The sequence below is a fragment of the Kitasatospora sp. NPDC101235 genome, assembly GCF_044767505.1.
Taxonomy (GTDB): Bacteria; Actinomycetota; Actinomycetes; order Streptomycetales; family Streptomycetaceae; genus Kitasatospora.
In genome coordinates, this window is sequence record NZ_JBIWNZ010000005.1 from 314,147 (window position 1) to 371,817 (window position 57,671).

A 57,671-nucleotide genomic window follows, 5' to 3' on the forward strand; every position below is an offset into this window, starting at 1 on the left:
CCCACTTCAACAGTCCCCTGGAGGGTGTCGTTCTGGGCACTACCCCCCAAACAGCGGCGCGCGCGGGGGGGGGGGGCGCCCCGCCCCCCCCCCCCCCCCCCCCCGCGCCGGTGGCGCGGTTCTCACGCTCCTGCCCGCCGGCGGACTGCGGGCACCGTGCATACTGACGTCGCAAGGCGGCTGTGCCCGAACACCGCGCGTAACCGTCCTTCGCCCGACATGCTGGGGCTGCTTTCCTTCCCGGCACCACGGCGGGTACGGGTCGTCAGGCGGCGGCCCGGTCCGGTACCGCGGCGGTCCCGAAGCCGCCGCCGCGGTGACCTCCGTGGGGCGGCTCGCACCGACCGGACGCGAAGGGGAAGTCGGAGACGCATGCTGATCGACACGGTTCTGACCGGATTCACCGCCCACACGATGGACCCGGCTTGTCCGACGGCGCGGAAGATCGGGGTTCACCACGGCCGGATCGTCGCGCTCGACGAACAGTTGGAGGGGGTCCGGGCGAGGCGGACGGTGGATCTGCTCGGAGCTTGTGTGGTTCCCGGGTTCAACGACGCGCACAACCACATGGCCCTGTACGGGCTAACGCGCCGGGAGCTGGACCTTTCCGACACCCGGATCAAGACGTTGGACGACCTGTACGACGCCGTGGCGGAACGCGCCCGGGCCACGCGCGAGGACCAGTGGCTCATGGGGTTCGGCTACGACCAGAACCGCCTCGGCGGGCATCCGCACCGGAGTGTCCTGGACCGGATCGCCCCACGGCACCGGGTGTGGCTGCGGCATGCCTCGGGTCATCTCGCCGTGGTCAACTCCCGCGTCCTGGACGGCATCGGGCCGTCGGCCGCCGACCGAGCCGCCGCCGCACGGGGGCGTATCGTCACCGACGGCGACGGAAGGCCCACCGGGCTCGTCGAGGAGGGCGCCATCGACCTCGTCCGCTCCCTCACCTATCCGCATTCGACGGCGGAGCTCACCGAAGCGGTCGTCCGGGCGGCCCGCGACTACCTGCGGGAGGGGGTGACGTCCTGTACGGAGGCGGGGGTCGGCACCGGCTGGGTGGGACACTCCCCCGTCGAGGCGGCGGCGTATCAGCAAGCACGCGCCATGGGGGCGCTCGACGTGCGCGTCCAGCTCATGGTAGCGCACGAGGCGTTACGCAAGTTCGACACCCACGCGGCCGACCCCGCCGGTGCGTGGCTGGACCTGGGGCTGCACAGCGGATTCGGGGACCACTGGTTGCGGCTGGGCGCCGTGAAGATCTTCGCCGACGGGTCGCTGTCTGGCCGTACGGCCGCGCTGAGCCGGAGCTACGCCGGAGCTCCCGGCCGGCGGGGGGAACTGCGCCACGAGGCCGAGGAACTGACGCGGCACGTCGTCCGGGCCCATGCCACGGGGTGGCAGGTCGCCGTCCACGCCCTCGGGGACCGGGCCATCGACGCCGTACTGGACGCCTTCGAGGCCGCGCAGCGCGCATACCCGCGGGCCGACGCGCGCCCCCGCATCGAACACTGCGGGCTCGCCCGGCCCGATCAGCTGAACAGGCTGAGGAGCCTCGGTGTGGTACCGGTTCCGCAGCCCGTGTTCGTCGAGCGGTCGGGCAGCGCCCTGGTGACGGGTCTGGGGCCGGAGCGGGCCGGCTGGGCCCACCGTCAGCGGAGCTTCCTCGACGCCGGTCTGACGGTCCCGGGGAGTTCGGATCGCCCGATCGCGCCGGGCGCCCCGTTGCGCGGGATCCATGCCATGGTGAACCGTACGACCGACACGGGTGATGTGCTGGGTCGGGACGAGGCCGTCTCGCCGTGGGAGGCCCTGTACGCCTACACCATGGGTTCCGCGCGTGCCGGGTTCGACGAGGGCGTCAAGGGTAGCATCGAGCCGGGCAAACTCGCCGACCTGGTGGTCCTGGAGCGTGACCCGACGGTGGTTCCGCCGGAAACGATCAAGGACATCGGGGTTCTTGCGACGATGGTCGACGGTCGGTTCGTCTACGACTCGATGGGCTTCGTCGCCGGCGGCGAAGCCGACGAGCGGGCCACGTCGCCGAGGTGAACGGCAAGGACGGCGGGAGTCACCCGGTGGAGGAGCGTACCCAGGGGGACGCGGTGCCCGGTGAGTTCCTCGATGCGTTCGCTGAGCAGGACGGCGAGCAGTGAGTTGCCCCCTGCGCCGAAGAAGCTGGTGGAGGAGTCGGCGGTGTCGTCGTCCAGTACAGCTCGCCAGGCGCGCGTGAGAAGGTCGGTGAGCGTGTCCGTCACGGCCTCGCCGTGGGGGGTTTCACGCTGGTCCGGGCGGCTGGTGCTGGCATCGGGCCGGAGCTCGCGCAGCAGGGGGTGCAGGGCGTCGTGGGCCACCTTGCCGGTTTCGGTGCGGGGCAGGGCCGTTACGGGGACGATGCGGGACGGTACGGCGGGGGCGGGCAGGTGCCGACGGGCGTACTCCCGCAGGGCCGCCGGATCGGTGGCTGTGGTGGCTTCCACGAAGGCGACGAGTGACGGAGAGTCCGTGTCCCGGGTGGCGATCACGCCGCAGCGCAGTACGGACGGGTGGTGCTCCAGGACCGCTTCGACCTCGGCCGGTTCGATGCGGACGCCGAGCAGTTTGACCTGGCGGTCGGCGCGGCCCAGCACCTCCAGCGTGCCATCTGCGAGCAGGAGTCCCGTGTCGCCCGTGCGATGGGTGCGATGGCCCGTGTCGTCGGTGGTGTCGCGCCTGGGGGCGTGTGTGTAGCCGGCGGCGACCGCGGGTCCGCTGACGCGGATCACGCCGCGCAGGCCGGGAGGCAGGGGCTCACCGGTGTCGTCCACGACGTCGACGCGGTTGCCGCCAGTGGGACGGCCGACGGGGAGAAGCCCGCCCGTGAGGCCGTCGGGAGTGATCTCCCCCATCACGGGCCATCCGGCGGTCTCGGTCGTGCCGTAGGCGTTGACGACACGGCCGCCCGTGGCTAGCAGGACCCAGGCGGTGGCCTCGTTGAGGGGTTCGCCGCCGGTGACGAGATCGATGCCCGTGCACCGCCCCCGCAGCCCCGGAGCGAGGACACGCCATACCGTCGGTGTCGCCTGGATCAGGTCGACGCGGTGGTGGGCAAGCAGGTCCGCCAGGCGCGCGGGGTCGTGGCGGGCCGTGTCGGGGGCGGCGATAACACGGCCGCCGAGCAGGAGCGGGGTGAAGGCTTCCAGAGAGGACGGCTCGAAGGTGAGCGTGGTCAGCCACAGTACGGCCTTCTCGGCGTCAAGCCCCCGGTGTGCGGCCAGGCTGGTGACGGCATGGTGCACGTTGCCGTGGGTGAGGCGAACGCCTTTGGGCCGGCCGGTCGACCCCGAGGTGTGGATGACGAAGGCGGGTGTGCCGGGTGCGACGCTGTCGGTTCCGGCCAGGTCGCGCCAGGGGCCCGCGGGGCGCGGCGTGGGAAGGGAGATCGTGGGGACATCGGGGGCGGCGGCCGTGTGCAGCGGCGGGCCGAGGACTGCCTTGATGCGCGTTTCGGCGAGGCGGCGGGCAGTGAGCGGGGCCGGATGGGCTCGGTCGACCGGCAGGTACGCGGCGCCCAGTGACCAGAGCGCGAGCGCGCCAGCGAGGGTGGGCGCGGTGCGGGCCGAGTCGAGCGCGACGGTGTCACCCGGCCCGATGCCGGCGTCGCGCAGGGTCTCGCGCACACGGGCGGCCGCGTCGACGAGTGCGGCGTAGCCGGTGGTGTCGCCTGTGTCGGCGTCGACGACGGCGATCGAGGCCGGGGCCTTGCGGGCATGGGCGACAATCGCCGCGGGTATGCCGCCGTGCCAGGGCCCGGAGGGCGACGCGACGGAGGATGTGCGGGCCCGGCGGTCGCGGGCGGTGTGCCAGGTCAGGGTAGCCAGCGGGGCGTCCGGGTTGCGCAACGCGGAGCGCAGCAGGGTGTCGTAGCGCTCGGTCATGGCGTGGACGTCGGCGCGGTCGAGGACGTCGGTGTTGTGCAGGACGACGAGTTCAGTGCGGTGCGGCCGGGTACGTACGACCATTTCCAGGTCGGCGACGCTGTGCCGGGGGGCGACTTCGACGACTTCGACCTCGGGGCCACCGGGCGTCCAGGTGGCCTCCTCCACGGACGTGTGGAAGTCGAAGTAGTTGAACATGTGATGGAAATACGGGTTCTCGGCGGTACCGCCGCGCCGGCCGCACTGGTCGAGTACGTCGTCGATGGAGGCGTCGGCGTGCCGGAGGGCGGTGAGGAAGGTGTCACGGGTGAGTGCGACCAACGCCTTGAAGGTGGCGGCGTTCTCGAGGTTCAGGCGCAGGACGATCGTGTGAGTGTGGTAGCCGATGGCGCCGCGCCCACGGGCCCCGCGTACGTCGACGGGCACGCCGACCGTGAGGTCCGGGCCGGCGCCGTGGCGGGCGAGCACGAGGAGGTAGGCGGCGAGGAGAATCAGGTTGCGTGTGGCTCGGAGTGCGGATTCCGATGTCCCGAGGAGGCGGTGGGCTTCGTCGGAGAGCGGATGGATGTGCTGTTCGCCGCGGAAGGTGGGTTCGGCCGGCCGTGGCCGTTCGCAGCGCAGCTCCATGGAGCGGACGTCTACGCCAGCCAGGTGGTCGCGCCAGTGGGCGAGGCTTTCGGCTCCGGGCGGCGGCGGGATGAACTCGGCCCTGGGCGCGCGCAGTTCGGGTGGCGTCACCCCCTCGGTGGAGAGTGCCGAGTACGCGTGCACGAGCTCCCTGGTCAGCACCAGGGCGGAGGTGCCGTCGAAGACCGTGTGGTGGCAGACGACGCAGAGGGTCTGGGCGGTCGGGGTGACCACGAGCGCAGCACGGACGAGCGGTCCGGCGGAGGCGTCGTGGTGCGTGCTCGGGGTCTGCCAGTCGGTGGGCATGGTGAAGGGACGCTCGGCGAAACGGCGAAGGGTCTCGTCGGCCTCCTCCGGTGGCACGGTGACGACCTCGATGGGCGGCTCGCCGGCCGGGGCGCCGACGCGGCGGGTCAGCACGCCGTCAACCACGGCAAACCGGCTCCGCAGGGCATGGTGACGACCGATCACGGTGCCGAGGGCGCGACGCAGGTTTGCGACGTCCAGCGGCGTCGCACTGCGTATCGCGAGGGTGATGCTGCTCACCGGGCGGTCGGGAGCGACGCGGTCCAGCAGCCAGAGGGCTCGTTCAGCGGCACGCGCGGGGCGTTCGGCGCTGTGGGCGACGCCGTGTGCCAGCGGTTCGATGGGCGGGGGATCCTGCATCGGCACTCCGTCCTGTGCTGCCCTGGCGGCGCCCGCGCCAGCGGCGCACGGGCACGGGCGGCGCACGGATACGGCCGGGCCGTTCATCGCCTCACCCTAGCAGCGCCCCGCAAAGTTGACCATGAAAACCGAGGGCGGCACCGCATGGGCGCCACATCGATTTCCCTCAGGTGGTACGGACCCTTGGAACCACATCGCATAGGCTCCCGGCATGACCTCGAAGACCGCGCTGATCACGGGTATCACCGGCCAGGACGGCTCCTACCTCGCAGAGTCGCTGCTCTCCAAGGGGTACACGGTGCATGGGCTGGTCCGGCGTTCTTCCGGCTCCGGCCTGGACCGCATCGCGCACCTGGTCGGGGAGGGCCGCACCACGGAGCACCGCCTGCGGCTGCATCACGGGGACCTCTCCGACGGGGCTCGGCTGATCGCGCTGCTCGGACAGGTGGAACCGGCCGAGATCTACCACTTGGCGGCACAGTCGGACGTCCATGTGTCCTTCGAGCAGCCCGAGTACACGGGTGCCATCACGGGACTGGGCACGACGCGGCTGCTGGAGGCCCTGCGCGTCACTGGGCTTCCTGCACGGTTCTACCAGGCGTCGAGTTCGGAGATGTTCGGGGCGACACCTCCTCCGCAGGACGAGGAGTCGCCCCTGCGGCCGCGTTCACCGTACGCGGCGGCGAAAGTGTACGGCTATTGGATCACCCGTAACTACCGTGAGTCCTATGGCGTGCACGCCGTGAACGGGATCATGTTCAACCACGAGTCACCGAGGCGCGGCGAAGGGTTCGTCACTCGGAAGATAGCCCGAGCGGCGGCGCGCATCGCACGCGGTGAGCAACGGTTCCTGTACCTCGGCAACCTCGATGCCCGGCGGGACTGGGGGTACGCCCCCGAGTATGTCGAGGCGATGTGGCGGATGCTTCAGCGGGACAGCCCGGACGACTATGTGGTGGCCACGGGGACCAGTTACAGCGTGCGGGACTTCGTAGCGTTCTGCTTCCAGCACGTCGGGCTGGAGTGGGAGCGCCATGTGCGTGTCGACGAGCGGTATCTGCGGCCGTCGGACGTGTCCGAGCTGGTCGGTGACGCCTCCAAGGCGGAGCGGGAACTGGGTTGGAGGCCGGTGGTGTTCGCCCCGGACCTCGCGCGAGTCATGACGGACGCGGAGATGGCAACCGGCAGTGCCCGTAGGGCGGGGGCGGGCGACTGCGGAACGGGCGGGGAGGGTGCTCGCCTGGGCACCACCGACCACGCTCCCGCCACGACACGGACCGGGTGACGACCGCGGCGCGGCCACCGTGATGACGGAGCGTCCGGTGGCCGGCGCCGAGGCCGGGCCCGTCCTACCCTGCCTCGGGGCGTCCCGCACGAGTCAGAACAGAACGGTACGGCAGCGCAGTTCCTGGACGGCGGGTCCGCTGTAGCAATAGGCGGCTCGCGGGACGGTCAGTACGTCACGGCCCAACTCCTGCGCGAGCAGGACGGAATGGCAGCTGGACAGCACTTCGGGGCCTTCGATGCGCGCGGCCGAACAGGAGGCGTACAACCGTCCGGCCGCGACGGAGGCCTCGACGGACATGTCGGCGACCTCTACTCCGGGGCCGGTGCACAGGCGACGCACCAGCGTGGCACTGTCCAGCCGGTGACGCTCGGGGCAGTACTCGTCCCAGCAAGTGCGCATGCCGCTCGCTGTGGCGACGGCAAGGGCAGACACGGTGAGGGTGAGCCGGCCGCGCTGCAGGGCGGCGTGCAACTGCCGGGCCGCGTCACTGTGCTCGGTCGCTAAGGCGTAGAGGGCGAACGAATCCGCCACCATCGCCGTGCCGTCGAGTAGTCCGGCATCGAGTTTTGTCATACCATTCCCTCCCACAAATATTCTAGTCCGATGTCGATCAGCGAGGAAAGAGTTCATCCCGGACATCCGTGTGACCGCAGGGTCTGTCGTCGGGCTGTCGCGTACGCCCGGCCCCTCAGCCACTTTCGAAGCCCCTCGCGTCCAACGCCTCCGACGCCGCGTCGGCCATGGTCAGCGTCTTGAGCAGCAAGGGCAGGAGCAGGGCCAGCGGGCGGTGCTCGACGCCTCGGGCGCGCTGGGCGGCCCGGACCTCGTCGGCCCTCTCCTTGATCAGCGGGATGAACCTGAGGGTGAGTCCGATGAGGAAGGCGAGCCGACCCGGCCGCAGCCCGACGACGGCGAGGGGACGCGCCGCGGTCTCCAGCGCGTCCACGATGTCCGAGGTACGGCTCGTCATCGTCACGAGGCTCGCCAGCAGCAGCAGCGTCAGCAGCCGCAGAACGGTCATGGCTGCCTCGTGCCAGCCGTTGGCCCACAGCTGGAACAGGGCAAGCAGCACGGCCACGATCCACAACCCGCGCAGCTGACGGCCCAGTTCGCAGTACGGCACGCGGGCCAGCCGCCACAACAGCAGGACGACGGCGCCGCACAGGGCCGTGAACCACAACTCGTCCACGAGGAACACGGCGAGGCAGGTGCCGAGCAGAGCGACGAGTTTGGGCCCGACACGCGCGCGGTGGAGGACACTGTCCCCGGGGCGGTAGAGGCTCAGCACGCGTCCATCAGCTCCAGGTACGCGGCGATGGACGTGGCCGGACGGCCGTCGGCGACGAGACGTCCTTCGTCGAAGACCAGCACCCGGTCGAAGTCCGCCAGCAGGTCCATGTCGTGCGACACGACCACCACCGGTTGTTCCAACGCGGCGATGATCCTGGTGACCTGGCGCTTGCTCCGCAGGTCGAGCATGGTGGTCGGCTCGTCGAAGACGACGTACCGGGGCGCGAGGGCGAGCACCGAGGCGATGGCCAGCCGCTGCTTCTGACCGCCGCTGAGCAGGTGGGCGGGGTGGTCGCGGAAGTCTCGGAGGCCGTAGGTGTCCAGAGCCCGGTCGACCCGGTCGGCGATCTCCGCCTTGCTCAGGCCGCGGTACTTGAGACCAAACGCGAGGTCCTCGGCGACGGTGGGCATGACGATCTGGAGGTCGGGGTCCTGGAAGACGAATCCCACCCTGGCCCTGACCTTCCTGCCCTCCTTGTGGGTGTCCAGACCGTCGACCGTCACGGTGCCGGAGGTGGGCACCACCAGTCCGTTCAGCAGACGGGCGAAGGTGCTCTTGCCGGAGCCGTTCGCACCGATCACGGCCACCCGGTGCTCCGAGAGTTCGACGGAGACGTCCCGCAGTACGGTGCGCTCGCCGTAGCGGTGTTCCACGTCCTTAATCCGGAACACGGCGGCCTACTGGATGCCGGTGCGAGTGGAGCCGGACGACTCCGCCGCAGGGGCGAGCAGGGGATGCGTGCGGCGCACGGCCACGCCGGCCAGGGCGGCCAGGACGCACTTGGCGACGTCGCCCGGCACGAACGCCCACATGATCGTGAACGCCTGCTCGATACTGATGCCCGCCACGGCGGCCATGAACGGCAATCCGATGGCGTACACGACCAGGACACCGCCGACGAGGTTGGGAATGAGGGCGACGGCGAGGTTGTAACGGTTCCAGAGCCGCTCGGTGAGGTAGCCGACGACGACGGCTGCGACGGGCCAGCTCAGTACGAAGCCACCACTCGGCAGGAAGAAGATGCCCAGGCCGCCGCGACCACCCGGCAGCACGGGCAGGCCGATCACGACGAGCAGGACGAACACGAGCAGTGCGAGGCCGCCGCGCCGCCAGCCGAGGATGCTGCCCGCGAGCATCACACCGAGGGACTGCGCGGTGATGGGAACTCTGCTGAAGGGCAGTTCCGCGGCCGGGAACAGCCCCAGTGCGACCACGATGGCCGCGAACAGGGCGATGTGGACGAGATCCTTGGTCTTCACTGTGGGGGTTCCTCTTCTGGGATCGCCGCAAGGGGGCGGGTACGGGCAACCGGCACGGACAACCGGGTCACAATGGTGCCGTGAGGTCGGTCACCGCACGGGCGAGGGCGACGGCACCGGCCTCAGAAAGGACGTCGCGGTGTCCGCCCGGCACGGTGCGGGTGCGATAGCCGTCCGGGAACACCTCCGACCAGTCCGCCCGGTCACCGCCCGTCTCAGCGGAGTCCTCGGCGATGATCACGTCGGCCGGACCCGACCAGGGTCGGGCCGTGTGACCGGCCCACGCGGCGCAGTTGGCCTCGATGGTCGCGTACACCGTGCGTGCCGCCCGCAGGTCGAACCCCGGGGAGCGGGTCGCGCACCAGCGCGCTACCTCGGCCCCGCGGCGCTCCGGACCGAGGGCGGCGAACTCGGTCAGCGTGAGATCGAGACCGGCGCCCTGGCCGATGTACCAGAACATGGTGACAGGCGAGGGGGCCTTCTGGGGCCCGGGCGTGACTGGTGTGTCCAGCAGGAGCAGCCCGGGGACGGACAGGCCCCGGGCCAGTGCCTGATGGGCCATTTCGAGGGCCACAAGGGCGCCGTAGGAGTAGCCGATGAGCCGGTCGGGCGCCCCGCCGGTCTTGCGGACCACGGCGTCCAGTGCCAGCCGCGCCTGCACTTCGACGTCGTGTGCGTCCGGGTGGTCGGTGCCGGTGAGCATCACCCCGTGCACCGCGAGCCGGTCGCGCACGAGCTCGGCGAAGGCACAGGCGGGGCGAAGGCCTCCGTCGACGCCGGGCAGAAAGTGCGCTGTCGTGGGCGCGGTGCTGTCGCTGAGCGGCACCACGACCGCACGGGCGGTCACCCCACCTCCCCGCGACGCGGCAGGACTTCGACGAGGGGGTGGTCGGCGGATCCTGGCCGCGCGAGCCAGTCATCCACCTCGGCCCGGGCGACCTTGCCGCTGGTGGTGCGCGGCAGAGCGGGGACCGTGTAGACACGGGTGGGCACCTTGTGGGACGGCAAGGAGGCCCGGCAGGCCCGCACGACCTCGGCGTACGCGGGGAGCCGGTCGGGGTCGGAACAGCCGATCACGCCGACCAGGGCGGTACCCAGGAAAGCATCGGGCACTCCCCCGACGACGGCGTCGTCGACACCGGGGACGGTGCGCAACACACCTTCGACGTCGTCGGGGTAGACGTTCCAGCCACCCGTGATAATCATGCGGCCCTTGCGGCCGCGGAGGTGGAGGTCGCCGTCGGCGTCGCGGTGGCCCTGGTCACCGACGGAGACCCAGCCGTCCGGACGGAAGAGCCGGGTGTCGTCGGCCGCCCACAGGTAGCCACGGCTGAGGTAGGGGCTGCGGACGTGAATCTCGCCGGCGACTCCGGGGGCGCACACCCGGCCGTGCGGGTCGCGTACTTCGACCTCGACGCCGGGGAAAGGACGACCGACGCCTTCGGCCCGGCCTCCGCGAGGATGCTCCAGGACGCTGACGAAACCGGTTTCCGAGGCGCCGTAGTAGTCGACGAAGCGGGTGCTGGGCAGCAACCGGGCGGCGTTGTCGACGATGGTGGCGTCCAGAGGGGCACCACTGCTGATGCAGATGGTGACGGTGTCCAGGGGTGGGTCGTCGGGGCCGGCGGCCTGGCACAGGGCGTGCAGCATGCTGGGCACCAGGGAGAGTCGGTGCGCTCGATGGGCACGGATCGCGCGGATCAGGTCGCGGGCGTCGAAGCGGCGTGCGCCGACGAAGGTGTGGCCGGCATGGAGGGCCTCGGCCAGGGCGTAGAGCGTGACGCCGTGGTGCAGGGGGCCGGGGGCCACCGAGACGGAGGCGGACGTGGTGTCGAAGAGGCCGGTGCCCAGGGCGAGGCTGGTGCGCCAGCATCCGCGTGCCATGGCGAAGGCCTTGGGGGTGGAGGTAGTGCCCGAGGTGAAGCCGACGAGGAAGACCGAGCCGTCCTCACCGGGCGTCAGTTCCTGCTCGGGGTCGGCACCGTGGTGCGGGGCGAGCCACCGGGTGTACGGGGTCCCGTCCGTGGGGTCTCCGTCGAGGAGCACGGTGGGAATGCCGAGAGCGGCCGCGGCGTCGGCCGCTGCGCCGTGGGCCCGCTGGGTGACGAGCAGGTCGGGAGTGAGGCGGTGCAGCACTTCGGTGACCTGGTCGGCGGACCACTTGGGGTCGAACAGGGCGCAGGCGCCGTCGCCGGCCGTGCTGCCCACCAGGAGTTCGGGCAGTTGGCCCGCGTTGTCGGTGAGCACGGCGACGAGACACGGCAGGTCGATGTCCCCGAAGAGGGCGCGCGGGCGGCGGGGCAGGGCGCGCACGGCGCGGGCGACTCGGGCGGCACGTGCGGCCAGTTCCCGGTAGGTGGTGCTCCTGCCGTCGAGGACGACCCCGACGGTGTCCGGGGCGGTGCGGTGGGCCCGTAGTACGGATGCGGCGAAGGGCATGGGTCAGCCGCTCCCCTCGGTGGTGCCGGCCGGCGGTGGGGCGTCGTCGATCCGCGCGGCGAGGGCACGGGCGGTGCGGTGGGCGAAAAGGAGGGAGGGAGCCAGGTCCCGGCCGGTGAGGGCCGAGATGGCGGTGGCGGCGTGGACGGCGGTGAAAGAGTCGCCTCCGGTGGCGAAGAAGTCGTCGGTCGCCGTCATGCTCCCATTGCCGGAGTAGGTCCGGAACTGTTCCAGGACCAGGTCCTCGGTGTTCTGCGCGGTCTCACTCACGCGTGGTCTCCTTCCGTGGGCTTCGGGCGGTGCGAGCCGCGGTCCGCCCCGTGCGTAGTGGTGAGGGCAACGGCGTACGCGGACAACGTACGGTGCTGGAAGAGCAGGTCGAAGGGGACGTCGCGGCCGATCCGCCCGCTCACGGCGTCCGTGGCCAGGACGGCCGTGACGGAATTGCCGCCCAGGGCGAAGAAGTCGTCGTGGGCGGTGATGCCGGTGTGTTCCAGCACTTCCTCCCAGGTGCGGATGACCGCCCGCAGGACGGCTGGGGTGGCGTCGTCGCGGGTGACGGCCTGCGCGGGCGCCGAGGGTGTGTCGGCCGGTGCGGGGGGTGCCGGTGCGGGGGGTGCTTCCGGGGGCGTGAGCAAGCGGGCCAGGTGGATGGCCATCGCCGGGTCGCCGTGTCCCGCGTCGTCGAGCGCGACCGGGCGAAGGGGGAACCGGGTACGGGCCTGGACGCGGGCGCGGGTGCCGGGATCCAGGTCAGGAGTGGTCCACACGGCCTTGTGGGAGAAGCCCGCGCGCAGCAGGTGGAAGGCGGCCATGCTGCTCAGGGTGAGGGCGTCGAGCAGCATCGTGCCCGGCAACCGGACGTGTGTGGTGTGGTGCAGCGTCATGGTGTCGAGCGCGGCCGTGACATCGTCGTCGTCGGGGATCTCGGGCACGGCGAGGCGGGCGCCGGCCAGCAGGGTGAGCAGAATCTCGACGACGCCGAAGGTCTCGTGCGACGGTGTGCGGTGCAGGACGGTGTCGCCGGGTGCGAGCCCCAGTGCGTCGCGTTCCGCCAGCAGGGCGCACGTCAGGTCGGCCTCACCTGGCAGGAAGGCTGCCGTACGGCCTGGGCCGGTCACCGCGCACACCGGGCGGACCGGGTCCGTCACCGGTGGCGCCGGCCGGGGACCGCGTGGTGGGGCGGCGGTGGCACGGGTGAGGCCAGTGCTGTCGAGCACGATGCCGCCGTGGGACGCGCTGGCGGGATCCAGCACGGTGAAGGCGGCGCCCGCACCGAGCACGCCCAGGATGGCGACCGCCAGGTCCGGACCCGCGGGCAGGCGCAGACCGATCAGTGCGCCCTGCGGCACTGCGCGGCCGCGCAGTGACCGGGTCAGCCGATCGGCTCGCCGGGCCAGTTCGCGATAGGTCAGGGAGGTCTCGGCGCGGGTGACGGCCACGGCGTCGGGGACGAGACGGGCCCGGTCCCGCAGGAGTGTGTGCAGGGACGGCGTCATCGGTACTCTCCCTCCCTTCGGACGGGACGGAGCGAGGCCGCGATGTGAGCGAGGGACCGGGGCGCGAGGAGTGCCTCGGCTGTGAGCCCGGTCCAGCCTGCGCGTTCCAGGGAAATCTTGATCTCGGGGTAGGCGGCGGCCCGGCCGCCCTGTGACAGGAAACCGGCGCCGATGTCGGCGGGCCCCTGTCCGAGGGCCTCGGTGACGGCGCGGCCCAGTGCGGCGAGGGCGTCCGGCCGCGGGGGTGCCGGCTGGGCGGGGGTGTCCGTGGAGCACCGGAGGCAGCCGGGGATCGCACAGGGCCGTACGTCGACGGTCCGCGGAACGGTCTGGCCCGGCCGGTACAGGGCGTGCAGGGCGTGGCGCCGCACGTCGTCGCCGGTCAGCGTGGCGGTGCGGGCGTGGACGACGGCGCGGAGCGCCGGGGGCCGACCGGGGGTGACGGTGAGGTCGACACCGCAGATACCGGGGTGTGACGCGAGGAGATCGCGTGAGGCGGTGAGGTCGGTCCAGGTCGTCCCGTCGACGAGGGTCCAGTCGGGGCGGCGGGGCCAGGTGGCTGGACGAACGGCCTCGACGGGTGGGGCGGTGCTTCCGTCGGCCGCGGCGACGAGCAGGGCTTCCACGCCCCCCAGGACGGCCGTCATGGTGTCCTTGTCGAGCAGGTCGGTGTCGCAGGCGAGGTCGAGGGTCGTGACCCGGCCGTCGGAGCCCGCCGATACGGCAACGGTGGGCTGGGCGGTGTACTGGAGCTTCCAGCGGGTGCGCGAACGCGGGAGCAGGTAGGCCGTCGTAGGGGGTGGCGGTCCGCCGTCGCGATGGACCATGCTGGTCGGGAGCCGGCTGTTGAACGTCACCTCCCATGCGACCAGCGCGCCACGGTCGGCGGCGTGGGAAGCGCGGGACTCCAGGAAGCGCGCGTAGTCGTAGTCGCGGTGGCGGGTCGCCTCCAGGAGGCGGGTCAGCGTGTCGCGGGCGGTGTCGAGCACCGACGGCCCGCCATCGGGGGTGAACCGCAACGCCAGCAGCGGCACATGCACGGTTTCGAGGGTGGATTCGACGAGGGTGGCACCGCGTTCGGGCGCGGGTTTGCCCATGAGGAGGGACCAGACGAGGGGGCCTCCGGTGTAGGCGGAGAGCATCGTGTGGAAGGCGGCCAGCACGAGCGCGGTGGGGGTGAGGGCGGCTTCGGCGGACAGGCGGGCGAGGGCATGGTCGACGGCCGGGGAGGCGAGGGACAGGACGCGTGCGGTACGCGGGGACCGGTCGTCGCGGTGGTAGGGGAACGAGACGTTGGCGGCGTCGCGGAGCAGCCGCGACCAGTGGGCCTGGGCCTCGTCGTCGGCGCGTCGTCCTTCCGGTGAGCGTTCCAGGGCGGTGCGGGCGACCAGTGGCAGGGCCGGGCGCAGGCCGGCATCCGCGTCGGCGCCGGTCGCGACGTTCATCAGGAGCTGGCCGAACTCGTCCTGGAGCCGGCGCAGTGCTTCCAGGTCCACGATGTAGTGGTGAAGTGCCACCAGCACGTACACGGGCGCGCCGGCGTCGGTGATCACGACGGCGCGCAGAGGGGTGGTGCCGTGCAACTCCTGGACTTCCTCGGCGAGGGCGACGGACAGGCCGATCACGCCGTCGGGGCCGAGGTCGCCGAGGTCCGCGGTTCGTAAAGCCTGCCGGGCCGGCGGGTGGACGCGCTGGGCCCATTCGCCTCCCGCGGTGCGCACGACGGTGGAGCGCAGGGCGTCGTGCCGGGCGACGAGGAGCTCCAGCGCTCTGGCCGGCGCCTCGGTGTCGAGGCCCTCCGGCAGGGGCGCGAACAGCGTGACGACCAGGGTGTGGCGTTCTTCCGCCGGGAGGTCCACCGCGCGGCACAGGGCGTGGAAGTGTCCGCGTGTCAGGGGAACGGTCGTGGTGGCCGGGTCAGTCGGCATGGCCCGGTCCCTTCGGCGCCTCCTGCAGGGTGTGCTCCTGGCGAATGTCGACGACCCGGGTGCCGACCTGCCGCATGTGGCGGCGGATAAGGGTCTCCACACGTTCGTCCGGGTGGAGCAGGATCGTGTCGCCGGTGTCCTCGGCGCGGGTGAGGCCCTGGGCCTGCATGAAGTCGCGGACGCGCGTGGCCAGGGAGCCCCGGTCCTCGGTGATCAGTCGTTGCACGGCCGGGTCGAGCCGGGGGTGCCAGACGTCCATGAGCAGCACGACGCGGGGGGCGTCGCCGGTGTGCCACACCTCGTGCTCGAAGGAGTCGTCGAAGACCAGGCACGAGCCCTGGGTCCAGTGCAGGGTGCGGTCGCCCACTCGCATGCGCGGGCCTTCGGGAACGTGGAGGCCGAGGTGGACGCGGAGCTTGGCGTTGGAGGCGCCGCAGTGCGGCACGATGTGGGATCCGGGCTGGAGACGTGAGAGCGTCACAACACCGGGCCCGGCGAGGGTGGCCTCCGGGATGGCCTCGATGATGCCGGCGGTGACGGGAAAACGTTCGCAGGCCTCGTCGAAGCGCTGTCCGCCTTCGTAGAAGGTGACCTGCTTCCAGTCGCCGGTGGCGAGGAGGGGCTCCTCGACGGGGAGGAATCCGTTGTGGGGTGCGCCGAGCACACGCTCCAACTCGGCGCGGATCAGCGGGTAGTTCTCCTCGAGGTACGACACGAACCAGAAGTCGGCCGGGTCGTGCACGGGTACCGGGTCGAGGGAGGGCAGGTAGTGCACGGGGCGTTGCAGGGGATCTCGCCACACCCCTTGCTCCACGGCGAGCCGGGCGCACTCGGCGGCGGCCACGGGATCGTCGTGGGCCAGGAAGGCGTTGATCAGATCCGCGTACCGTCGGCGCACGTTCTCTCCGCGCTGAGGGCGAAGCGTCCCAACCATGCCAGGTCTCCTGTCCGTTGTCAGGGGCGGGGGCCACGGGTGGGGTGACGCACACGTGACGCCCTCGGCCGCCCGGCGGTCCCGTGGGCCGTGTGGCGAGCGGGCGTCCGCTCGGCCTTCCCCCGTTCGGCCCGGCGCCAACGTGCCGCACACTAGCAAAGGGTGGTGACGACAGCCACCGTTGTCGATCTTCGAGATAGGGCGCGAAACGATGCTTGCGAGGGGTGAGTTCGCCCTGGCAGGCTCGGGTGAAACGGCCCCGCGACCAAGGAGCGTCCATGCCCCCGGCCTTCGACGGCATCCACGAGGCGGTCGGGCATTGGGCCCGTATCACACCTGACGCCGTGGCGGTGAGCTGGCGTGGCAGGCACCTGTCCTACTGCGCCCTGGAGCGTCGGGCTGAACGGCTGGCGCAGCTGTTGTGGGAGGCGGGAGTACGTCCGGGCCAACCCGTCGGCATCCTGCTGGACCCGTCGCCGGACCGTGTCGTCGTGCTGCTCGCGGCACTGAAGTGCGGTGCGTACTATGTGGCGTTGGACACACGCGTGCCGCCCGCGCGCCGACGGGACCTGCTCGACCTGGCGGGGGCCGAGGTGCTCGTCACGGACGGCGAGGAGGACCTGGGCCGGCGGGTGGTCCACCCGGCGTCGCCGCCTCCGGCGGGGGCGCCGGAGCACCAGGAGCGCCGGAGGAGGGCCGCGACGCACCCGGAATCGGCTGCATACATCTGCTTCACCTCCGGCACCAGCGGCGTCCCCAAAGGCGTCGTGGTGCCGCACCGCGCGGTGCTGCACTTGGTCGCCGATCCGGACGGGGCCGGTGCCGGACGTGAGGACGTGGTGGTGCACGCCTCGTCCCTCGCCTTCGACGCGTCGACCTTCGAGGTGTGGGCCCCGCTCGTCAACGGCGGCCGGCTGGTGCTGCCGGACGACACGGATCGCACCCCGGCCGCCCTGGAACGGGTGGTCGCCGGGGAGGGGGCGACCGTCCTGTGGCTGACCGCCGGACTGTTCCACCGTTTCTCGGCTGGCGAGTTGGCGGATCTGCGGGGACTGCGCCGACTTCTGGCGGGCGGCGACGTGGTGGCACCCGAGCAGGTGAACCGGGCCGTCTCGGTGCTGCCCGGCACCCGGGTGATCAACGGCTACGGGCCGACGGAGAACACCACGTTCACCTGCCTGCATCCGGTGACCGCGCCCGTGACCGGCCCCGGCGTGCCCATCGGAACCGCCCTGCCGGGCGCCGCGACGAGGGTCGTCGACGCGGACCTGCGTGCTGTGCCGGACGGGCGCACGGGCGAGCTCCTGGCCTGGGGACCGGGAGTGGCGCGTGGATACCTCGGTGACGCCCGGCTGACGGCGGAGCGTTTCGTCCCGGCGCCCGGTGCCTCGGGGGGCCGGGCCTATCGGACGGGCGACGCGGTGCGCGATCGCGGGGACGGGGTGCTGGAGTTCGAAGGACGCATGGACCGCCAGGTGAAGATCCGCGGGTTCCGGGTGGAGCCCGCCGAGGTCGAGGCCGTTCTCGCGCGGCTGCCGGGTGTGGGCGAGGCCGCTGTGGTGGCGCCGCGCCGGAGCGACGGCGAGCGCGTGCTGACGGCGTTCGTGGTGTACGACGACCCTTTCGCCGAAGGCTTGTTGACGCTGCGCCGGGAGCTCGCCCGCCACCTTCCGGGCTACGCGCTGCCCGCCGCGGTGCGAGTGGTGGACGCGCTGCCGCTGACCGTGGGAGGCAAGGTGGACCGCGCCGCGCTGGAGGCGTGGCCGCCCTCGTCGCGACGGAAGGTCGGCGCTCCGTACACCGCGCCCGTAACCGATGTGGAGAAGCTGCTCGCGGGGCTGTGGGCCGATCTGTTCGGACTGGCGGAGGTCGGGACGGACGACGACTTCTTCGAGTTGGGCGGCGACTCCTTGCTTGGCATGCGCCTGGCGGGCGAGGTCCACGACGCGTTCGGCGTCGACGTGCCCGCCAGGCGGTTCTATGCGACGCCCACGGTGGCCGTGCTGGCGCGGCTCCTGGAGGAGGGCGCGGGCCCGGCCGGCGCTCCGGGGTGAGGCCGGCCGGGTCAGCGTTCCGGCAGCCGGGACAACGGCATCCGGTCGTCCTCGACGACCCGGGCGAGTACGGCGGCGAATCGCCGCGCCCAGTCGGCCGGACCCGTGCTCGCGTACAGTTCCTTCGCTGTCAGGACTTCCATCGCGATGGGGCCGGTGCCGAAGTCGAAGGTGTCGAAGAACAGATGGGCCCGCCAGTAGGTGGTGACGGGGCCGGCGGGGCCGTCGTAGTCGATCGCCTCAGCCCGCACGCCGTCCGGCAGCGGGAACGCGATGGGCGGGGTGTTGTGCATGTTGAACCCCACGCGTTCGAGCGGGTGCGGACGAGTGCCGTCGTCGGTGCCGCGCAGCAGCCACTCGTTGGGCAGCCGCTGCGTGTCCTGGCCGTCCAGGACCCGGTCCATGGTGCGGGCCAGCACCTGGGCGAACGTGGGATCGCCGGTCAGATCGGCGAAGATCCTCACGTAGTCCGCGTAAAGGCCCACGGCGTCCTCCATGGCGCGGCTGTGCCGGCGGGCCGTCAGGCTGTAGGTGACGAGCCGGTCGACGTCGCAGGCGCGGGCGAGCATGCAGTGGAAGGCCGCCAGCAGGGCGACGAAGACGGTGACGCCGTGTCGTCGGCTCAACGCCCGCACGCCGTCGCTCAGAGCGGTGTCGAGATGGGTGCTCAGGAGCCAGCACTCGGGCAGCTGCCTCGGCGCAGGCGGGTGGTCGGCCGGCAGGTCGAGGGCCGGCAGTCGGGCGAGCCCGTCCCGCCACGGAGCGAGGGCGGCGTCGAGTCGTTCGGGGGTCCAGCGCTCCCGCTCCGTGTGGGCCCACCGGGTGGGTTGTAGTGGCCCAGGGCGTGCGGGCGGAGGTTCGCCCGCGGCGGCGTGGCCGTAGTGGGTGGCGATGTCGGCTGCGAGCACCGACATGGACCACAGGTCGACGGCCACGTGGTGGGGCGAGACGAGCAAGGCGTGGTGGTCGTGCGCGAGCCGCGCCAGGGCCCAGCGGACCGTCGTGCCGCCCGCCATGTCGAAGGGGGTGGCGGCGTCGTCGCGGCCGATGCGCATCAGAGCCTCCTCCTGCTTGTCCGCGGGCAGACGGCTGAGGTCGACCAGGGGCAGGGGCCGGGACTCAGGTGGGTCGACCACCTGCATGCGGCGCCCGTCGACGAGCGGGTAGCGGGTGCGCAGGCTGTGGTGGCGGCGTACGGCCGCGGCGACGGCGTCGCGCAGGGCGAGGGGTCGCATCGGCCCCTTCAGGCGCAACAGGACGGGACGGTGATAGGGAGCCGAGCCGATGCTGTCGTCGAAGCTCCATTCCCATTCCTGGTTGGCGGTCAGGGGATGGGCGTTGGGGTGGCGGGCGTTCACCGGTCCGCTCCCCCGTCGTCGGCCGCGACAGCGAACGCGGCTGTGAAATCGGCGAGTTCGCTGCGCATGATGGGGTCGACGTTGCCGTACCCACCGTCGATGACGAGTGTTTCACCGTTGACGAACGCGGCGTCGGGGGCGAGCAGGAAGGCCACCGCCGAGGCGACGTCACGAGGGGTGCCGTTGCGGGCCAGCGGGGTCTGTTCGGCGGCGGCCAGTGAGGCGGCGGTGGCCATGTCGGAGTCGATCCAGCCCGGGGCGACGGCGTTCACTCGGACGCCGGTGGGGCCCAGCAGGTTGCCGAGGCTCTTGGTCACGTTGATGAGGGCCGCTTTGGCGGCCGAATAGGCGATGCTGGCGAAGGACCCGGTCAGTCCGTCGGTGCTGGCGACGTTGACGACGGCGGAGCCACGTACCAGCGCGTCGCGCAGGGCGTGGACGAGTACGACGGGTGCGTCGACGTTGACGGCGAAGACCCGGCGCCACGTTTCGGACCGGAAGTCCTCCCAGAGTTGCGGGGAGAGGGTGGCCGCGTGGTTGACGAGCCCGTCGACGGCTCCGCCCGCGGCGATGTCCCGCGCGAGCGCCTCGATCTCTTCGGTGCGTGTCAGATCGACACGGTGCAGGGTGAGTCGCCGGTGGCGTGCGCACAGCTCCTCCGCCTCGCCAACGGCACCGTAGTGGGTGCCGATGACCTCCGCGCCCCGCTCCAGCAACAGCTCGGCGATGCCGGCGCCGATGCCGCGGGCGGCTCCGGTGACGACGATCCGCTTGCCTTCGAAGGTGGTGCTCACTCCGGTCCTCCGGTGCACAGGTCGAGCTCGTCCGGGGCGGCGAAGCCCAGTTCGGCGCGGCAGAAGTCGCCCCAGCCGGGAACGTCGCCGGGAAAAACGGGCCGGTCGCCGGGGACCACCGAGGCGGTGACCGTCAGGTCGTCGTGCAGGTACACGACGGATCGGTCGTCCTCACCGGTGGTGTCGTGCCAGGCGGCGAAGCGCCGCAGCTCCCCCAGCGGGTAGGCCCGGCAGTACGGGTGCCATCTGCCGGTGCCGTCCTGGAAGCGGGCCAGGGTCCTGGACACGGCGGTGCGGCCGGCGGCCAGGGCCACGTCGTAGGGTGTGCGCCCGTCGGCCTCGGCGCGTGGATCGGCGCCGCAGCCGAGGAGCAAGTCCACCAGCTCCGTGTCACCGCGGCCGGCCGCCCAGTGCAGCGGGGTCCAGGCGTGTGTGTCACGTGCCGCGGGTGAAGCCCCCTCGGCCAGGGCGGTTCGGGCCCCCGCGACGTCGGCCGCCTGGACGGCCGCGAACAGGCACGCGTCGGATTCCGGCAGGTGTTCCAAGGTTGGTCGCTCCTCGTCGCTGATGGGTCGCCCGTGGTGGGCGCCGGAGGGCCGCGGTACGGCGCTCAGGCGCGTTCGGGGGTGAGCCCGGAGTACATCGTGTAGGCGAGATGGGTGATGTAGGCACGGTGGATGGTGTCCGTCTCCATGCGCAGCGCGGTCGGTGTCTCCACGAGCCGGGCGCCGCAGTCGGTGAGTACGGTCAGCCAGCGCGAGAAGTACGGGGTGTCGCGGACGTCGTGGAAGGACAGGCCGGTCAGCCGGCGGAACCGTTCGAAGACCACGCCTTCCCGGGTCATCAGGGCCCCGCCGACGGGAGCTGTCAGCCGGGAGGGGTCGTCGAGGGAGAACCGGTGGGCGAAGGTGAACCGGTCGGGGTTCTCGAGGTAGTCCTCGTACTTGCGGTTCTCGTTCCACAGCAGATGGTGGCCGATGATGGACTCGGCACCGCTCCCGAAACCGATCTTGTCCCCGGTCAGGTCGTACTTGTAGTTGCCGTCCTGGTCCTCATGCGCGGCGTCACGGACCCAGTAACCATGGCAGTACTCGTGGTAGCCGGCCGAGCGCAGACGGTCCATGGCGAACTCGTAGGCCCGGGTCATCGCGGTCCGGTTGTGCGCCTCTGACTGACGGCGCGTCAGCTGCATGGCCATCACAGTCTTGGGGGTGGCCCTGTAGGGGTAAACCGACACGTGCGGTGGGGCAAGCGGAAGCAGCCGGTCGAACGTCTCCCCCAAGGATGCGAGCGTCTCTCCCGGGAAGCCGGAGATCAGGTCCACGTTGAAGTTGTCGATGCCGCCCGCGCGGAGCAGTTCCACGGCCCGCATCACGTCGTCGGGGCCATGGACCCGGCCCGACACCCGCAGCTGGTAGTCGCTCAGCGACTGCACGCCGACGCTCATGCGGTCGACCCCGGCCTCGCGCAGCATCGCCACCACGTCCTCGGTCAGGTCGTTCGGAGTGGTCTCCACGGACCACTGGCGCAGCGTGGACAGGTCGAAGGACTCCTGGACCGCTTCCGCCAGGCGTGTCAGCTCCCGTGGGGTGAGCCGGGTGGGGGTGCCGCCGCCCCAGTACATGACGTCGGGGCGGTAGCCCAGGCCGGTGAGAAGCGGCCCGTACAGCCGGATCTGCCTGCTCAGCGCGTCGAGGTAGGCTCGGCGTTCCTCCTCCTCGAACCGCAGCCGGCGCACAGGAATGTCCACGACCCAGTCGCAGAAGTGGCACTTGGACCGGCAGAAGGGCACGTGAAGGTAGATCGCGAGCGGTCGGTGGGTGTCGTCCTTGACCGCGTGTGCCGCCGCGGACAGCAGCTGGGCCGGTCCCATCGGGGTCATCGCGGACTCCCTTCGTCGGAAGTGGGGCCACCGGGTCCGGACAGCGCCCGGATGCGGTGGATCAGCCGGGTGGTGGAGCGGTCGGCCACGTTCTCGAGAAGGTGCACCCGGCCGCCCAGCCGGGTGACCAGCGACCACTCGGGCAGCGTCTCCGGGGTGTAGTCGCTGCCCTTGACGTACACGTCGGGGCGCAGCGCCTCCAAGAGGTCCACGGGGCTGTCCCCGTCGAAGGGAACCACGGCGTCGACGCAGCTCAGCGCGGCGAGGACGCGCAGCCGCTCGTCCAAGGGGGTCAACGGGCGCTCGGGGCCCTTGTGCCTGCGGACACTGGCGTCGGAGTTGACTCCGACTACGAGCAGGTCGCCGAGTTCCTTGGCACGGCTGAGGTTGGAGACGTGCCCGGCGTGCAGGAGGTCGTAGCAGCCGTTGGTGAAGACCAGGCGTCGTTCGGCCCGGTCGTGGGCGTGCTGCCAGGCGGTGAGTGCGCCTGGGGTGACGACCTTGCCGGTGGCGCCCAGCCGGGCGGCCAGGTCGTCCGCGGTGCACACCGCCGTGTCGGGACGGGCGACGACGGCTGCCGCGGCGGCGGAACCCAGCTCCAGGGCGGGTGCGGTGTCCGCACCGGTGGCGAGGGCCAGCGTGAGAGCGGCCGTGAACGTGTCACCGGCGCCCACGGTGCTGCTGACCTGGTTCGAGCGGCTGTAGGTCCGCACGGGCGGCCGGTCGTGTTCGACGGCCACGACCCCGTCGGCGCCCAGCGTGAGGACAGCGATCCGCGCGCCGGACGCCCGCAGGGCGCGTTCGGCCAGCTGGCGCGGGTCGCCTTGCTCACCGGCCGGCACCTCGCCCCGCACGGGCGGCAGCCGTGCCGCCTCCTCGCGGTTGGGAGTGACGGCCGTGGGTCGCAGGTCGCGCAGGGCGGCGATGTCCCGGGCGTCGACGACGAGCGTCTCGGGGCCGACCCGGCGCAGCCCTGCGAGAGCGGCCACCAGGGGGCGGGTGACCATCCCACCGCCGTACTCGGAGATCGCGACCGCGTCGGCGGACATCATCCTCTCGGCCAGGTCGGACGTCCACCGACCGGCGTCGAAGGGGAGGGCGACCGGGCCGTCGCCGCTGTCGACGCGCATGACGAGCTGGCCCCGGACGGTATGACGGCGTTTGACGGGCGTGCTGTAGTCAGGCAGCCGCAGCACGCCGTCGACGCCCACCCCTGCGTCGCGCAAAAGGGCCACCAGGCGGTCACCCGCGTCGTCGGTGCCGCAGGCCGTCACGATCTCCACCTCGGCGCCGAGGGCGGCGGCGTTGGCGGCCAGGTTCGCGGCGCCGCCGCAACGGTGCACGGTCTTCTCCGCCCGCAGCACCGGCACCGGTGCCTCGCGGGCCAGTCCGCTCGCGGCACAGCGCACGTAGGTGTCCAGGACTGCGTCGCCAATCACCAGCAGGCGCCGGCCAGCGAGGGCCCGGACGAGTTCCAGGAGGTCCACGGTCATGGGCGTTCCGTGTGGAGGTCGCGGGCGAGGTGGCGGGCCATGAGGATGACGGTGCGGGTCTCCAGGACGCTGCGCACCGACAGCTCCGTGGCGTACTTCTCCTCGACGCGGTGGACGATGCGGATGGCGTGCAGGGAACCGCCGCCGAGGTCGAGGAAGTCGTCGTCGGGTTCGACGTCCCGCCCGAGCACCTCGGCCCAGATAGCGCGCAGTGGCTCGATCAGCCGGTCCTCGTCCGGTGTGGTCGGGCGTCCGGTCACTTCAGGGCCTCCTTGGCGATGACGTAACCGGGGAAGACCAGATGGGTCAGTCCGGAGTCCAGCAGGGCGCCGAGCGCGTCCTCGGGGGTCTCGACGATGGGGCGGCCCCGGGTGTTCAGGCTGGTGTTGACGACCATCGGCACGCCGGTGCGGTCGGCGAAGCACTGGACGAGCCGGTGGAAGGCGGGATTGTCGGCGCGCTCCACGGTCTGGATGCGGGCGGTGCCATCGATGTGGACGGCGGCGGGGATGCCGTCGCGGCGGGCGGTGGCGGCGCGCAGCATGAAGGGGCTGTCCTTGAGGCCGAACCAGTCGGCGGCGTGCTCGTTCAGCACCGACGGGGCGAACGGACGGAACCGCTCGCGATACTTCACCCGGGTGTTGAGCCGGTCGCGCATCGTCGGATCGCGGGGGTCGGCGACAATGCTCCGGTGCCCCAGGGCCCGGGGGCCAATCTCCGCGGCGCCCTCGAACCAGCCCACGACGGCGCCCCGTTCGACGAGCTCGGCGGCGCGTGCGGCGTGGTCACCGGTGGCCTCGACGTACAGGGCACCGGCGCGGGCGCGCAAGGCGTGCTCGACCGCGGTGCGGCCGTAATCCCGTCGCCCGTACATCAGCTGGGCGTTGGCATGCTCGCGGCGGGGGTGGCCGAGGACCTCGTGCCAGTACCACAGGGCCCCGCCCAGGGCAGTGCCGTCATCACCGCAGGCGGGGTGGAGGTGCAGCCCGGTGAACCCGGAGCGGGTGAAGGCCTTCTCGGTGGCGGGGGCGTTCAGGGCGGTGCCGCCGCTGAGGCAGATGGTGGACGCGTAGCCGTTGCGTCGGCACAGCGGTTCGAGCTCCGTGAACAGCCGGTCCACCTGCGCCTCCAGGCCCCGCTGGATGTAGTACGCCAGGCGTGCGTTGAGCGCGCGACCGTCCGCCTCGACGGTGACCGGGTCGGCGTCGGCCAGCGCGACGAGGTCGGCGAAGGAGGAGACCTCCGGCAGCGGGGCGTCCGCGCCGTCCGGTAGGGCGCCGTAGGGGGCGAGGCCCATGACCTTGCCCGCACCGACGATCGCCGAGCCGAAGAGATGGTGGGCGACATGCGCGTAGCCGTAGTTCGCGTTGAACCAGCGGTCGAAGTCGCGGCGCAGCGGGAAGAGCCGGTTGTCGCGGCCGAGGAAGGCCCGGCAGCCGGTGGGGTCGATGGCGACACTGACACCGGAGGAGAACGGTGAGGTGTAGTACGCGGCGGAGGCGTGCAGTAGGTGGTGATCGGGGTTGACCGTGCAGGGTATGCGCCGACCGCGCAGCAGTACGGTGTCGTTGCGCTGATTGACCCAGAACTCCAGCCAGGTGTCCTTCAGATCGCCTCCGTGCAGCGTGACGACGTCGGGCGAGTCCATAAGGTGGAGGTTGCACAGCAGTACGTGGTCGATGTCGTCGATGCGGGCGCCGGCCTGGTCGAGGAGTTCGTCGAGATCCTCCTCGCGCAACCCCGGGTGCTTCTTGAGGCCGGAAAGGCGTTCGGTGGTGACGAACGCGCGTATCTGTCCGTCGGTCAGCAACACGGCGGCGCCGTCGTGGTTGAAGTTGACCGACAGCAGGGTCCGCACGGAACCGTGCGGGAGTGGTCCGGTCATGGCGTTGCTTCCCTCTCGTGTCCGGTGCCGAGCCGGGCAGCCACGGCGGACCACACCGTGGCGACGTCCAGGTCGGCCAGGCAGTGGGGGTATCCGGCGTCCGGTGCGTACGCGGTCGCGCAGCCGCGGTCGCACCGAGTGGTGGCAGGGGCGTGGGCGGAACGGCGCAGGGTGCGGCAGGCGTAACGCAGGGACACCCCGTGGTGCCGGGGATAGATACGCGACCAGATGTACTCGGTGTCGGTCGGGCCGTAGAGGACGATCGTGGGCACGCGCAGCGCGGCGGCGATGTGCGCCGGCGCCGAGTCGTTGCCGACCACGAGGCGTGCCGAGGCCAGGGTGGTGGCCAGGGCGTCGAGGCCGGCGGGGACGAGGACCTGGAGGCGCTCGCGCGCGGGCGGGCAGGCGTCGCGCAGCTCCACCAGCTCGGCGCGCTCGTCCGCCGTGCCGATCAGCATCACCTGTGCGCCCTCCGCCAGCAGCCTGCCGCACAGACGGGCGTACCGTTCGGCGGGCCAGCGCCGGTTCCAGTGCGGGGCGCCGCCGGGGTGGACGACAATTCGGGGACCGTCTCCGGGCGCGAAGGGGTCGGTGCCGGGGGTGTACGGGAAGGGCGGGACGACGGATGCAGCGCGCAGGGGGGTGGGCAGGCCGAGGGCGGCGGCCAGGCCGGTGGCGTACTCGTACAGGTCGGTACGGCCCAGCAACGGCGGCGGCAGGCGGACGGGACGGGTGATGCGGGCGTCGCCCGGTCCGCCGTCGGGCAGGGCGACCCGGTGCGGTATCCCGGCGGCGTGGGCGTGGGAGGCGTCCAGGCCGGTGCTGTCGGGATCGACGAGGCACAGGTCGAACTCCCGCTCGCGCAGCAGCCGCAGGAAGGGTTCGGGCAGGGCCGGGTCGGCGGGGGGACGGGCCGGGTCGGGGCACGTCAGGACGTCGTCCGCGTAGCCGTGGCGCTCGAGCAGGGTGCGGTGGGCGCGAGCGGTGGACTCGCCCACGACCATGGTGACCGTGGCATCCGGGTGGGCGTCGCGCAGCAGCTTCAGGAAGATGTTGCGCTGGACGAGATCCCCCATGCCGGGCGCGTCGAGCCGTGCGAAGACGCACACACGGCGGACCCGCCCGGCCTGTGCCGACCTGGTGTGGCTCATGTGAGGAGCTGTCCCGCGGCAGCCGTCCGCTCCAGCCGTCCGCGGCCCTGGAGGGTGGCCAGATCGATGTCGACGTGGCAGCGGGCGGACTCGAAGTCGAGGATGAGGTCACCCACCAGGTGGAGGGTCCCCGCTCCCGCGTCGAAGTCGGCGGCGGACGCGTCCGTGGCCTCGGGGTCGACGGTGACGCCGATCTCACTGCCGCCGCGGGTGTCGGTGAACCGCACGAGGACGTAGCCGCGTTCGAGGCTCTCACGCAGGGCGAGAGCGGTGCGCTCGGGGCGCAGTCCCGGCTCGACCGGGTGGTCGCCGGAGGACAGCCGGTCCAGGAGGGACGGTTCTTCGGGCTCCTCCTGCTCCTCGGCCGGCGGCTCGTCGTCGGTCGGGCGACGGGCCTGCTCCTCCATGAACAGCCGCAGGCTGAGCGGCCGAAGGTCGGTCCACACGGTCTCGATGTGGCCGAGGCAGGAGTCCTTGCTGCCGGTCGTGCCCTCGGCACGCCATCCGGTGGGGAGTTCCTGGTCGGTGGGCCAGATCGAGTACTGCTCCTCGTGGTTGACCACGACGGCGTACACGCGGTTGTCGTCGTCCTCTTCGTGGGCTGTCATCGGATGTGTCCCTTCGCTGGGTGTGGAAGCGCGGGGTGTGTCGCTGCCCCCTGGCGATCCGGTCCGGTGTGATCGTGTGCTCCACGCGACCGCCACAGGTGGGCAAGCGGTTCGTCGGGAGTCTCACCAACATGGTTGATCATGTCCGAGATGGCGCGCAGCATCAAGCCGATCGTGTGCTCGTCCAGTGCCGTCTCGTTGTAGTGCAGGGTCAACGCCACGTCGTCGCGACCGTGTTCGGTGAGGAAGAGGTCGGCGTTGACCCCGTCCCAGGCGCCACCGGCCGCCGGTGGTGGGACCGCGAGCAGCTCACTCTCGTCGAACAGCTCGACGGAGAGGCCGAGTTCCGCCAGCGTCCTCTCGTCACGGGTGAGCGAACTGCGCGGTGGGATGCGACAGAAGTGCACGCGCAGGTCCCACGGAGGCGGTGCGCCGGGGTGGATCGTGCGGTGCAGCCGGCGCAGCTCGTCGTAGGGGACGTGACGGACCATGGTGTCGAGGAGCCCCGCATGGGTGCGGTGCAGCAGGTCCGTGAACGTCATGCCGGCGTGTCCCTCGAGGTCGACGCCGAAGGCGATCTGGTCGGAGAGCGGTCCGACGACTCCTTCGCCGCCGTGGGTGTGGCGCAGGTCCGCCCAGGCGGCGAACACGGCGGTCCCAGTGTCCGGCGCCACTGTCGCCCGCCAGGAGGCGAGCAGCGCGACAACGGCGAGTTCGGCGCCGCAGCCGGCGGCGGCGGCCCGTTCGGCCAGGCGGTGCCAGGCGGCTCCGGCGACGGGCTGAACCTGTACGGCGGTGCGCCGGCCGGCGGGAGCGGGGGCACCGGCTGCGGAGGCGAGGGTGGCCTCGCGCTGCCACGCCGTGAGCCGTCGGGTCCACCAAGCTGTCCTCGCGGGGGTCACCGGACCGAGCGGCGGCGGTTGTGGGGGGCCGGCGTCCGGGCGGTGGCGGCCGAAGTAGGCGCGCAGTGCGGCTCCGAGGGTCGCGTAGATCGATCCCAGATCAGCGGCGAGGAAGTGCCCGGTCATGGCGAGGACCAGTTGGTCGGGCGCGATGCGGACGATGTCGAAGGTGACCGGTGGGTCGTGACGCGGGTCGCGCGCTGCGGTGACGGCCTCGCGCAGGGCGCGGGCGCAGTCCGCGCGGTCCGCTTCCCACACGGCGACGGGTACGGGCGCCTCAGCGGTGCTCAGCCGCAGGGTGCCGTCGTCGTCGGACAGGCGGGCGCGCAACACGGCGTGGTGGTCGACGACGCGGTGCACGGCGTCGACGAGCCGGGGGACCTGGACGCGGCCGGTGAGGAGCAGGGCGCGGCAGCGCACCGGGGTACCGGAGGCGGCTTCGTCCAGCAGGGGCCACCAGCGGCTCTGAAGGGGCCAGGGGGGTCCGGCGGGTGTGTGGTGGCTCATGGTGTCTCCCCTCCTATCCGGTGGCCCGTGCCCACCGCCTGCCGGTCCAGGGCACCCGCCATGGCCACGGCGACCCGTCGATCGCCCCGGTACGGTTCACGACCGTGGGCCGCGAGCAGGTTGTCCACCAGCAGCACGTCGCCGGCCCGCCACCGGAAGACGGCGGCCTCGGCGGCGTACGCGGCGCGGATGTGGGCGAGGTCGGCGGCGGGGACGGGGCCACCGTCGCCGAAGGTGACGTGGTGGGGCAGTTCGTCCTCACGCGGGTAGCGGTCGCGCAACGCCTCGCGCAGCGCGGGGTCCAGGCCGTCGGGGTGGAAGAACGCCGCGTGGTTGAACCAGACGTCCTCCCGTGTACGGGGATGACGGGCCAGCGCCGGCCGGACCTGACGGGTGTGCAGCCCGCCGTCGGGTCGCCAGTGCGCCTCGATGCCGTTGCGGGCGCAGTAGGCACTCAGCTCTGCACGGTCGTCGGTGCCGAAGGCGTCCTGCCAGGACAGGCCGACGCCCGGGTGGTGGTTGCGCAGGTAGCACACGCCCCGGCGGGCGAAGCGTTCGACCATGGCCGGGTCGAGTCGGGCCAGCACGCGCCGGCAGTCGGCGAGGGGGGTGGCGCCCCCGGCCTGGGCGGGCAGGGCGCAGTGGAACGCCAGCAGCGCCGGGAAGGACGACTGGTAGGAGTTCTCGTTGTGCAGGGCGATGGCCTGGTCGGCGGGATGGTCGGTGGACGTGTAGACGCCGTCGCCGATCGGGGTGCGGGGGGTGGAGCGTTCCCGGTAGGGCAACGGGTCCCCGGCCAGGGGGCGCAGCAGACGGGGCAGGTCGGCGGGGGTCGCGGCGAAGCCCCGCAGGAGGACGGCTCCGTGCCGGTCGAGCAGGGCGCGCAGCCGGTCGGTGTCGTGAGCGGCCCAGGCGGGCGGATCGACCGTGGCGTCCACGGCCTCCAGGAGTACCGGCAGGCCGTGGTCGTTCGGGGCGGGGCCGAGGCGGGCCAGGGCGGCGGGCCGGTCCTCGACCGGGCGCCGGGGCACCTGGCCGGGGCCGTTGCGCAGGCTCACGGCGCCTCACCGCCCCCGTCCGGGGCCGGGCCGCCGAGGAGGGTGTGCAGCACCACGTCCCCGGCCGCCAGGTCGAGCGGTCCGGCGAGTGCGCCCGGGCGCACCCCCACGACCGGGCACAGACCGATACCCCGCTCACCCGCGACGGTCATCAGGAGCTGGCCGATGGCGCCCGCCTCGTACGCCGTGAAGGTTTCGGCGTGCGCCCCGTACAGGGGGGCGATGGCCTCCGGACGCCCGACCAGGTGGAGGGCGAAGCCGGCCCGTTCGGCGACCGCGCGGTTGGTCTCGTGGTGGTCCTGGGGGTGCAGGACGTGTACCGGCGTGAGGGGGACGAGGCGGTTACGCACGGGGTGGTGGTAGTAGCAGCCGCCGGGCAGCCCGTCGACGGCACCCGCTTTGACCACGGCGTACACCTGGACGGGATAGGCTCCTCCCGCGGACGGGTAACCGCGGCGGGGTCCGGAGCCGGTGTCGGTTTCCCTCAGCGCGGCCAGGAGAGCCCCGAAGTCGGTTGCGGGCACCGGCCCCGGGCCGAAGTGGCGGACCGTGCGCCGGAGGGCTATGCGATCGGTGTGCTCGGCGGCCAGCTGGATGCCGTCGGCGTCGTCGAGATCGTGCCGCAGGCCGGCCCGCCGGTCCTTGAAGGCCTGGCGGTCCTGCAACCGGCTGAGTACGTCACCGTCCGCGGGAGGGCCGCCCGGCTGTGCGCCGGGGTCCGGCGCCCCGGGAGCGTCGCCGGCGTCGACCATGCCGTGTCCGCTCACCAGGACGGCGAGCGAGGGAAACTGGAGCAGTTCCGGTACGTCGACGAGGATGCCGAGTTCCTCCTCCACGACGGTGGCCAGGCGCACCAGGTCGACGCTGGTCGCTCCGAGGTCGACAAGGTTCATGTGGGGTTCGATGGGGCTGATGCCGAGGACGCGCGACGCCAGCGACGCCACCCGTCTGAGGAGGTCGGTGGTCGGCGCCGGGGCAGGCGCGCCGGCCTGCCCGGTGGGCCCGGTCGCGGTGGTGGCCGGCCGGGGCGACGTCGGGGCGGAACGGGCCAGGGCTGCCCGGTCGACGCGTCCGTCGGAGGTCATCGGGAAGTCCAGGACGAGCTCGACGCGCTCGGGCAGCAGATACGGGGAGACCTTGCGCCGCAGGTGTTCGCGCAGTTCCTCACCCGTGACCGCGGCGCCCGGCACCGGTTTGACGTGTGCCACCGTCCCGGTGCCGGTGGGGCTGACGACCGCCGCCGCGGCGACCGAGGGGTGCCGCCACAGGGGCAGTTCGACGTCGAGCAGGTTCAGCGGACGGTCGTTGAGCCATGTGCGGGCCGCCCGGTCGCCCACGAACTCGATGACACCGTTCGGCAGTTCGCGTCCCATATAGCCGCTCGGCAGCAGGTGTCCGTCCGAGGCGTCCGCGCTCGGGGCGTCGTGGTGCACACGGCCGGTCACCCATGCTGGGCAGGGGCTCAGGGAGTCGGAGAGGATGTGCGCGGAGCGGTGGGCCAGCGGTCCGCCCAGGGGCACCCACCCCCAGTCCTCGTCGAGGTCCCCGACCGGCATGCAGGTGGCCCAGATGCCGGGGTCCGCCCCCTCCCCCAAGTAGAGCACCCGGCCGTCCGGCCCGGCCAGGGCGCGCAGCCGCTCGGCCGTCGCCCGGGGCAGCGGTTCGCCACTGACCGCGTAGCGGCGCGGCGGCTCGGGCAGGGCGTCACCGGCCGCCTCCGCGTAGTCGAGGAAGGTACGGGTGAGGGTGGGCGTGGCAGACCAGGCCGTCACCGCGTGACGGGCGGCGAGCGCGATCCAGGCGGCCGGGTTGCGCAGGTCGATGTCGTCCGGCAGGACGATGGCACCGCCGGCCGTGAGCGGCCCAAGAATGTCGTACAGGGCGCGTTCGCTGTCCAGGGGGGTCACGGCGAGAAGCCGGTCCCCGGCCGTGAGGCCGAGACGCCGGTTGACGTCCTCGACGGTGCGGGCGACAGCTCGCACCGACAGCTTCAGCGGTACGGCGCCGTTTTCCGGCGAGCCGATCAGGGCGAGGGTGTCGCCCTGGGCGAACGGCGGCTCGGCGAGCCCGGTCATGTCGATGCCGTCCCCGCCGTCCGTGGCGCCGTCCGCGTCGTCCACGCCGCCCACTGTCAGGACGGTGACGTCGGCCTGCCAGTCCAGTCGTTCGCGCAGCCAGGGCTGGGTGACGACGACGTCCGCGTCGGCGGCGGCGAGGCGCTGCCAGCGGGCGGCCCGGTTCAGCTCCGGGGGCACGGGTACGTAGGCCGCCCCTGTCCACATGACGGCGACAGCGCCCACGACGTGCTCCCAGCCCGGTTCCGCACACACGGCGACCCGGCTGCCCGGACCGGCACCCGCGCTCCTGATGCGTCGTGCCAGCCCGGTGACGCGGGAGGCCAGCTCCTGGTGCGTGAGGGTGGCGCGGGAGCTGATCAGGGCGGGCCGGCCCGCGTGCCGGAGCGCCCCGGCGTGGACGAGGGCGGTGACCGGATGAGCCGGAGCGGCGGCTCCTGCCTCGGCCCGGCCCGTCGGCGGAATCTCGTCCTGGTTATGCGTCGTGCTGGACATTCGTGTCCGTTCCCCATTCGTCGTCGTCTGTCGCCAGCCGTCGCATCTGCTCGTCGAAGGCGTGGAACACGGCCTCGACGAGGCCGTCCGGAAAGACCTGGACCACGTAGTCCCAGGTGCAGGTGAGCGTTCCGGCGCGCTCACTGATCTGGTGGTCGAGGAGCACCTGGGGCGTCTGGCTGACCGCGTAGACGGTCTCGCTGCGCCACGGGGCGGGCTCCTCCCCGTCCGTCATCAGCTCCGGCATCAGCATGCTGGTGAAGACGACCGGCATCATGCTGTCGTGCCGGCGCAGGGGGTCGTCGCGCAGCATGCGCAGCACCTCCACGCCACTGACGGCGCGATGCTCCAGCCGTTCCCAGAGCCGTCGTTGCAGGTCCTGGGCGCGTGCCTGGAAGCGGGGCAGGGCGGGGCCGACCGCGAGCAGGGTCAGCGTGGTGAAATCGCCGATCACCTGGTCGACGTCCGGGTGCACCCGCTCCCGGTTGAACGTGGTCAGGTTGACGGTGAAGCCGTCCTCCCGGCCGCTGAAGGTGCGCAGTACGTCGCAGAAGGCGGTGCACACCAGTGCCGAGGGGGTGACGCCGGCCGCGGCGGCACGGCGGACGAGCGGTCCCCACACCTCCGGTGCGAAGGACGTGGTCAACCGCTCGAAACGGGGCCGGTCCACCGAGCGCGGGTGAACGCGCTGTGGCAGCTCGGGCGCCGGGGGCAGCCGGCGGACCTCGGCGCGCCAGTAGTCCAGTGCGCGGGACCGCTCCGGCGAGGTGCGCGCCCGTTCGACGGCCAGGACGTAGTCGCGATAGGTGACGCCGAGCGCGGGCAGCTCCCGCCGCGGCTCCTGGTAGAGGGTGAGGAGTTCGGCGGTGAGGACGTGCACGCTGTGCGCGTCGGCGATGAGCAGGTCGAGGCTGACGAACAGCCGGGTGCGGCGATCGTCGAGGCGGTGGGCGCGCAGCGCGAACAGCGGCCACTGGTCGGCCGGGGCGACGCGGTGCGACAGCTCTGCGCGAGTGCGGGCGTGCAGTTCCTCGACGTCCTCGGCACTGCGGCCGCGCAGGTCGAGGCGGTCGACGGTGAAGTCGGGGACGGCTTCCAGGACCTGTTGCCGGCCGGAGGGCAGGATCACCGTCCGCAGCGACTCGTGCCGGGCCACCAGGCGGCGCACCGTGTGCTCGAGCCGGGCGACGTCAAGGTCCTCGACGTCGAGTTCGGCGTACGTGTGGGTGGCGACGCTGCCGAGTTCGGCCGAGGCCAGGCGGCCCAGCCAGTAGGCCTGTTGGACGTCCGTGAGCGGGAACGGCTCGTGGCGGCCGACCGGATCGGGGCGCAGGACGAGGGCCGGACGGGGCGGAACCGTGGCGGGTGGGGCGGCCCCGGCCGCGGACGCGAGCCGTTCAGCGATCGCCGCCACGGTGGGCGCCTGGTAGAGGTCGAGCAGGGTGAACCGGGTGCCGAACTCGGACTGGAGCCGGTTCGTCAGACGCATGGCGCCCAGGGAGGTGCCGCCGAGGAGGAAGAAGTCGTCGTCCGGAGCGACGTCGTCCAGGCGCAGCACGTCGGCCCAGATCGCGGTGACACGCTGCTCCCACTCTCCCGCGGGGCGCCGGGAGCGGCTGAGGGCCGGAGCGGCTGACAGGTCGCGTAGCCGTCCCCGGTCGACCTTCCCGTTGGACGTGAGGGGGAATTGTTCGAGGGGAATCAGGCGTGGCGGCACGGCGTAGCCGGGCAGTACCTCGGTGAGCCGGGCGCGCACCGCGGCGGGATCCGGGGCGGAGCCGTGGTCGTGGAGGTAGTAGCCGACCAGCCGGCGTTCCCGGTCGGCCGTGCCGGGGGCGACCACGACGGCGGCGCGGACGCCGGGGACCTGGGTGAGGGCCGCCTCGATCTCGCCGAGTTCGATCCGGTGCCCGGCGATCTTGACCTGGGAGTCCTCGCGGCCGAGGAACTCCAGTAGGCCCCCGGGCAGGAACCGCACGATGTCGCCCGTGCGGTAGCGGCGTTCGACGGTACCGGACCCGGTGGGACGGGTGGGGAACTTCTCTGCCGTGCGCTCCGGGTCTCGCCAGTAGCCGAGGGCGACGCCCCGGCCGCCTATGTGCAGTTCGCCGGGGACCCAGTCGGGGCGCGGCCTGCCCAGCTCGTCGACGACGTGCACGGTCTGGTTGTCCATGGGCAGGCCGTAGGGGACGCTGCGCCAGGACGGGTCGACGTGTTCCACCGGGTACCAGACGGACCAGATGGACGCCTCCGTCGCGCCGCCCATACCGATGACGCGGCAGTCGGGGGCGACCGCGCGGAGGCGGTCGGGGAGGTCCAGCGGGATCCAGTCGCCGCTGAGCATCGCCAGGCGCAGGCCGGCCGGGGCGGTGCGCGCGGGACCGTCGGCGTACTCCGCGTACTCGACGAGGAGACCGGCGAGGGCCGGCACGGAGTTCCAGACGGTCACGCCGTGGCGCCGCATCAGGTCGGCCCAGTGGGCGGGGCTGGTGCGGCGGTCGTGCTCGGGTAGTACGACCGCGGCGCCCGCGGCCCAGGTTCCGAATAGGTCGTACACACCGAGGTCGAAGTGGAGGGAGGACACGGCGAGAACGCGGTCGGCGGGACCGACGGAGAAACGACGGTTGACGGCGACGAGCGTGTTGACGGCGCCGGCGTGGTCGATGACGACACCCTTGGGGTCACCGGTGGAGCCCGAGGTGTAGATGACGTAGGCCAGATCGCCGGGGGCGCTGGGCGCGTCCGGCCTGTCCCCGGTGCTCCCGGTGGCGGTCAGGCAGTCCTCCACGGCCATCAGGCCGGCCGGACCGGTGTCGGTGAACGCTGCTCGTCCCGCGCGTTCGACGAGGATGTGCCGGACACCGCTGCTGTCGATCAGACGACGTACCCGCGTGGGGTGCTGGCCTGGATCGAGCGGCAGGAAGGCAGCTCCGCTCTGGAGCACGCCCAGGGCGGCAACGGCCTGTTGCCAGCCCTTGCAGGCGGCCACCGCCACCAGGTCGCCAGGGCGCACGCCGCGCTGGTGGAGGGTCCGGGCCACGGCGAGGGAGGCGTCGACGAGTTCCCGGTAGGTCAGCCGCACCGTGTCGGTGATCACGGCCGGGTCGTCGGGGCGTATGCGGGCCGTTTCGTTCACCAGATCGTGCAGGCAGACGTCGGGCACCGGCGCGTCGGTGCGGTTGACGGCGACCCGGCGGGCGGTCTGCCCGGCCGGCATCTGCGGTTCCGAGGGAACGTTCCAGTCGGCCTGGCCGGTGTCGGCCAGCCGGTGCAGGAGGTCCGTGTAGGCGGCGAACGCGTCATCAAGGAGTCCCGGTGGGAAGAGGGCGTCGACAGCGTCCCAGTTGTACTCCAGCGCCCCTTCCACCTCGGCGACCTGATGGTCGAGCGCCACCTGTGGTGTCTGGCTGACCGCGTACACGACCGGTCCGAAGGGCGAGTCGGGGCCGGGCGCCGCCCGCTCGGGGCGGGGGCGGGAGTCCACCAGGTTGGAGGTGAAGACGACGGGGGTGACGGCCCTGGGCGCCTCGCCCCGTGCCCTGAGCCATTCGCGCATGACGGTGACCCCGCTGACCCGGGCGTGGTCGAGGTCCTCCCACAGGCGCCGCTGGACGCTGCGGGCACGTTCGGCGAAGGTGCCAGGGCCGCGGTGGTCGACCTCCAGGGGGATCAGGGAGGTGAAGTCACCCACGACCGCGTCCACGTCCGGGTGGTCGACGAGCCGGTCGAAGAGGGTGAGCATCAGGGTGTAGTGCGGCCGACGGCTCCAGAGGGTGACCGTTTCGGCGAAGGCCGCGAGGAGTACGCCGGAGGGGGTGAGCCCGTGCTGGAGGGCGCGCTGCTTCAGCCTGGCCCAGTGCGCGGGTTCCAGGCGTGCGGCGCGGCGGTTGAACTCGGGCCGGTCCATGGTCTCGGGGGCCCGGGCGAAGGGCATCTCCGGCCCGGGCGGCAGCTCGGCGAGCCGCTCGCGCCAGTAGTTCGTGGCCCGCTGGTGTTCCGTGCCGCTCTGTTCGGCAAGGCGGGCGAGGACGCAGTCGCGGAAGGTGAGTCCGAGCGGCGCGAGCGGGGTACGGGGGTCGCGGTAGGCGTCGGCCAGATCGGCGAGGACGAGGCCGAAACTGTGCGCGTCGCACACGAGGGAGTCGAGGCCGATGTGGAGGAGGGTCGTCGCGCCGGGCAGCAGCGAGGCCCGTACGTCGAACAGGGGCCATCGGTCGGCTGGCATCACCTGGTGGGACATGGCCGTCCGGGTGGTGCGCAACGCCTGCTCGACCTCGGCCCCGCGGAGGCCGCGCAGGTCCTGGGTGGCGACCGTGTAGGCCGGCACTTCGGGCAGGACCCGCTGGGTACCGTCGCTGTCGATCACGGCGCGGAGCATGGGGTGGCGGTCGATGACCCGGTGCAGCGCGCGGGAGAAGCGTGGCAGGTCCAGGGCGTGCGTCTCGACCTCCACATAGCCGTGGGTGGAGACGTTGCCGAGTTCCATCCCGGCCGAGCGGCCGATGTAGTAGGCCTGTTGGACCTCGGTGAGCGGGAAGGGCGCGTGCCACTCGGCGAGGTCCGTGGCCACTCGTGTGGCTCCCGGGCGCTCTTCCGGCACCACCCTGGCCGCAGCGTCGATGCGCTGGGCCAGAGCGCGCGGGGTGGGCGCCTCGATGACGTCGCGCAGCGCGATGCGTGCCCCGGTTCGCGCGCGCAGCCGGTGGACGGCGCGTACGGCGAGGACGGAGTGGCCCCCCAGGTGGAAGAAGTCGTCGTCGGGCCCCACCTGGCCGTCGGCGTCGGGCAGCAGGGCGGCGAAGACCTTGCACACGAGCCGTACGGCGGGCGATGGTGGCACGGCCGCCTCGTGCGGGGGCGCTTCCGGCGGCCGGGCGGAGCCTGCCGTGGCGGCACCGTGCGAACCGGGGCCGCCCGCGGCGAGCGCCGCGCGGTCGAGCTTGCCGCTGGGCGTACGGGGCAGGGCGCTGGCGGCGCGCAGCCGGGACGGGATTTCGTGCGCGGGCAGCCGGCGTGCCAGGGCCCGGCGCACGGCGGCGGTGTCGAGGGGGACGTCGGTGACCACCAGGGCGGCGAGGGTGACCGTCCCGTCGGTGTCCGGGGCGGGGTGAACGGCGGCGTCCCGGATGCCGGGCAGGGCGCACAGGGCCCGCTCCACGGCGGCGGGTTCGACCTGCATGCCGCGGATCTTCAGCCGGTCGTCGGAGCGGCCGAGGTGTTCCAGGGTCCCGTCGGGGCGGCGGCGGCCGAGGTCGCCGCTGCGGAAGGCCCGGGCGCCGGGCGGTCCGGCCGGGTCGGGCACGAAGCGTTCGGCGGTGGCGGCGGGCCGCCCGTGGTAGCCGCGTGCGAGCCCGGCTCCGCCGACGAGCAGTTCGCCCTGTGCGAGGGTGTCGAGCGGCCGCCCGGTCGCGGGATGCGCGACGGTCACCCGGACGCCGTCGAGCGGTGTACCGATCGGCACGACCGCGTAGGGGGTGCCGGGGGCGAGTTCCGCGACGGTGGCGTCGGCGGCGACCTCCGCGCTGCCGTAGAGGTTGAACAGCCGTGGCCCGCTCAGGGCTTCGGCGAAGCGGCGTGGCAGGCCGGGGCCGGGTGCTTCACCGCTGGTGACGCAGAGGCGCAGGGAGGCCAGCCGGGTCGCCAGGCCGGGCACGGTGGCCAGGAGGGGCTCCAGCAGCGAGGGCACGGTCAGCAGCCGGGTGACCCCACGGGTGGCCACGTGGTCGGCGAGGGCGGTGGGGTCGGCGCCGTCGTACGGCCCGACGATGTCCAGGCGGGCACCGTTCAGCAGGGGCGCCAAGGTCTCGGCGACGGAATCCACGAAGCCCACGGGCGCCCGGACGGCGCAGGTGTCGTCGGTGGCGTACGGAGTGGTACGGGCCGCCCAGCGACAGCGGTTGACCAGCGCGGAGTGCAGTCCGACGACGCCTTTCGGGTCGCCGGTGGAGCCGGAGGTGTGGATCACGTACGCGGCGTGCGCGGGGTGGACGGGCAGCGGCAGGTCGTCGGGCCGGAGCCGGTCGAACTCGCCCCGGTGGGCGTCGAGCAGCACCGTCGGCAGCGGCGGGGTCGGCCCTTCCCAGCCTGCGGCGAGTGCCTCGGTGGTGATCAGGTAGGACGGACGGACGTCTCGCACGAGCGCGGCGATGCGCCGCACCGGGAAGCCGGGGTCCAGGGGGACGAACGCGGCCCCCGCCTTCAGGACGGCGAGCATGGCCACGATGTTCTCGGCGGAGCGCTCCAGCCGCAGCGCCACGCGGTCCTCGGCTCCGACACCGTGCCGTACCAGCAGCCGGGCCAGGCGGTTGGCCTCCGCGTTGAGCCCGCGGTACGTCAGGTGGCGGGCGCCGTCCACCACTGCCACGGCGTCCGGGGTCTCGGCGGCCCGTCGCTCGAAGACCCGGTGAACCACCGCGGTGGGGTCCGCCGCAGCGGGGCCTCCGGCTGCCCAGGGCGGGCGGTGAGCGGCGGCTTCCGGCGCGTCCGAGGCTTCCGGCGCCTCCGGGGCGTTGGCGAGGGCGTCCAGGGCGGTCAGGAGCTGATCGCCGAGGGCGCGGGCGGTGGCGCGGTCGAAGAGGTCGCGGTCGTACTGGAGGGCGATCTGCCACAGGTCGCCGTGGTCACGGATCTCCACGGTCAGGTCGAACTCGGCACCGCCGAGGGGGATGTCGATCGGTTCGGCCCGCAGGCCCGGCAGGTCGAGGGTGCCCACTTGCTGTTGCCCGACACACAGGACGTTCACCGGCCGGGTGAACGCGGTGCGCTCGCCGGCGCGCCGCAGTTCCTCCAACAGCACCTCGAAGGGCAGGTCCTGGTGGGCGAGGACGTCCAGGGTCTCGTCGCGCACGGCGCGCAGCAGCCGGCGCGGGGTCGGGTGGCTCCCGGTGTCCAGTCGCAACGGCAGGACGTTGGCGAAGTAACCGACGAGGCCGGTCAGCTCGGGTCTGGTGCGCCCGGCGACGAGGGTGCCCACGACGAGGTCGCGCTGTCCGGTGACGGCGGCCAGCACGGTCAGCAACGCCGTGGTGGTGACCATGAAGGGGGTGGCGCTCTCCCGGGCGGCGACGGCCCGCAGCGCGTGGAGGCGCGCGCCGGTGACCGTCCACACCTCGGTGCCGCCGCCGGCCTCCGGGGTGTCCGGCCGGGCGCGGTCCCAGGGCAGCCGGGGCACGGCGTGTCCGGCGATGCGAGGACGCCAGAAGTCCAGCAGCCGTTCCCGTTCGGCGCCGGTGTGCCGTCCGCGCTGCCAGATGGCGTAGTCGGCGTACTGGACGGGGGGTTCTGGCAGCGCGCAGGGCCGGCCGGCCAGGGCCTCGCGGTAGTGCGCGGCGAACTCCTGGGTGAGCACGCCCAGGGACCAGCCGTCGGTGACGGCGTGGTGCGCGGCGAGGAGCAGGACGTGCTCGCGCGGGGCGAGCCGGAACAGGACGGGCCGCAGGAGTGGTCCGACAGCGAGGTCGTAGGGACGCAGTGAAGCCGTGCGCAGGGCGTCGGCGGCGAGGAGCACCCCCCGAAGTACGGGGGGTTGGCTGGCGGCCAGGTCGACCAGGGGCAGGTCCTGGGGCGAGGCGGGCCGCACCACCTGGCTTCCTTCGGTGTCGAAGACGGTGCGCAGCACCTCGTGGCGTCGCACGAGGTGCTCGACGGCGGTGCGCAGGGCCGCGTGGTTGAGCGCACCGTGCAGCCGGACGGCGGCACCGTAGCGGTAGGCGTCCTGGCCGAGTTCGGACAGCACCCACATCCGCTCCTGGCCGTAGGAGGGAGGGGCGGGCAGGGCGGGGTCGGGGCGGCGCGTGATGCCGGTGCGGCGCTCGCCCTCCCGTTGCCGCAACAGGTCTTCCAGCAGGGCTCGCCGTTCCGGGGAGAGCGCCGCGATGCGCGTGTGGAGGTCGTCGGCGGTAGTGCCGTCAGACACGGGCGCTCCTTCCGTGGGCGGCGAGCCCGGCCTGCCGGAAGACGTCCGTGAGGAGGATCGTCCCGGCGATCATCTGGAGGATCGGGTCGTGGACCGCGCGCCGGGCGGCGGGCAGGGCACGAAGCCGGCCGAGCCAGGCCAGGACGGCGGGGCGGTCGAAGAAGGGGCTGTCGTCGAGTGCGGGCCGGTCGAGTACGTCGCACAGGGCGGCGAACGCCGCTTCGTCGGCTGCCGAGGGGGGTGCGAAGAAGCCCCGTTTGGAGCCGTCGCGGACCTCGGCGGGCAGCCGCCTGCCGACCGTGGCGCGCAGCAGGTGCTTGGAGCGGCCGTCGTGCGCGTACCACTGTGGCGGCGTGCGCCGGACCACGTCGAAGAACTCCTCGTCGAAGAAGGGCAGTCGGACCTCGACGCCCTGCGCCGCGTCGAGCCGCTCGGCGATCAGGATGTAGTTGGCGAGCCGGCTGCGCGCGAACAGGTACAGCGACCGGTGAAACGGTGTCCGGCCGACGAGCCGCTCTCCGGCGTCCGCCAGCAGAGCCGTGGCGCTGTCCCGTTCGCGGAACAGCCGGGCGAACTCCGGACTGAGCAGGGGGGCGATCGGCCGCGCCACAGCGGCGTGTCGCTCGACGATCCAGGAGGGGACGAAGCCGAGGCCGGTCACGAGGGTGCGCAGGTGGTGGGGTACGTCGGCGGTGGCCGTCAGCTTCGCGTAAGCGGAGCGGGTTCGTGCCAGCCGCGCCGGGTCCAGCGTCAACGCCAAGTCCTTGGCGAGCTGCGGGTATCCTGCCAGGACTTCGTCGCCGCCCTCCCCCGCCAGCGCGACCCTGTGGCCGGACGCGGCGATGGCGCCGGCGTGCGCGAACCGCGCCACCCCGTGCGCGTTCTCCTGCACCATCTCGCCGGCGCGCAGCGTGTCCACCAGCCCGGTGATGTGATCGTCGGGTGAGTGGTGGACCACCTGGTGACGTACGCCCACGTGGTCGGCGGTGCGGCGGGCGAGGGCGCTCTCATCGAGGCCCGAACCGTCGAACGCCACCGTGAAGGCCGTGACGTCCCGGCTGCGGGCCGCCAGCGCGAGGATGGAGGAGGAGTCCAGTCCCCCGCTGAGGTGGCAGGCCAAGGGCCCGTCGACGTCGGTGCGGCGGTGCACGGCCCGGGAGAAGGCGGCCTCCACCGCCTCCAAGTGCGCGAAACGGTCCTCTTCCGGGATGCCCGGGAACTCGTCCGCGTGGGGGTAGTCGATGTCCCAGTACCGGTGCACGTGTACCCCCCCTGCGTCGGCACGCAGCAGACAGCCGGGGGGTATCTGGCGTACGGCTCGTACGGGAGTCGCGTCCGGCCCCATGGCCAGGTGCAGGTGGTCGGCGAAGGCCGCCGTGTCCCACTCGGGGGACACACCGAGGGCCAGGAGCGCCTTGATCTCGGAGGCGATCAGCAGTCTACGGCCGAGGCGTGCGTGGTAGAGCGGCTTGACCCCGAACCGGTCGCGTACGGCGGTCAGCTCGCCGCGCCGTTCGTCCCAGACGACGAAGGCGAACTCGCCGCGCAGTTCGTCCAGGGCGCGTTCACCGTGCGCGTGAAACAGGTGCAGGGCGACTTCGGAGTCGCTGCCGCTGCGCACCGGTACGCCCAGACGGCGCAAGCGGTCACGCAACGCGCGGTGTCCGTAGAACTCGCCGTTGGCGACCAGCCACTGCTCGCCGTCGGGTGTGCCCATGGGCTGTGCCCCGCCGTCGGGGTCGTTGACCGCCAGGCGGGTGTGCCCCAGGACGGCACGGCCGGTCGGGGACACCCAGACGCCTTCACCGTCCGGTCCCCTCGGGCGCAGCACCCGCAGTGCGGGAGCCACGGAGTCCGGGCCGAGGGAACCGTCCAGGTCGACCACGACGACTATTCCGCACACGGTGTCATCCTTCGCTCGGACCGTCGGCGAGCGATCGCGCCGTGTTCAGGACGAGCAGCAGTACGCCGTCCGGGCCCTCGTTCCGGCTCTCCCGCCGTACGGAACCGGGCACCGTGACACAGCCGTCCGCCGGCCAGGAGTGGGGGCGCCCGTCGAGCCGGAGGCCGAGGTCCGGGCCCCCGGACAGCCGGAACAGGGTCGTCGACCGCTGCGGGGAGCCGACGGATGCGGGGGCGCCGCTCCCGGCAGGCCACCATTCGAGGACGGCGGTGCCGTCCTTCGTCGCTCCGATCTCGGGTATCGAGGCGAGCACGTCGAGGGTGGCCGGGAAGTGGTCGTCACTGCCCGGAGCAGGCCGTCCCTCGCTCCACAGCGGCAGGGTGTGGGGGGCCTCGCCGAGTGCGAGGCGGTCCTTCCAGGCGGTCGCCTCGGCCGCGATGCGCGTGCGGGACGCCATGAGGTGCCCGGTGAACCAGGGCTCGGGCAGCTCGACCGTGACCGGGGTCCCCAGGGGTGTGGCCGGGGGCGCCGGCACCGTGGCGGCGGCGGGCGGAACGGTGTCCGGGGCCGCCGGGACGATGAAAGCCCGCCGGGGCGTGGAAGTCATCACCCGGCGCAGCCGATCGGCCTCGGCGGCGCGCTGCGGCTCGGTGCTCAGGAACAGGGCGTGGTCGGCGAAGGACTTCTCACGGGTCATCCGGTGGCGCTGGTAGGTCTCGTCGAAGGGCGCCTTGTAGTCCTGGTAGTGGCGGTGTTCCACGAACACGCCGGGCACCGGGTGGCAGCGGTCCAGGCGCAGGGCGATGTCGAAGACCCACCGTTCCACCTCCCACTGCTGGAAGAGGGTGGGAGTGAAGTAGCCGAGCACGTCGTACCACGTGCGGGAGACGATCGGGAAGTCGCGGCCGCCGTCGGTGTACTGACCGTCATCGAAGTACAGGCACAGCACGTCGTCCCCGTGCAGCGCGCTCAACTGCGTGACCCGGTTGTCCAGGGTGGTGTCCCAGCCGTGGTCGACGTAGACCTGGTCGTCGTTGGCCATCATCAGCAGGTCGCCACGTGCCTGGGCGGCGAGCGCGTTCCATGCCTGCGGCACGCCCTCGGGGGGACCCACGACCAGTCGGCACGCGCCGAGCCGGGGCCAGATCCTCGCGGCGCGGGCGAACAGCCGGCGGTACTCGGGCAGGGCGGGGTCGTCGTCGTCCACGTACACCATGACCTCGACGCGGCCGGGCTTGACGGCGGTGCGGTGGAGGCTGCGGAGGAAGAAGCCGAGGTTGTCGACGCGGCCTCGGCTGGGACACAGCAGGGACAGCACGCGGTCGGGTCCGGCGTGGGGTACCGGGCGGTACGTCAGCCGCGACCAATGGCGGCGCGGTTCCAGCCGCAGCCAGTAGGCGAGGTCACGTCGTACGGCCAAGGTGGCGTTGACCGTCGCGAGGACGGGGCTACGCGTGCCCTGCTCGCGCAGGACGGCGGTGGCGAGGTCCTGGAGGTTCCTGTCACGTCTGCCGGGCAGGTGCCCGAGCAGCAGCCGGGCCAGGGTCCGCTCCGCGCTCGGGGCGTCGTGGTCAGCCATGGGCTCGGCTCCTCTCGGCCGCCATGTGAGCGGCGACCCAACGGTAGGTGTCGCGGATTCCTTCGGCCAGCGGGACGCCGGGCGCCCAGCTGAGGAGTTCGCGGCACCGCGTGTTGTCGGAACTGCGGCCGAGGGGTCCCACCGGCCTGTCGGGGGCGAAGTCCATGGTGATGTCCTTGCCGGCGGCGTCCGCGATGAGCCGGACCACCTCGGCGATGGTGACGCGTTCGTCGGATCCGATGTTGACGGGGGTGGCCACGTCTGAGGCGGCAAGCCGCACCAGCCCTTCGACGCAGTCGTCGACATGGCAGAACGAGCGGGTCTGGCTGCCGTCGCCCCACACCTCGATGGTGCCGGCGTCGCCTTCCACGGCGGCGACCTTGGCACACAGCGCCATCAATGCCTTCGCGCGCGGCCCGGCATAGGCGGCCCCGGGCCCATACACGGTGTGCAGCCTGGCGACTTTGACGTCCATGCCGTAGGTGTCGCGGTAGGTCTCGCACAGCAACTCGCCGGTGAGCTTCTCCCAGCCGTACGACATGTCGGGGTCGGCGGGGAAGACTATGTCCTCTCGCAGGGCTGGGCTGTCGGGGTGGTTCTGCAGGTACCGGGGGTAGACGCAGGCCGACGAGGCGTAGACCAGTGTGGACACGCCCGCGGCCCGGGCCGCCTCGATGGTGTGGGTGGAGATGAGGAGGTTGTCCCGGAGGATCTGTGCCGGAGCATGGTGGGTCCATCCGATGCCGCCCATGTTGGCGGCGAGGGCGAACACCACGTCCGTTCCCTCGACCGCCCGGCGGCACTGCTCGGCGTCGCGCAGGTCGGCTTCGACGAACTCGTCCGCCAGCGTGGCACGGCGGCCCGCGGCCCGCACCAGGTGGCCGTCGCGTCGCAGCCTTTCGACGAGGTGGCCTGCGATGAAGCCGGAGGATCCGGTGACGAGGACGCGCGTCATCCCGTGCCCCCCGGTTCGTCGCCGCGCACCGGATGTCGCCGCACGGCGGCCAGGAGATCCCGTGCCTTGGCCCGGCGGACGTGGGCGGCCCGGTCACGGGCGTCGGCGCGGCGGCCCACCACCGCGGTACGCAGCTCCCCCGGGGTGCGTACGGCGCCGGTGACCATCTGCTCGACGCAGGCGCACATTTCCCCGAGGATCTCGTGCGCCACCGTCGGGGGGACGGCCGAGGTGTCGTGGCGCAGCCGCACGGCCAGTCCACCGTACATGGCCACCTCGACGACCACGGGGTAGCCCTCGTCCAGCACGACGTCGATGTCGTCGACGACCAGTCCGGCGACGCGGGTGCCCGGGGCGAGCCACGTGGGGAAGTTCTCGACGACGAGGAGGGAGTCGAACAGCCGGTCGTGGCCCGACCAGCGGACGGCCCGGCTCAGTGGAGTGCCGGAGTGGCGCCGGGATTCGGACAGTCGTCGTTGCAGTGTCCGCAGCCAGGCCTCTGTCGACGGGCCCTTCGCCGTCACGCGGGTGGCCAGGGTGTTGACGAACATGCCGACACGTTCGGCGACGCCGGCCTCCGCCGGGGTACGACCCGACACCGTCAGGCCGAACACGGCTTCCTCGGCGCCGGTGCGGGCGGCGGCGACCAGACCCCAGCAACCGGTGAGGACGGTGGCGACGGTCACGCCGGTGTCGGCCGCGAACGCCTCCACGGCTGTGACCAGGCCCGTCGGCCAGACGTCGGTGGCCACCGCGCGTCCCGGGCTCTGGGGCTCCCCGGCGTCGTTCCGGTCCGGTACGAGCAGGGTGGGACGCGCACCGGCGAGCAGGCCGCGCCAGTGGGCCTCCTCGTCCGCGGACGGTACGGCGGGTGGCACGGTGGGCGCCTCAAGACCCGGATCGTTGGTGGCAAGCGGCTGCTCCGGGCTCCCGGAAACGGCCCCGGCGAGGCCGGCGTAGTGGTCCAGCACGGCGCGCAGCACAATTTGCTGGGACCAGCCGTCCAGCACCAAGTGGTGGTGCGTCCACACGATGCGGTGGCGGTCCCTGGCCTCCCGGAACACGGCGACGCGCGACAGGGGCGGATGTTCCAGGTCGAACCCCGCCGCCCGGTCGCGGCGCAGGTGTTCGGCGAGGGCTGCCCGCACGTCGTGGTCGCGCCAGTCCTTCTCCGTCCACGGCAGGGTCGCGACCGGGGCGATCCACCGGCGCGGTCCCTCCGGCCCGCTCAGCCTGAACGCAGTACGCAGCGCGGGTTCCGCGGCGAGCACCGCCTCCCAGGCCCTGCGCAGGAGCGGCAGGTCCACCGGCCCGGTGACCAGGCAGTGGGCCTGGACGAGGTAGCCGTCGCGCTGCCGGCCGGACGTCAACGAGTGGAAGAGGATGCCTTCCTGGAGGGGGGTGAGCGGCAGGTCGACGTCGGCTGCTGCGGCGGACGGCGCCGTGGCGGACGGACCGTCCGCGGCCGTGACCGGGGAGGGTGTGGTGCGGAGCCGGTCGTCGGTCAGGGAGAGCCCGGCGATGGTGCGCGCTTCGAAGAGATCACGTACGGAGACGTCGAGGCCGGCCTCGGCGGCCCGCGCCACGACCACGATGGCGAGCACGGAATCACCGCCCAGGGCGAAATAGTCGTCGGCCACCCCGACGCGCGGCACCTCCAGCGCCTCGGCCCAGATGTCCGCGAGGGCGGCTTCGGCCCGGTTGCGCGGGGGGACATGGCGCTCGGGCCCTGGCCGCACACCGGGAACCTCCTCGGCGAGCCAGAGTCCGAGGAGCTCCTCCTGGGCCGGGGTCAGAGCCGCGTCGTCGTCACTCATGTTCCGCCCCGCTCCCCCGGTGGGCGGCGGCCCGCGCGGCGGCGAGCTGGCTGCGGACCTCTTCCGGGCTCAAGCCGCGTACACGGTCCAGCAGTTCGGCGTAACGCCGCTCGGGCGACGGCAGCATGGCGCGGTCCACCTTTCCGTTCGGCGTGCAGGGGAGTTCCGGCAGCGGGACGTACCGGTGCGGAATCATGTGTGCGGGCAGCCTAACCGACAACCAACTCAAGATCACAGACGCGCTTGGGGGCCGCTGCGGCGCCATCGGGACAATGTACGCGTGGAGTTGACGGCCCGAAAGCACGACGGCCGCGGCACGGATGCCGGGGTGGGCGCGCAGCGCCGCTTCGATCTCGCCGGGCTCCATTCGGTGACCGGCGACCTTGATCTGGTCGTCGTCGCGTCCGTGGAAGACATGCAGCCCGTCATGGCGGCGGGACACCAGGTCGCCGGTGCGGTAGGCGCGGGCACCTGAGCGTACGGCACCGGGGTCGGGCACGAACGACGCGGCGGTGGCGGCGGGCCGGCCGAGATAGCCGCGGGTCACTCCGGGGCCGCCGACATGGAGTTCGCCCACCGCATGTGCGGCGGCCGGCAGATGAGCGCACACCACCGTCAGGGTCGCCCCCGCCGCACCGGTGCCGATGGGAACCCGGGCGTCGTACCCGGGGCCGCCGGCACAGTGGTGCACGGCACAGCCGACGACCGTCTCGGTGGGCCCGTACTCGTTGAACACGGCGACCGACGGGGCCATGCGGCGCCAGGTGCTGACGGTACTCGTGGTCAGTTGCTCGCCGCCGATCACGAGGGTCCGCAGCGCCGGCGCCCCGCCCAACGGGGCGATCTGTTCGGCCAGGGCGTCGGCGTGCGCGGGGGTGACCTTCAGCAGCGTGTGGCCACCGGCACGCAGAGCGCGGCCGGCGGCGGCCGGGTCGTCGCCGGGCAGGAGGTCGACCGCGCCGCCGGTGGTGAGCGGGGCCAGCAGGGTGGTGACGGTGAGGTCGAAGGCGAGCGGGGAGTGCACCAGAGACCGGGTGTCCGCGTCGATGCCGTACTCCTGGACGGCCCAGCGCACATAGCCCGCGAGGCCGAGGTGATGCACGCCGACTCCCTTGGGGCGGCCGGTGGAACCGGAGGTGAACATCACGTCGGCGAGGGATTCGGGGTGCACGTCCGGCTCCGGGCCGCACCTGGCCGGCGGGGCGGCGTCGGTGCGCAGCACGGGCACGTCGGCGGGCAGGGGGCCTGTCCGTTCGCCGGGCGCGGCCAGGTACAGCCGTGCCCCCGCGTCGGCGAGAAGGAGCGCGACGCGCGCGGCGGGCCAGCGGGGGTCGATGGGCAGGTAGGCGGCTCCGGCGCGCAGGACGGCGAGGAGGGCGACGACGGTTTCGGTTCTCCGGGCGCCGTGCAGGGCCACGACGTCCTCCGGCCCCATTCCCCGGGCGCGCAGGGCGGCGGACAGACGGCCCGAGGCCGCCCACAGTCCCGCGTAGCTGAGCTGGTCGCGGCCGGCACTGACGGCCGTGCGGTCGGGGAGGCGCCGGGCGACGGCCCCGACGAGCCGGTGGACGGGGAGGAACGGTGGTTCGCCGACGGGCACTCGGGGCGTGGCCCGCACGTCGGCGTCCCAGCGGGCCCCTGGATCGGCGGACACGGCGGACAGGGCGTCGGCATAGGACGCGGCGAGGGAGGCAGTCTGTTCCTCGGAGAACTCGCGGGGGTCGTGTTCCAGCAGGACCCTGAGTCGGCCCGTACCGGCCTCCACGTTGAAGTGGGCGGTGAGCGGAACGTACGTCTGGTCCGGCGCCCGCACGCTCGTCGGATCGAGTGACACCTCGGCGGGCACCTGGTCGTAGAGATGGAAGTGGGTGTGCACGAACAGCGTGTCGAACAGGCGGGCGGCGCCCCGTTCGCGGTCGAGTCGGGCCAGTGGGTAGCGCCGGTGGGGCAGGAGGGCCCGTTCGGCCGCGTGGGCGGCGCGCACCAGGTCCGCCCAGGTGCCGCTTCGCACGGGCAGGCGCAGGGGCACGATGTTGTTGAAGACGCCGACCACGCGGTCCCCGTCGGGGCCTTCGGGGCGGCCGTTGGTCTCCAGACCGGTCGTCACGTCCTCGGTGCCGACGGTCACCCGGACCACCCGCAGGTGCGCGGCGAGCAGCACCGACTTGAGCGGCACCTCCAACTCATGGGCCACCGCGCGCAGTCGCTCGGTGACCAGGTCGTCCACGGGCAGCACCACGCGGCGGACCCGGGCGGGGACGGGGCGGGGCACCGGTTCCCAGCGCGGCAGTCGGCACGGGGGGGCGCCGGCGAGCGCACGGTTCCAGAAGTCACGGTGCCGCGGCTCCCGCAGGGCACGGCGTTCGAGGGCGACGAAGTCCGCGTAGCCGAGGCGGGGCGGGGGTGCTCCGGGGCCGGTGGACCGGACGGCCTCGGTGAGGACCTCGGTGAGCACGGTCGCCGTGCACCAGCCGTCGAGGCCGAAGCTGGCGAGCGTGAGGTGGTGGCTCGCGCCCAGGTCGTGTGCGGTGAAGCGGATCAGCGGGCCGCGGGCGGTGTCGAAGGGTCGCCCCCGTTCCTCCTCCAGCCAGCCGGCCATGTCCGCTTCGGCCGCCGCGGTGCCGAGGCCGGTCAGGTCGCGGACCGTGAGGGGAACGTCCATGAACGGGTGGACGAGCTGGAGGGGTTCGGGCCGCGCCGCCGGGTCGAAGGTGGAGCGCAGGTAGGCGTGCCGGTGCGTCAGCCGGCGGATCGCGGTGCGCAGGGCTTCCGCGTCGAGGGGCCGCCCGACCGTGACGGTGGTCGTGTAGACCTCGTAGCCCGGGTGGTGCTCGCGCTGGAACAGCAGGGCGCGCTGGGCGGTCGACAGCGGGTAGGCGTCCTCCACGTGGGCGGGGTGCGGCTGCGGGCACAGGGCGAACGGCGCTGTGGCGGTCGCCGGCCCGAGGTCCGCCGTGGTGACGTGCCGGGCCAGTTCCGCGGCCGTCGGATGGTCGTAGAGGTCACCGACCGAGAAGGTGATGCCCTCGCGCTGTGCGGCGCCCACGACTCGGAGCGCCGTGATGGAGTCGCCGCCGAGGACGAAGAAGTCGTCGTCCGCGCCGATCCCCTCGGTCGACAGCACCCGCTCCCACAGGGCGGTGAGCCGGCGCTCCAGTCCGGTGGCCGGCGGCTGCTCCGCGTCACGGGTGCGTCCGGGTCGGGCGGCCGCCAGGGGCAGCCGACTCCGGTCGAGCTTGCCCGCGCTGGTGAGCGGCAGTGAGGGGAGGGTGCGTACGGCGGCCGGGACAAGGTAGGACGGCAGGGTCGTACGCAGCGTCTCGCGGGCGGCCGTGGCGAGCCGCTGAGGATCTTCGTCCTCGGCACCGGCGCCGGGAACGACGTAGCCGAGCAACTGCCCGTCGTGGGCCACCACGGCGGCGTCCCGGACAGCCGGCAGGGCGCGCAGCGCCTCGGCGACCTCGGCGAGGGCCACCCTGTTTCCGGCGATCTTCACCTGGTCGTCGGTGCGGCCGTGGAACTCCAGGGCGCCGTCGTGGCGAAGCCGGGCGAGATCGCCGGAGGCGTAGAGCCGGGCGCCGGGTTCCTCGGCGTACGGGTCCGGGCGGAAGGCGAGGGCTGTGGCGGCCGGGGCGTCGAGGTACCCGCGGGCGGGGGCGGTGCCGCCGATCCACACCTGACCGCGCGCGGGCGGCGGAGCCGGTCGGCCATGGGCGTCCAGCACCCTGATCACGGTGTTGGCGAGGGGGCGGCCGATGGGAACCGGGCCCCGCTCCCCCGGCTCCCGGTGCCAGGCGGTGACGTCGATCGACGCCTCGGTGGGCCCGTACAGGTTGTGCAGCTCCGCGGTGAAGCGCTCGTGGAAGCGGGAGGCGGCGCTCTCGGACAGTTCCTCGCCACTGCTCAGCACCCTGCGCAGCGCTCTGGCGTTGCGCGGGCGACAGGCAGGGTCGTGTGCGTCGAGGAAGCCGGCCAGCACCGAGGGGACGAAGTGGGCGGTGGTCACCTGCTGGCGGTCCATCAGGTCCCGCAGCCGCACGGCGTGGCGGTGTGCTCCGGGCGGTGCGACGACCAGGGTGGTGCCGATGGTGAGCGGCCACATCAGTTCCCACAGGGAGACGTCGAAGGTGACCGGCGTCTTGTGCAGGACGCGCTCGTCGGCACCGGGCCGGAAGGCCTCGTCCATCCAGGCGACGCGGTTGGCGAGGCCGCCGTGGGTGAGGACGACGCCTTTGGGGCGCCCGGTGGAGCCCGAGGTGTAGAGCACGCAGGCGGCGGCCTGCGGGTGGACGGTGCCGAGTGTCCCACGGCGCGTACGGGCAGGTGTGGCTGTCACGTCCGCCGGGTCGAGCGCGACGGGGGCCAGCGCGTGGCCGGCCGACTCCTGGGTGAGCACGGCGCGGGCGCCGCTGTCCTCGGCGATCAGGGCCCACCGGGCGGGCGGGTCGTCCGGGTTGACCGGGACCGGGACGGCACCGGCGCGCCAGGCGGCCAGATAGGCGACGGGCAGCCACACACCGCGGGGCAGCAGGACGAGGACCCGGTCCTCGGCGCCGACGCCGGCGGCCCGCAGGCGGGCGGCCAGCGCGGCGGTCGCGCACTCCAGGGCGGCGTAGCTGAGGGTGTGCGCGGTGCCGTCCGGGTTCTCGGTGGTGACGGCGGTGGCGTCGGGCACGGCTGCTGCCCGGCGCGCCACCCGCAGGTGTACCGCGTCGGCGGGCGTCCGGTCCCGGTGCGGCCCGTGCTGGGCCGCGCGCAGGTGGCGCGTCCTCGCGGGGTCGAGGACCGGCTGGCGCACCAGGGGGTGTTCCGGGTGGGCGGCGCACGCGCGCAGCAGGGTGGTGAGGCGTGCGCCGAGGAGCTCCACGGTGGCGGGGTCGAACAAGTCGGTGTCGTACTCCCAGACGCCGACCAGCTGTCCTCCCACTTCGGCCACGGAGAGGGAGATGTCGAACTGGGCTCCGCCGGTCTCGACGGGCACGCTGTGCAGAGTGTGTTCACCCACGTGCAGGGTGCCGGGCACGTTCAGCGCGAGGGATCGGAAGCCGTCATCGGCGTCACCCTGTTCCCGCTGCATGACGAAGAGGGTGCGGACCAGTGGCACGTGGGCCGTGGAGCGGGCGGGCCGCAGCGCCGCGACCAGTTCGGGGAACGGCACGGCGTGGTCCAGGGCGTCCAGGACGGTGGCGCGCGTGCGCTCCAGGAAGGTGCTGAAGGTGTCACCGGGGGCACGTCGGGAGCGTATGGGGAGGGTGTCGACCAGGTGGCCGACGAGGTCGGCCGTGGCGGCGCGCCGACGGTCGGCGGCGAGCATGCCGGCGACGAGGTCCGCCTGTCCGGTGCAGTCGTGCAGTACGGCGAGGTGGGCGGCGAACAGGGCCTGGAACAGGGTCGATCCGTGTGCCCGGGCGACCGCGCACACGGCGGTGAGGGCGTCGGCGGGCAGCCGGAAGGCGCTGCGGGCGCCCTTGAAGGAGCGATGGGCGCGGCGCGGTCGGTCGACCGGGAGGGCGGCGGCGCGGTCACCGGTGCCGAGGACGTCGCGCCAGTGGGCCCACAGCCGGTCGCCGTCCGCTTCCAGACTCCTCCCCCGGGCCTCGGTGTGGGCGGCGAAGTCGGCGGCCTCCTGGTGCTCGGTCCCCGGAGCATCAGCGGCGGTGGGCTCCTCGGGGCCGAACAGCTCGCGCAGAATCGTCACGAGTGACCAGAAGTCGGCGACGAGGTGGTGCGCGTTGATCAGCAGGACGCCGTCGCCCGGGCCCCGGCGGAACCAGGTGAACCGGACCGGCGGGCCGTCTTCGAAGGCGAACGGCGCGGTGGCCGCGCGCTGGAGGGTCTGGGTGAGGGCGGCCTCGGTCATCCCGGACGCGTCCACGCACACGAGTCGGGGTCCGGTCGGGAGCACCCGGTTGACCGGCTCGCCGTCCCGGTCGGGGAAGCAGGTGCGCAGCATCGCGTGGCGGGCGACCACCCGGTCTACGGCGGCGGCCAGCCGGGGCTCGTCGAGCGGCCCTTCGACGCGCAGTGCCCTGGCCAGGTGGTAGGCCGTGTTGCCGGGCACCGCGTGGTGCTCGAACCACACGGCACGCTGGCCCGGCGAGAGCGGGAACTCCCGGACGGCCGCGCCGGGTCGCGTGCGGGAGGTGTCCGGGGCCTCGTGCCGGGCCGTGGCGCCCGGGGTGTCCTCGGGCTCCGCCGCCAGAGCGCCCAGGATGAGGGCGGCCACGTCCGTCACCGACGCGTCGCCGAGGAGCGCGGTCAGCGGCAGCGCCACGCCGTAGCGGTCCTCCAGGTCCTGGTGCGTCCGCAATGCGGCCAGTGAGTCCAGGCCCGCCGCGACCAGGGTGGCGTCCGGGGCAGTGGCCCCGGCATCGGCACCGTCCGGGGCCGCGACCGTACGCAGGAGCGCACGGGACAGCAGGACCAGGGCCCGGTCGCGCATCACCGAGCGCAGGGTCGCCGGGGTCGGCCAGCCGGGGTCGGCCAACGAGCCGGGCAGGGGTGCCCGGGTGAAGACGGCCGACACGGGCAGCGCGCCCTCGCCGTGGCGGTCCCGGCACCACTGGCGGCGGACCTTGCCGCTGGTCGTCTTGCGGACGGTGCCCCGGGGCACGAAGGCGATCTCGTCGATCTCCACGCCATGTGCGGCGAGGACGGCGGCCCGCACCGCCGCGGCGGCGGTGGCAGCCTCGCCGGGGTCCGCGCCGTCACGGAACTCGCAGACCAGTACCACCGCTTCACTGGCGCCCCGTTCCAGGGAGAAGGCGGCACTGCAGGACGGCCGCAACAGCAGATGCGCGCGCTCGGCCGTCCACTCCAGGTCCTGGGGATGGTGGTTGCGTCCGCGTACAACAATCAGGTCCTTGTGCCGGCCGGTGACGTACAGTTCCCCGTCGACGAGCGCACCCAGGTCGCCGGTGCGCAGATGGCGCGGTCCGTCGGGCTCCAGCCGCGCGTTGAGCGCCTCCGACTCGTCGGGCTGGCGCCAGTAGGAACGGGCCACGCTGGGACTGTCGACCCAGATCTCGCCGATCTGTCCGGGGGCGCAGGCGCGGCCGGTGGCGGTGGCGACGATGCGAATGTCGGTGTCGGGCACGGCACGGCCGCTGCTGACCAACGGCACGGTGTCGGCGCCCGGTTCGGCCGGGCGCACCTCGCCGGCGCGCAGCGCTGCGGCGTCGGCGGCCAGGACGCGGGCCGGGGAGTCCTTGGGCGTGCCGCTCACGATCAGGGTGGCCTCGGCGAGACCGAAACAGGGGAAGGCCGCCTCGGCGCTCAGCCCGTGTGCCGCGAAGCGCTGGTGGAAGCGGGCGAGGGTGTCCGCGCGCACGGGCTCGGCACCGTTGTAGGCGACCTGCCAGCTGCTCAGGTCGAGGCCCTCGGTCTGCTCGGGGCGGATGCGTCCGGCGCACAGCTCGTACGCGAAGTTGGGGCCGCCACTGGTGTGGGCACGGTAACGGGAGATGGCGCGCAGCCAGCGGACGGGGTCACGCAGGAACGCCTCCGGTGGCATGAGGACGCTGCAAGCGCCCAAGTAGAGCGGCTGGAGGACGTTGGCGACCATGCCCATGTCGTGGAAGAGCGGCAGCCAGCCGACGAAGGTCGACTCGGCGTCGTGCCCGCACGCCTCAGCGATCATGCGTTCGTTGGCCATGAGGTTGGCGTGGGTGACGACGACGCCGCGCGGCTCCCGGGTGGAGCCGGAGGTGTACTGGAGGAAGGCCGGGTCGTCGCCGTCGGGCGTGTGGGCGGGGCCCAGCGCGCCGCCGGGCGCCACGAGGACGGAGACGTCCAGGCATGGATGGCCGTCCACGGGACTGTCGGTCAGCACGACGGCCGGTTCGGCGTCGGCGACGATCGACGCGAACCGCTCCCGGCCGGGGCCACGGCCCGGCACGTCGCACGGCACGGCCACGACGCCCGCGTACAGGCAGCCCAGGAAGGCGAGTACGTAGGCGGGTCCGGAAGGGTAGGCGATCACCGCGCGCGATCCCGGGGGGCAGTGCTCCGCCAGGGTCCGGCCGACAGCCGCAACCCGGTCGCGCAGCGCAGCGAAGGTGAGCCGTTCGGTCTCCTTCTCCCCGTCCTCGAGGAAGACGTAGGCCGTGCGGTCGGGTGTGGCGTCGGCGTGCCGGAGGAGCGCCTCGATGATGTGGGTGGCCCGCCCCGAAGAGGGGCGGGTCAGCTCAGACGTTTGCGTAGCTCCTCCTCGGTCAGTTCCTCTACATCGCGTACGAGGGCGGCCAGCGTGGCATCGGCCGCCTCGTCCCGCTCCTTCACGGCGTCGTCGATGGCGGAGGCGAGCGACGCGATGTCGAGCAGTGCGTGAATGCGCTGCACCGGCAGGTCGATGCCGAAGTCGTCCATCACCCAGGCCAGCAACTGGGTGAGCTTGATGGAGTCCCCGCCGAGGTCAAAGAAGTTGGCGTGGACGTCCGGAGTGACGTCCTCGGGCAGCGCCAGCAGGTCCCGCCACAGCTCGGCCAGTCGCCGCTGGGTGGGCGTCACGGGCCCGGTCGGCGCGGTGGCGCTGCCGCTGTCGGAGTGCGACGACTCGGTCCTCGCAGGCCCTGTGGCGTCGGCGGCACCGGCGGGGCCCTGAACGGGGCGGGGGCCGGCGGGGCCCAGGATGTCCGCGACGGTCCGCCCCGGGTCGGCCGCGGCGCGGCTCAGCACCCTCACGAAACCGTCGGCGACGGCACGCGCCGTCTCGTCCGTGACGCGCGCCGGGTCGACGGAGAACGTGACGGCGTAGCCGCCGTCGGACGGTGTGGCGATGGCGGTCAGCGCGTGCTTGGGTGCCATCCCCGGGGCGGGCAGCAGCGTGACGCGCAGCCCGGGCAGCGACACCTCGGTGGACGGCAGGTTCTGGAGGGAGAACGTCGCCTGGCACAACGGTTCGGCATCGAACCTCCTGCCGGGTGCGATCTCGGCGACGAGCGCCCCGAAGGGCACGTCACGGGCTTCGAGCGCGCCCATCACCTCCGTGTGGACACGGCGCAGCAGCGTGTCGAGGGGAGGATCCCCGTCGAGACGGACGCGGATCGGCAGGAGATTGGCGAAGGTGCCGACGACGTGCTCGTACTCGGCCCGGGGGCGCCCTGCCACCGGGCTGCCGATGAGCATGTCGTCCTGGTCGCAGCAATGGCTCAGGACGGCCGCGTACGCGGTGAGCAGCACGGTGAACGGGGTCACCCGGGCCTGGTCGGCCAGGGCGCGGACTCCGGCGGCCGGCTCGGGGTCCAGGCGCACGTCGACGGTCCGGGCGACGGGCGCGTCCCGGGTGTCGGCCGCGAGGTCCCCCGGGGCCGGCAGACGCAGCCCGACGGGGGCCCCGCGCAGGGCGCGGACCCGTTCGGCGCCCCGTGTCCCGAGCGGGTCGCGCCGTCGGACGGCGCGCTGCCACTCGGCGAAGTCCGTGTAGCGCACGTCGTTCGGGGGTGGTGTCGGGGGCCGACCGGACCGGGCCGCGTCGTAGGCGTCACCGAGGTCGCGCAGCAGCAGTCCCAGGGACCAGCCGTCGCCAGCGATGTGGTGACGCGTCAGCAGCAGCCGGTACCGCTCGGTGTCCAGCGCGAGCAGGACGGCGCGCAGCACGGGCCCCGTGGTCAGGTCGAAGGGGCGGCGCACCTCCCGTTCCACCCACTGCCGCGCCGCCTCTTCCCGTGCTTCCCGGGGCAGGTCCGTGAGGTCGACGACGGCGAGCGGGCAGGAACCGGGCTCCAGGACGACCTGGTGCGGGCGGCCACGGTGGGTGGGGTAGACCGTGCGCAGTACCTCGTGCCGGTGGTACACCGCGTCGAGCGCCCGGCGCAGCGCCGTCGGCTGCAACGGGCCTTCCAGCTCGACCAGCACGGGCTCGTGGTAGGCGCAGCCGGCCTGGTCGAGGCGGTGGACCACCCAGAGCTGTTCCTGCGGGTAGGACAGCGGCACCCGGCGCTCGGCGAGGTGGGCGAGCAACTCGTCCTTGCGTGCGGACACTTCTTTCAGGAGGGCGTCGGTGAGCACGCCGGCCGGGGCGGCGCAGCGGAGCCGGCCGTCCTGGTCGGCGAGCCGTACACCGCGCGCCACGAGGTCGGCGTAGTGGTCCTCGATGGTCACAGCAGTACTCGTTCCTCGCCTCCGGCGGCATCGGTGGGCCGCCTCAGCCGATCGATCTCCGCCGCCAGTTCGGCAACGGTCGGATGCTCGAAGAACCACGGCAGGGACACCTCGGCGCCCACCGCTTCCTCGGCGATGGTCAGCATCCTCAGGGCGATGAGCGAGTCGCCCCCGAGTGCGAAGAAGTCGTCGTCGGGCCGCACGTCGTCGAGGCCGAGCAGGTACGACCACCATCCGACGACGGTCCGTTCGGTCGTCCTTCCGGGCCGGCCTGCGTCGCGGCCTCCGGTCCCGGCGGTGGGCGGCCGGGGCGTCGGCCCGTCGTCGGCGCGCGCCCGCTGCAGTACGCCCACGGCCCTGCGGTGGTCGTCGACGCTGTAGTCCTCGTGCCGCGCCAGCAGCGCTTCCAGGTCCTGGGTCGAGACGAGCACATGGGGCTCGTCGGACCGCACCGCACGGCGGAAGACCTCGACGCCCTCCGCGTCGGTGAGGCCCAGGAGCAGGTCGTCGGCGGGGTGGACCCCGCCGGGTGCGTCCACGCGGTAGCGGCGGTCCAGCTCGCGGCGGGCCGTGGTCCACATGCCGCCTTCCAGCCAGTCGGTCCAGCCGACGGCAACCACCGGCATGCCCAGGGCACGACGGCTGTGGGCAAAGGCGTTGAGGAACTCGTTGGCCGCCACATAGCCGAGCTCGCCGTACTTGAGCTTGTACAGCGCGGTGCCTATGGAGGAGCACAGCAGCACGAAGTCGGGCGCGGTGCCGGCGAGGGCTCGTTCGAGAACCAGCGTCCCGGTGGTCTTGGAGGCCACGGCGTTGTCCGTCGCGGCGCGACTGCGGCGCTGGACCACGCCGGCCGGGTCGGTGACTCCGGCGGCGTGCACCACGCCGTGGAGGCTGCCGAACTCGCGGAGGGCGGTGGCGACGGCCTTGCGCATCGCGGTGAGGTCGGTGAGGTCGGCGCGGAGGACGACAGCGCGCCCCCCGGAGCGCTCGGCGGTCAGGAGCCGCCGGGCGATGCGCCCGTCCGAGGTGTCGGCGTGCAGGTCGGCCCACCTGTCCCGGGGCGGGAAGGGCGTACGGCGCGTGAGCAGCACCTGGCCGCCCCCGAGCAGCAGGTGTTCGGCGACGGCCAGTCCGATGCCACCGAGTCCGCCGCACACCAGGTAACCACCGCCGGGCCGCACCGGGGGACGTGACGGGTCGGGGGCGGGCAGCGGGTGCGGTCGCACATGCGGCAGCCAGCGGCGCCGGCCCCGGTGGGCGACGAGCGGCGGGCAGTCGTGGGCCAGCA

The 57,671-nt window shown here is 72.9% G+C and carries 34 protein-coding genes (1 of these 34 cut by a window edge); 3 read left to right on the forward strand and 31 right to left on the reverse strand.

Features of this window, described 5'->3' with window-relative positions; all coding sequences use genetic code 11:
- The first annotated feature begins 372 nt into the window (after window positions 1-372).
- Window positions 373-2,052, forward strand: coding sequence for an amidohydrolase (locus tag ACIRRH_RS11850; RefSeq protein WP_403065386.1), 1,680 nt, complete (start codon window positions 373-375; stop codon window positions 2,050-2,052).
- Here the strand turns inward: ACIRRH_RS11850 and ACIRRH_RS11855 are convergent.
- Window positions 1,989-5,210: an AMP-binding protein gene (locus tag ACIRRH_RS11855; protein ID WP_403065389.1), complete on the reverse strand. Its 3,222-nt coding sequence runs from the start codon at window positions 5,208-5,210 to the stop codon at window positions 1,989-1,991. The genes ACIRRH_RS11850 and ACIRRH_RS11855 overlap by 64 nt on opposite strands.
- Before the next feature lie 211 nt (window positions 5,211-5,421).
- On the opposite strand from ACIRRH_RS11855, the gene gmd reads away from it, so the two are divergent.
- A complete protein-coding gene (gene gmd, locus ACIRRH_RS11860) occupies window positions 5,422-6,495 on the forward strand; it encodes a GDP-mannose 4,6-dehydratase (RefSeq protein ID WP_403065392.1) in 1,074 nt (357 codons plus the stop codon).
- A 93-nt stretch (window positions 6,496-6,588) separates the two neighbouring features.
- On the opposite strand, the gene ACIRRH_RS11865 is transcribed toward gmd, so the two are convergent.
- The 10 genes from ACIRRH_RS11865 to ACIRRH_RS11910 form a co-directional block, all read right to left on the reverse strand.
- Window positions 6,589-7,071, reverse strand: a complete 483-nt coding sequence (locus tag ACIRRH_RS11865; RefSeq protein WP_403065395.1) for a hypothetical protein — start codon at window positions 7,069-7,071, stop codon at window positions 6,589-6,591.
- A gap of 115 nt (window positions 7,072-7,186) precedes the next feature.
- Window positions 7,187-7,786, reverse strand: coding sequence for an energy-coupling factor transporter transmembrane component T family protein (locus ACIRRH_RS11870; protein ID WP_403065398.1), 600 nt, complete (start codon window positions 7,784-7,786; stop codon window positions 7,187-7,189).
- Window positions 7,780-8,460, reverse strand: a complete 681-nt coding sequence (locus tag ACIRRH_RS11875; protein WP_403065401.1) for an energy-coupling factor ABC transporter ATP-binding protein — start codon at window positions 8,458-8,460, stop codon at window positions 7,780-7,782. The genes ACIRRH_RS11870 and ACIRRH_RS11875 overlap by 7 nt, the downstream gene beginning before the upstream one ends.
- 6 nt (window positions 8,461-8,466) lie before the next feature.
- A complete protein-coding gene (locus tag ACIRRH_RS11880) occupies window positions 8,467-9,048 on the reverse strand; it encodes a biotin transporter BioY (RefSeq protein WP_403065404.1) in 582 nt (193 codons plus the stop codon).
- A gap of 67 nt (window positions 9,049-9,115) precedes the next feature.
- A complete protein-coding gene (locus ACIRRH_RS11885) occupies window positions 9,116-9,895 on the reverse strand; it encodes an alpha/beta fold hydrolase (RefSeq protein WP_403065407.1) in 780 nt (259 codons plus the stop codon).
- Window positions 9,892-11,487: a class I adenylate-forming enzyme family protein gene (locus ACIRRH_RS11890; RefSeq protein ID WP_403065410.1), complete on the reverse strand. Its 1,596-nt coding sequence runs from the start codon at window positions 11,485-11,487 to the stop codon at window positions 9,892-9,894. Before ACIRRH_RS11890 ends, ACIRRH_RS11885 begins: the two co-directional genes overlap by 4 nt.
- 3 nt (window positions 11,488-11,490) lie before the next feature.
- The gene (locus ACIRRH_RS11895; RefSeq protein ID WP_403065413.1) at window positions 11,491-11,757 is read right to left on the reverse strand and encodes a phosphopantetheine-binding protein; all 267 of its coding nucleotides are present in this window, start codon (window positions 11,755-11,757) and stop codon (window positions 11,491-11,493) included.
- Window positions 11,754-12,986 (reverse strand): non-ribosomal peptide synthetase, encoded by a 1,233-nt coding sequence (locus tag ACIRRH_RS11900; protein WP_403065416.1) that lies wholly within the window; start codon window positions 12,984-12,986, stop codon window positions 11,754-11,756. The genes ACIRRH_RS11895 and ACIRRH_RS11900 overlap by 4 nt, the downstream gene beginning before the upstream one ends.
- Window positions 12,983-14,914: a condensation domain-containing protein gene (locus tag ACIRRH_RS11905; RefSeq protein ID WP_403065419.1), complete on the reverse strand. Its 1,932-nt coding sequence runs from the start codon at window positions 14,912-14,914 to the stop codon at window positions 12,983-12,985. Before ACIRRH_RS11905 ends, ACIRRH_RS11900 begins: the two co-directional genes overlap by 4 nt.
- A complete protein-coding gene (locus tag ACIRRH_RS11910) occupies window positions 14,904-15,848 on the reverse strand; it encodes an aspartyl/asparaginyl beta-hydroxylase domain-containing protein (protein ID WP_403065422.1) in 945 nt (314 codons plus the stop codon). The genes ACIRRH_RS11905 and ACIRRH_RS11910 overlap by 11 nt, the downstream gene beginning before the upstream one ends.
- Before the next feature lie 278 nt (window positions 15,849-16,126).
- On the opposite strand from ACIRRH_RS11910, the gene ACIRRH_RS11915 reads away from it, so the two are divergent.
- Window positions 16,127-17,902 (forward strand): amino acid adenylation domain-containing protein, encoded by a 1,776-nt coding sequence (locus ACIRRH_RS11915; protein WP_403065425.1) that lies wholly within the window; start codon window positions 16,127-16,129, stop codon window positions 17,900-17,902.
- A gap of 11 nt (window positions 17,903-17,913) precedes the next feature.
- Here the strand turns inward: ACIRRH_RS11915 and ACIRRH_RS11920 are convergent, their stop codons facing one another.
- The 20 genes from ACIRRH_RS11920 to ACIRRH_RS12015 form a co-directional block, all read right to left on the reverse strand.
- The gene (locus ACIRRH_RS11920; RefSeq protein WP_403065428.1) at window positions 17,914-19,260 is read right to left on the reverse strand and encodes a condensation domain-containing protein; all 1,347 of its coding nucleotides are present in this window, start codon (window positions 19,258-19,260) and stop codon (window positions 17,914-17,916) included.
- Window positions 19,257-20,054: an SDR family NAD(P)-dependent oxidoreductase gene (locus tag ACIRRH_RS11925; RefSeq protein WP_403065431.1), complete on the reverse strand. Its 798-nt coding sequence runs from the start codon at window positions 20,052-20,054 to the stop codon at window positions 19,257-19,259. Before ACIRRH_RS11925 ends, ACIRRH_RS11920 begins: the two co-directional genes overlap by 4 nt.
- A complete protein-coding gene (locus ACIRRH_RS11930) occupies window positions 20,051-20,599 on the reverse strand; it encodes an ankyrin repeat domain-containing protein (RefSeq protein ID WP_403065434.1) in 549 nt (182 codons plus the stop codon). The genes ACIRRH_RS11925 and ACIRRH_RS11930 overlap by 4 nt, the downstream gene beginning before the upstream one ends.
- 65 nt (window positions 20,600-20,664) lie before the next feature.
- On the reverse strand, window positions 20,665-21,936 hold the full coding sequence (locus ACIRRH_RS11935) for a coproporphyrinogen-III oxidase family protein (RefSeq protein ID WP_403065437.1): 1,272 nt from the start codon (window positions 21,934-21,936) through the stop codon (window positions 20,665-20,667).
- Window positions 21,933-23,429: a D-glycero-beta-D-manno-heptose 1-phosphate adenylyltransferase gene (gene rfaE2, locus ACIRRH_RS11940; RefSeq protein ID WP_403065440.1), complete on the reverse strand. Its 1,497-nt coding sequence runs from the start codon at window positions 23,427-23,429 to the stop codon at window positions 21,933-21,935. Before rfaE2 ends, ACIRRH_RS11935 begins: the two co-directional genes overlap by 4 nt.
- Entirely contained in the window at window positions 23,426-23,689 is a 264-nt protein-coding gene (locus tag ACIRRH_RS11945) for an acyl carrier protein (protein ID WP_403065443.1), read from the reverse strand. The genes rfaE2 and ACIRRH_RS11945 overlap by 4 nt, the downstream gene beginning before the upstream one ends.
- Complete coding sequence (locus ACIRRH_RS11950) at window positions 23,686-25,314, reverse strand: carbamoyltransferase C-terminal domain-containing protein (RefSeq protein WP_403065446.1); 1,629 nt, start codon at window positions 25,312-25,314, stop codon at window positions 23,686-23,688. Before ACIRRH_RS11950 ends, ACIRRH_RS11945 begins: the two co-directional genes overlap by 4 nt.
- Window positions 25,311-26,465, reverse strand: coding sequence for a glycosyltransferase family 9 protein (locus tag ACIRRH_RS11955; protein ID WP_403065449.1), 1,155 nt, complete (start codon window positions 26,463-26,465; stop codon window positions 25,311-25,313). Before ACIRRH_RS11955 ends, ACIRRH_RS11950 begins: the two co-directional genes overlap by 4 nt.
- The gene (locus ACIRRH_RS11960) at window positions 26,462-27,073 is read right to left on the reverse strand and encodes an MbtH family protein (protein ID WP_403065452.1); all 612 of its coding nucleotides are present in this window, start codon (window positions 27,071-27,073) and stop codon (window positions 26,462-26,464) included. Before ACIRRH_RS11960 ends, ACIRRH_RS11955 begins: the two co-directional genes overlap by 4 nt.
- Entirely contained in the window at window positions 27,070-28,482 is a 1,413-nt protein-coding gene (locus ACIRRH_RS11965; RefSeq protein WP_403065455.1) for a hypothetical protein, read from the reverse strand. Before ACIRRH_RS11965 ends, ACIRRH_RS11960 begins: the two co-directional genes overlap by 4 nt.
- Window positions 28,479-29,540, reverse strand: coding sequence for a TauD/TfdA family dioxygenase (locus tag ACIRRH_RS11970; RefSeq protein WP_403065458.1), 1,062 nt, complete (start codon window positions 29,538-29,540; stop codon window positions 28,479-28,481). Before ACIRRH_RS11970 ends, ACIRRH_RS11965 begins: the two co-directional genes overlap by 4 nt.
- Complete coding sequence (locus tag ACIRRH_RS11975) at window positions 29,537-32,110, reverse strand: AMP-binding protein (protein ID WP_403065461.1); 2,574 nt, start codon at window positions 32,108-32,110, stop codon at window positions 29,537-29,539. The genes ACIRRH_RS11970 and ACIRRH_RS11975 overlap by 4 nt, the downstream gene beginning before the upstream one ends.
- The gene (locus tag ACIRRH_RS11980) at window positions 32,091-40,025 is read right to left on the reverse strand and encodes an amino acid adenylation domain-containing protein (protein ID WP_403065464.1); all 7,935 of its coding nucleotides are present in this window, start codon (window positions 40,023-40,025) and stop codon (window positions 32,091-32,093) included. The genes ACIRRH_RS11975 and ACIRRH_RS11980 overlap by 20 nt, the downstream gene beginning before the upstream one ends.
- On the reverse strand, window positions 40,018-41,928 hold the full coding sequence (asnB, locus tag ACIRRH_RS11985) for an asparagine synthase (glutamine-hydrolyzing) (protein ID WP_403065467.1): 1,911 nt from the start codon (window positions 41,926-41,928) through the stop codon (window positions 40,018-40,020). The genes ACIRRH_RS11980 and asnB overlap by 8 nt, the downstream gene beginning before the upstream one ends.
- Window positions 41,929-41,932: 4 nt before the next feature.
- The gene (locus ACIRRH_RS11990; RefSeq protein WP_403065469.1) at window positions 41,933-43,507 is read right to left on the reverse strand and encodes a glycosyltransferase family 2 protein; all 1,575 of its coding nucleotides are present in this window, start codon (window positions 43,505-43,507) and stop codon (window positions 41,933-41,935) included.
- The gene (locus ACIRRH_RS11995) at window positions 43,500-44,462 is read right to left on the reverse strand and encodes an NAD-dependent epimerase/dehydratase family protein (protein WP_403065472.1); all 963 of its coding nucleotides are present in this window, start codon (window positions 44,460-44,462) and stop codon (window positions 43,500-43,502) included. Before ACIRRH_RS11995 ends, ACIRRH_RS11990 begins: the two co-directional genes overlap by 8 nt.
- Window positions 44,459-46,279: a condensation domain-containing protein gene (locus ACIRRH_RS12000; protein WP_403065475.1), complete on the reverse strand. Its 1,821-nt coding sequence runs from the start codon at window positions 46,277-46,279 to the stop codon at window positions 44,459-44,461. Before ACIRRH_RS12000 ends, ACIRRH_RS11995 begins: the two co-directional genes overlap by 4 nt.
- A complete protein-coding gene (locus tag ACIRRH_RS12005; RefSeq protein WP_403065546.1) occupies window positions 46,272-54,464 on the reverse strand; it encodes an amino acid adenylation domain-containing protein in 8,193 nt (2,730 codons plus the stop codon). Before ACIRRH_RS12005 ends, ACIRRH_RS12000 begins: the two co-directional genes overlap by 8 nt.
- A complete protein-coding gene (locus ACIRRH_RS12010; RefSeq protein WP_403065478.1) occupies window positions 54,461-56,380 on the reverse strand; it encodes a condensation domain-containing protein in 1,920 nt (639 codons plus the stop codon). The genes ACIRRH_RS12005 and ACIRRH_RS12010 overlap by 4 nt, the downstream gene beginning before the upstream one ends.
- Window positions 56,377-57,671 carry the final stretch of an SDR family NAD(P)-dependent oxidoreductase gene (locus ACIRRH_RS12015; protein WP_403065481.1) on the reverse strand. It continues 4,162 nt past the right edge of the window, so the window shows 1,295 of its 5,457 coding nt (coding positions 4,163-5,457); its start codon lies beyond the right edge, outside the window; it ends in the stop codon at window positions 56,377-56,379. The genes ACIRRH_RS12010 and ACIRRH_RS12015 overlap by 4 nt, the downstream gene beginning before the upstream one ends.

Bases quoted from the DNA above. Each gene is read 5' to 3' on its own strand.
- ACIRRH_RS11935 (WP_403065437.1), bottom strand. From the start codon at position 21,936: ATGACCCCGATGGGACCGGCCCAGCTGCTGTCCGCGGCGGCACACGCG.
- ACIRRH_RS11905 (WP_403065419.1), bottom strand. From the start codon at position 14,914: ATGCCGACTGACCCGGCCACCACGACCGTTCCCCTGACACGCGGACAC.
- ACIRRH_RS11850 (WP_403065386.1), top strand. From the start codon at position 373: ATGCTGATCGACACGGTTCTGACCGGATTCACCGCCCACACGATGGAC.
- ACIRRH_RS11890 (WP_403065410.1), bottom strand. From the start codon at position 11,487: ATGCCCTTCGCCGCATCCGTACTACGGGCCCACCGCACCGCCCCGGAC.
- ACIRRH_RS11975 (WP_403065461.1), bottom strand. From the start codon at position 32,110: ATGTCCAGCACGACGCATAACCAGGACGAGATTCCGCCGACGGGCCGG.
- gmd (WP_403065392.1), top strand. From the start codon at position 5,422: ATGACCTCGAAGACCGCGCTGATCACGGGTATCACCGGCCAGGACGGC.
- ACIRRH_RS11865 (WP_403065395.1), bottom strand. From the start codon at position 7,071: ATGACAAAACTCGATGCCGGACTACTCGACGGCACGGCGATGGTGGCG.
- ACIRRH_RS11965 (WP_403065455.1), bottom strand. From the start codon at position 28,482: ATGAGCCACCACACACCCGCCGGACCCCCCTGGCCCCTTCAGAGCCGC.
- ACIRRH_RS11995 (WP_403065472.1), bottom strand. From the start codon at position 44,462: ATGACGCGCGTCCTCGTCACCGGATCCTCCGGCTTCATCGCAGGCCAC.
- ACIRRH_RS12000 (WP_403065475.1), bottom strand. From the start codon at position 46,279: ATGAGTGACGACGACGCGGCTCTGACCCCGGCCCAGGAGGAGCTCCTC.
- rfaE2 (WP_403065440.1), bottom strand. From the start codon at position 23,429: ATGACCGTGGACCTCCTGGAACTCGTCCGGGCCCTCGCTGGCCGGCGC.
- ACIRRH_RS11900 (WP_403065416.1), bottom strand. From the start codon at position 12,986: ATGACGCCGTCCCTGCACACACTCCTGCGGGACCGGGCCCGTCTCGTC.
- ACIRRH_RS11855 (WP_403065389.1), bottom strand. From the start codon at position 5,210: ATGCAGGATCCCCCGCCCATCGAACCGCTGGCACACGGCGTCGCCCAC.
- ACIRRH_RS11910 (WP_403065422.1), bottom strand. From the start codon at position 15,848: ATGGTTGGGACGCTTCGCCCTCAGCGCGGAGAGAACGTGCGCCGACGG.
- ACIRRH_RS11915 (WP_403065425.1), top strand. From the start codon at position 16,127: ATGCCCCCGGCCTTCGACGGCATCCACGAGGCGGTCGGGCATTGGGCC.
- ACIRRH_RS11950 (WP_403065446.1), bottom strand. From the start codon at position 25,314: ATGACCGGACCACTCCCGCACGGTTCCGTGCGGACCCTGCTGTCGGTC.
- ACIRRH_RS11960 (WP_403065452.1), bottom strand. From the start codon at position 27,073: ATGACAGCCCACGAAGAGGACGACGACAACCGCGTGTACGCCGTCGTG.
- ACIRRH_RS11990 (WP_403065469.1), bottom strand. From the start codon at position 43,507: ATGGCTGACCACGACGCCCCGAGCGCGGAGCGGACCCTGGCCCGGCTG.
- ACIRRH_RS11955 (WP_403065449.1), bottom strand. From the start codon at position 26,465: ATGAGCCACACCAGGTCGGCACAGGCCGGGCGGGTCCGCCGTGTGTGC.